This is a genomic window from Cupriavidus sp. 05N39, from assembly GCF_056397325.1.
Map to the genome: position 1 here is coordinate 1 of NZ_JBFTNE010000035.1, position 57,049 is coordinate 57,049.

Consider the following 57,049-nt stretch of genomic DNA (forward strand, 5'->3'; position numbering starts at 1 on the left):
CACCCCTTCCCATCCCGAACAGGACCGTGAAACGACTCCACGCCGATGATAGTGCGGGCGGATACCCGTGTGAAAGTAGGTAATCGCCAGGCTTTCCCTTGAAACCCCCCAGTACGAAAGTACTGGGGGGTTTTGCTTTTGCGGCGGCGATTATGATGAACCGCTGGCCTGGACGTTGCGACCAGTCCCCAATCCAACCTGCTTGACGCTTGCTATGAGAATCGCCTGCCTCGTCTTCGTCCTGGCCGCGGCAAAGATGAGTCCCGTCTTTGCCTCCGATTTCCTGGTGCCAGGTATCTATCGACTCGAAGCCGGTTCCAACCTGAGTGCGGCACAAAGGTTGCAAGGAAGGCCCGGCGAAGAGGATGTCGAGCACTTCGAACATGCCATTCCCGCAGCAGCGGATGCGACATATGCCGTGGTTTCGTATGAGTCCGATTCCCATCGAAACAAGCTGATCTTCCTTGTCGATCAGAATTACCGCACCGACATCAATGGTGCCAACAGGCTTTGCGTCGCCTATGCGTTTCCGGCTTGGAACGACTACTCAAAGTCCCAGCCATTTTGCCGAACCAATATCGGCACCGGCGAAGCCATGCTAAGGGGGAGCGATTCAGCATTTACGGTCGCCTGGCAGCCCAGGAGAGCATTCAAGCGCAGCGAGGCAGTTCCGCCCAATCGTCGACCCACCCCAGACGAAGTCGGTGCTTGCGCGCTCGGCGTCTGCGAACCGGCGGCTTACGGCCGGGCAATCCACCACTATGAAACGACATACTATGCCGATCGCTTCAAACTGGTGACGCCGCGCACCTATGGCGACATCCTCTACCTCGAAAAGGCGGTGCCAGTCTTCGCGCAGGCAGATCGTGCGTCGCCAGTTGCCAGCCTGGACGCCGGGAGCTTTGTCGCCGTTCTTGCCAGCAGACGGGATTGGTACGAAGTCGAGCATGTCCATCGGGACGGATCGGCTTTCCATGGCTGGATCGACCGGGATGATTTGTTCGAACTGAAGTGGGTTGAGCAGAAGGCCAGCACAAAGGACTTTCGCTTTCGCGTCGCCTTTCGTCCTGATAATGACGCGCCAGAGGCTGCAGTGCCGGTGGCCATCGAGGTGCTGGACCGAAGAACCGGTCGGCGCCTGCAGGTCCTTCGCGACTTCGATTCAGAGGGACAAACCGCCGACAAGGAATTCCTGCAAGTCGTCGACGCCAATTTCGATGGCCACCCGGACATAAGCATCTTCGGCATGTCGGGTGGCGCAGGTCCAAACAACACCACGCACTTCTTTCTGTTCGATCCGGTTGCGCGGCAATTCGTCCATAACGAGGAGTTGTCCAATTTGCCGCAGATATCCATTGACGCCAGTCGCCATACGGTGATGTCGGCACAGCGTGGTAGTTGCTGCAGTCACTCCGCTCAGACTTTTCGCTATATCGACGGGAAGCTGACACTGGTTGCCGAATGGGACGAGAGCTTGTCGGCAGACGGGAAATGGCTGGTGACGACGTCCGGAGACCTGGAGAACGGCAAGATGCGCTACCGGACCAAACGAAAGAAGGCGCAGTAGAGCTGATCTGCCCCCAAAGCGGCATCACCGACAGGATGCATGCCGTTGGCCTTGCATTCTCATCCACGCCCTTCGACGTACAAAAAGAACTCGACCCGCTCACCCGCATATTCCATCGACTGGCCAAACGTAATCCAGCCATGGCCCCTGAGCGTGACTTCGTCGCGGCGCAGAACGAACTCATCTTCGCCATCGATGGTGACGTGCGTGCCATTCGAGCTGCTGTCGATCAGCACATATCTGCCCGCGCGAGACTCGACCGTGGCCTGGAATCTCGACGCTTGCCGGTCCGAAACGACAATGCTCATGCCACTATCACGGCCGATGGTCACCGGCAGGGATGCGGCGTTCATTTCGAGCAGCGTCTCCCGGTACCTTAGCGTGAGCAGCGCGGAGCGCAGCGAGCGCGGACTTGCGTTGGCCATGACGGTCATGTCGGCGTTCTGCTCCCATATTGCTTCGAACAACTCGACTGGCGGTTCCTTGCCGCGCACCTGGATCGGATACAGGTAGCGCGTCATCTGGCGCAGCCTTGCAGACAGGTGTTCCACCGCATCCTTGCTGGTGATGATCTGGCCGCGTGACGCGAGCTTCGTCAGGCGAGCCGCGAGATTCACGGTGTCACCAAATACGTCGCCCGATTCGTCTGACAAGACCGGTCCATGGTGAAAGCCGATATGGACCGACATGGGAACACTGGCGATGGGAGGAAGTTGAGAAACAGCCACTTGCATGTCGAGTGCCGCCTGCATCGCCTGTTCGGCCGAGGGAAACAGCACCATGACCTCGTCTCCGATCGTCTTGACGACCCGGCCCTGGGATGCGCCGGAGCAGGACTTCATGACAGAGATACAGCGGCCGATGGCACCGAAGGCAACCGTATCGCCGGCCAATTCATATAGCCTTGTGCTGCCACTGACGTCCGCGAACATCACCGAGCCATCGGACGCCTCAGGTTTCGGTTCTCGGTCCATATGCATCTCAATCCGTTCGGTCGATCAGCTGGCCGTCAAAGCGTTTGTCCGCAAATCGCGAGCTTCCACCTTTGGCATTCTAGGCACCGTCACCGGGCTTGCCCAACCTGCATAGACGGGATTTCTCGCAATAGTGCGGCCGCGTACGCTGGTGCCGGCCCGCCACCGCCTAATCGGCCTTAACGGAGCGCATACTCGGGCTGGCCGGAGGGTTCCGGCACGTGACCCGGATGCGACCCGGATGCGACCCGGTTGGTGGCTCCTTGGTGTCAGGGAGGTGAAATGGACGAGATGCAAGCGCGTTTCCTGGCGCTGTGGTCGCGCAGTGGCGGCATCCACGCCGAAGCCGTCCATGCCGACCTGGTGCTGCATTACGCCGAACCGGCGCGCCACTATCACACCCTGCGGCACATCCGCCGCTGCCTGCGCGATCTCGATTGGGCGCGTGGCGCGGTCCCCGATCCCGACGCCGTGGAACTGGCGCTGTGGTGCCATGACGTGATCTTCATTCCCGGCGCCAGGGACAACGAGCAGCGCAGCGCCGAGTGGTTCCTGCGCTGGGCGGGGGATGGCATCCCGGCGGCGGGGCGCATTGCCGACATGATCCTGGCGACCACGCACACCGCAGTGCCGGCCGACCCGGATTGCGCCTTTGCCGTCGATATCGACCTCGCGGTTCTCGGGGGCGGACGCACGCGCTTTCGTCAGGACGGGGCGCGCCTGCGGGCCGAGCGTCCCGATCTCGACGATCTGGTCTATGACGCCCGCGAACGGGCTGTGCTGGATGCGCTGCTGGCCCGTCCCCGCATCTATTACACGGAATTATTCCAGGCCCGCTGCGAAGCCCGCGCCCGTCGCAACCTGACGTGGCGGCTTGGCCGGCCGGCGCCGCATTGAGCCGCAGACGCCATCGATCGAGGAGACCTCCATGTCCCAGCGTGCCAGAGCAACAGTGAGCGGAGCCCGGCGTTCGACCCCGCGAACGGCGCCAGGCCGCCGGGCAACGGAGGAGGGCAGCGGCAACCAGACGCCATCCTCCCCGGTTCGCCGCATCAATATTGCGCTGCAGGGCGGCGGCAGCCACGGGGCGTTCAGTTGGGGCGTGCTCGACCGCCTGCTGGAAGACGGCCGCATCGAGGTCGACGGCATCAGCGGTACCAGCGCCGGCGCGGTCAATGCCACCGTGCTTGCCTACGGCATTGTCAGCGGCGGGCGCGAGGGGGCGCGCCAAATGCTTGAAGCGTTGTGGCGCRGCGTCGCCGAATGCGCGCGAATGAGTCCTCTGCAACCCACCTGGTTCGACCGGATGCTGGGGCTCGACCGGTTGAACCTGTCGCCCGGGTGGCTGCTGTTTGACCATATCACCCGTTTTTTTTCTCCGTACCAGCTCAATCCGTCCAATCTGAACCCGCTGCGCGACATGCTGGTCAAGATGATCGATTTCGATATCTTGCGCAACTGCCGCAGCCCCAGGCTCTTCCTGTGCGCCACCAATGTATTGAGCGGCCGCATGCGGGTGTTCACCAATCACGAGATCGGCATCCAGGCGGTGCTGGCGTCGAGTTGCCTGCCCAGCTTGTTCCAGGCTGTGGAGATCGAAGGGGAGTATTACTGGGACGGCGGCTACATGGGCAACCCGCCCATCTACCCGCTGATCTACGAGACCGACAGCCGCGATGTACTGATCATCCGCATTAATCCGATCCGCATTCCCGATGTGCCGACTACGGCACGCGAAATCCTCGACCGCGTCAATACGCTGAGTTTCAACTCGTCGCTGATGCGGGAAATGCGCGCGATTGAGTTCGTCTCCCGGCTGATCGACGAAGGCGCGCTGGATCCGGCGCAATACCGGCGCATGTTCATCCATAACATCGATGCCGAGACCGAGATGGCCCGGCTTGGGGTATCGAGCAAATTCAACGCTGACTGGCACTTCTTGCGCGAGCTCTACACGCTGGGGCGCGAGCGCGCCGATAGCTGGCTGAAAGCCAACTTCAGCGCGCTGGGAGCGCGGTCGTCGACGGATATTCTTGAGACTTTCCTGTGAGGAAGATGGCGTGCCTGCAGGCGTCCGGAGACCCGTCTGGGAGGCGGTTCGCAGGGACGCCGGCGACCTCGCGTTACGCGGCGGCCAAATCGCTTGCGCGTGGCCGCCGCTCCGGTTTCTCACTGGGTCGCTCAGAACGGCTTCTTCACCGCCGGATCGCCGTGGCCCGCAAACAGCTTCAATGTCAGGCGCTGCGCCAGGTTCCCGTAGGGCGGATAAAACAGCGCGATGGGAAAGAAGCGATGCCGCTTGAATACCGTGCGCGCATGCGACAACTCGCGAAAGCCCTCTTCACCGTGATAATTGCCCATGCCTGACTGGCCCACGCCCCCGAAGGGGGCGTCGTGGTTGACCACATGCCACGCCCAGTCATTGATCGTGACACCGCCCGAATGCGTGCGCGCGAGCAGCTTGCCGCGCTCGGACGCGTCATGGCTGAAGCAATACAAAGCCAGCGGGCGCGCTTGCCGCTGCACCATTTCGATGGCCTGCTCGTGCGTGTCGTAGGGCACCACCGGAAGGACGGGCCCGAAGATCTCTTCGCGCATCAGCGTCATATCCGGTGTGCAGTTCGTCACCACATGCAGCGGCAAGCGGCGTCCGGGGCCGATCTCGCCGCAGGGGATCACCGTCGCGCCCTTGGCGCGCGCATCCTCCAGCATGTCCTTGATGCGCGCAGCGTGGCGGTCGCTGGCCAGCGCCGTGTAATCCGCGTTCCGCGCGGTACGCTTGCCGTAGAGTTCGCCGAAGCTGTGGACCACCGCCTTGACGAATTCGTCCACGCGCTCGCGTGGCACCAGCGCGTAGTCGGGAGCCACGCAGACCTGTCCGCAGTTGATGCCCTTGCCATGCGCGATGCGCCGGGCGGCCTCGCGCACCGGATAGTCGCGCAGGACGATCGCGGGCGACTTGCCGCCCAGCTCCAGCGTGACCGGTGTGAGATTGCGCGCTGCCTGGCCCATGACGATACGGCCCACCGCCGGCGAACCGGTGAAGACGATATGGTTGAATGGCAGGGCGGTGAAGGCGCCTGGGTCCGCGAGTTCGCCGCCGACCAGCGCCACGTGGTCTTCGGCGAAGACCTCGCCCAACATCTGCCTGAGCGTGGCGTTGGTTGCCGGCGTGGTCTCCGGCATCTTGATCATGACGCGGTTGCCCGCTGCCAGCGCCGCCACCAGCGGCCCCAGCGACAGGTAGACCGGGAAATTCCAGGTGGCAATCACGCCGACGACGCCCTTGGGCTGGTAAGTCACGCGCAGGCTGTTGCTGGCAAAAAGCAGTTCCGGCCGGCGGCGGCTTGCACGCATCCAGCGGCGCACATGCGAGATCGCGTGATTGATCTCCAGCGTGGTCGGCAGCACTTCCAGCATCTTTGTTTCCGCGAGGGAACGCTCGCCGAAATCCCGGTCGATCGCCTCGGCGAGCACGTCCTGGTATCGCAGGAGTTGCCTCTTGAGCGCGCGCAGGTGCTGGCGCCGCTGCCCGGCATCGGGGCAGGGGTTTTGCAGGAAGGCGTGGCGTTGTGCCTCGAACACCGACTCCATGCGGGCGCTAACGATGGCTTGCTCAGCCAGTTGCTCTGTCAGCGTGCGGTCGTTCATGCCGACCTCCGCTGTTCCGTGCCTTGCGGGGCCGCATCGGCGTCCGCTTCCGGTTCCACATAAGCGCGCCCCCCGAAGCGCAGCGCCGAATGCTCTCGACGCGACTGGACCAGTGGGTAGAACATCTGGATGTACCAGCGCTCCTGCCCGAACAGCCGGTCGTCCTGCAAGCCAATCCCCGCTGGGTATTTGCGCGTGATGTGCGCCGAGCCGAAGAGGATGTCCCAGAAAAACAGGAGATTGCCGAAGTTGCCCTTGTAATGCCCGATCCCATCGTCGTTGGTGATCGCGTGGTGCGCCCAGTGCGTGGCAGGCGTCGAGATGGTCCGCTCCAGGATCCACATCAGCGGGCGCAATGCGCGGATCCGGTACAAGGGCTCGTCCCAGCGCCATGCGCTGTGCGCCCCAAGGATCACCGTCAGCTTGATGACAAGGTACGCACCATAGACCTTGGCAAAGCCCAGGTAGAGCAGGACACCGGCAATCCACAGCCCCGGCATCATCAGGTAGTAGAAGAAGTTGTTGCGGTACGTCACGCGGATGCTCATGTACTGCGCGGTATGGTGCGCGCGGTGCAAGGGCCACAGCAGCGGCGAATGCGATATGCGGTGCCACCAGTACTGGGTCATGTCGTCGCAAACCAGCAGGATCGCGGCCATGGCCCACCACGGCAGGTTCGCCCACGCCCCTCGCTGCTCCGGCATGAGCCAGGCGCAAAGCTCGCCCGTGACGAGCAGGACCAGGGGCTGCGTGATGGCGATCAGGCTCAGGAACATGGCCAGTTCCAGCCTGGTGTCGTCCTGGGTGGCGTTGACGCTCGTCTGGTAGCGGCGCGTAACAAACTCCATGCCGGCAAAGCCGAGCATGACGACCGCGATCAGCATGTTCTGTAGTTGCATACTCATTGGGGGGTGTCTCCGATCTTGCTCTATGGTCTGAACGGTCCAGGCCTTCTGGCGCCATCAGGTCCGAACGACTTTAGGCTTGCCGGGGTAATGCGTCCAATGCATACTATGCAACGTTCCAATGCGTCAGGAGCAACGCAACATGATGGACCTTCGCCGTCTCAGCCATGTCCTGGCGCTCGCCGATGCACTGCATTTCGCGCGGGCGGCCGAGCGGGTCCACCTCAGCCAGCCGGCCTTCAGCCGCAGCATCCAGGCCATCGAAAGCGATCTCGGCATCCGCCTGTTCGACCGTGACGTGGGCGAGGTCAGGCCGACTCCGGCGGGCGAGTTCGTGATCGAACGGGCGCGCAGGCTGCTGTTCGATGCGCGCTGCCTGCAGCGCGATGTCGATCTTTATCGCGACAGCCGGCTGGGCGATACCGCCTTCGGGGCCGGACCATTCCCGGCCGCCACCCTCATGCCACGGGCGTTGTCCGAATTGCGCCGCCTCTATCCCAGGGTTGCCTTGCGCGTCGAGGAGAGCAACTGGAAGCAGTTGCTGGAACGCTTGCGCGCGGAGGATATCGAGTTCTTTGTCGCGGACGTGCGGGATTTGCCGGAAGATGCGGCTCTGGAGATCCGGCCGGTGGGCGCCCAGCGCGGCGGCTTCTACGTTCGTGCATCGCATCCGCTGGCCTCGCGTCAGTGCACATTGACCGAGGCCTGGCACTACGGTGTCGCGGCCACGAAAGTACCGCGCATCGTGAAGGCCGAACTGGCAAGGGTGCTTGGATTGCCGGCGGGCCAGGAAGCCCCGCTTGCGCTTGAGTGCGACGACTTCACCATCCTCCGGTCCGTGGCCTTGTCCACTGACACCGTCCTGGCCGCGACGCTGACGTCGGTGCAGGCCGATATCGATGCCGGCGCGCTGCTCCCGTTGCATATCCTGGGACTGCCGGCGCTGTACTCCGAGATGGGTGTCGTGAGCCTTCGCAACCGCACGCCGTCGCCCATGGCGCAACATGCCATCGCGTGCATCAGCCGGGTCGCCAGTGAGGTCAACATATAGCCAGCGAGGCGAGGGCGGTGGCACGCACCAGGGGCTCTGTCCGAGCGTGCCGAAAAGGGTGCCGCGACTACGCCGGGCCGCCTTGATCCTGGCCTCGCCATTGCCCGGGTTTGACCACTACCGGCTCCGCTGGCTGGGCCATGAAGTGCAGCGACATGATCTGCACCCCGTTGCGGTTGAATTCGTCCTGGATCTCGGCGTGCAGGGACGACAGCGCCTGCGGGCGTAAAGCGGGATCGTCGATGGCCACCATCAGCTCGTACTCCACGTAATAGTCGGACAGCGCCCGCTGGAGCACGAACGGCGTGGGCACCATGGCGACATGCCGCATGCGCGATGCCGCCGCCAGCAGCATGGCGTGGACCTGCCGCCATGGCGTGTCATAGCCGATGGTGACGGTGGTTGCAACCAGGGCGCCACGGTCCGTGGCATGGCGCGAATAGTTGACGATGGGAGAGGCCACCACGACGGCATTGGGAATGGTGATCTCTTCATTGCGCACGTTGACCAGCTTGACCGATAGCGTATCGAGCGACATCACCGTGCCGGTGTTTTCCCCCAGCGTGACGAAGTCGCCGCGCTTGAGCGCGCGCGAGTAGACCACCACCATGCCGCTCATCAGTTGATTGACGATGCCCGCCGATCCCAGCGTGATCATGAAGCCGAACAGCACGCTCAGGCCCTTGAAGACGTCGCTCTGCGAGCCAGGCAGGTAAGGGTACGCGAAGACGAAGCCCAGTGCCCACACCAGCAGCACCACGACACGGCGCGTGGCGCCCGCGGTTTCGCGATGCATGCCGGTTAGCTCCAGCCTGCCCCGCTGCGCAGCTTCGAAGATGTTGTTCACCATGGCATGCACGGCGCGCGTGATCAGCAGGATCACAATCGCGGTGATGATGCCCGGCAACGCCTGGATGCCGCTCAGCGCAATGCGGGTGAGCAAGCCAAAYAGCATCGCACCCAGTCGGGTTCCCATCGGCTGCGACGCAGGGAACTGCTCCAGCACGAAGATCAGCCACAGGTAGAGCAGCAGCATGAAAAGGAAGAGTGCGATCAGCTGAACCAGTTGCCGTGCCAGCTGATAAGCCGATCCCGTCCAGTCGAAGCCACGGGAGGTGCGGCTGAGCAGGTGTGCCTCTATGATCCGCTGCATGGAGGCATAGGCCTAGGCGCGCAGGCGCGCAATCGCCCAGCTCAGCAGCCCAAGAAGCGCGCTGGCCAGCAATGTCAGCGCTACGCCCCGTATCAGCACCGGCCAGCGCATCTGGTCGCGCCGCGCGGTCATGGCCTGTTGCAGGCGCTCGGCGATCTGGCGTACGTCGGCATCAAAGGCCGTGGTATCGCCGCGGCTCGCGGTCATGTTCGACGTACGAAAACACAAGCCGGTTGCCGATGCGAAAGGCCACGCCGTCTTCGCCGTCCAGTCTGTTGGATACCCATTGGACAGGCAGGGCGAGTTCGGCACGTGTCAGGCTGGCGAGGTTGGCCTCGGCACGCTCGCGCCGGGCCTCGGGCGGCACGCCGGCCAGGGTTGCGCGGAACGAGGCGATGGGGCGGTCCAGCAGGGTTACCGTAGGTACCGCCGGTCGTTCAATGGCGCCGGAATCCTGCGGGGCGCTTTGCGCATGGAGCGTCCCGCAGGCCGCGGCGAGGATCACCCAGATCAGGCTGTTCAACAACTTAAACCAATCGCGCATTGCCACGGCAGGCCCTCAATGGATCGCAGCAGGTCCAGATCTCATTCCAGCGCGCAGGCGCGGTCCTGATCCTGATCATTTCCAGTTAGCGTAAGTCCGCGGCCAGCCAAGCGGAATTCACATTTTTCGACGCGCGATATTAGGACTTCAACGCGGGAGAGTCCCGGTCGTCGCCTGACTGCCGCGGCGCTAGAAGCTGGCGGCCAGCCCCAGCGAGACGCCCGATACGTTGTTGCCGAATACGTAGCGCACCACGGCGCGTATGCGCGTCACGAACACTTCATGCGCGCTGGTATCGAGTTCCAGGCCCGTGCCCAGGGTCGTCAGGTTGGTGAATCCGAGGATTTCGGACTGGCTGCCAAGATAGCGCGAGTGCGAAAGTTCCAGTACATAGCGCACGGGCCGGTCCAGGGCGCGCAGCCCCGTGGGCGCGCGCCAGCGCGCGTACAGGTTGGCGGTCTGGGCAGAGGCCGATCCCTGCACGGCTTCCGAACTGCCGCCGAAGCTCTGGAGATGGATATTGGTGTATCGCAACTCGAGGTCGATCTCGTGGGTTTCCCGGTAGTGCTCCCAGTCCAGCATGACCGAGCCGCCTAGCCCGTAGGCGTTCAGGGTGCCGTGGTCCAGGAAGTTGATCTGCCGGTCGGTGATGCGCTCCGTGACAAACTTGGCCACCGAGAGATCGCTGGCTACATAACCCAGGGAGAAGTTGAAGATGGGCCGGAACACCAGTTCCTTGTTCTCCGTCAGGGGGAAATCCCAACCAATCCCGCCGGTGGCGGAGACCGTGTTCCACTTGGCCGGCACGGATCTCGATTCTGTTCCATTGGACGCAACGAACTGGGGATCGTACCGGCTATAGGCGATAGCGCCCTCGAGGTAGATTGGAAATGACTTGCTCATGGTCGCGCCGCCGCCTAGCTGCGACATCACGATGCCGGGGTTGCCGGAGCTGGCGTTGTTGATCGACAACGAACTGGAAGTCAGGTCCGGCACCACGGAATAAGACATTAGCGACAGCACGCCGTTGGCGCGCTTCTGCACGCTGGCGTTCAGGAAACTAAAGTCGGGGGCGCCCTGGGCGCCAGCCAGCGCAGGCGCAAGCATCAACGCGCCAATGGCGATCCGGCTGCGGAAAGCCGCGCCGAGGGGCCAGGATCGGCTACGCCGTTGCATGGCGAAACGCGATTCGAGCGGATAGTGCTTCATCTCAACACCTTCGTTCCAACTCTTGCGCAATGGCCCGGATCGAGACGGCACGGCCAACGCCGATGGCCATGGGGAGCCTGGGCTCGTTCCCCCCCAAGATATAACGTAGACGTCAATGATGACGGTATAACGGCTCAGGTACGTTCAATTTCCTTTTGCGCCTACATGAATTGTTTCGATGCCACTTGCATCCGCGGAATGCTCTGCATTTCTGTCCATCTGTTTTCCTATTTTGTTTAAGGTGGACCAAAGAGATTTTGAATTGCCACGCCTGTTAGCCGTCGCATATTGTGCAGACTGGCCGGGCATCCAGGAAAGCCGCTGGGCGCCAGCGTGTTGATTGAGCCGATGCCTGTCTTTTCGTGGAGAGGCAAAAATGCGTCGCTTGAGAGTGTTGGCCACCTGGTGGCTTGGGCTGCTTCTGCTGATCCCGGCCGGCGCTTCGCTGGCGCAGTCCAAGCTCGATCACGGACAACTGGACCAGCTCATGGCGCCGATTGCCCTTTACCCTGACGCCTTGCTTTCCCAGGTGCTGATGGCGGCGACCTACCCGGAAGACGTGGCGGCGGCAGCGGCATGGTCGAAATCAAACCCCAGCCTCTCCGGGGATGCGGCCACCAAAGCCGTGGCCGGGGAGCCCTGGGATCCCAGCGTGCAATCGCTGGCGGCATTCCCTTCGGTGCTGGACCTGATGGGCAGGCAGCCACAGTGGGTGCAGTCGATCGGCAACGCCTTTCTCGACCAGCCCAATGACGTGATGGATTCCGTGCAGCGCTTGCGTGTGCAAGCGCAAAAGGCGGGCAGCCTGAAGACGACCGAGCAGCAGAAGGTGGTGACGCAGACCACCGGCGGCACCACGGTGGTGCAGATTGAGCCGGCGAATCCGCAGGTGGTGTACGTACCTGCCTATAACCCCACCGTGGTTTATGGCGCATGGCCCTATCCGGCCTATCCACCCGCCTATTACCCCCCGCCTCCCGGCTCAACGTTTGCCTCGGCCATGGTCGCCGGGATCGGGTTTGGTCTTGGCGTTGCGGCGGTAAACTCGATGTGGGGCGGATTCAACTGGAACAACCATGACGTGAATATCAACGTCAATCGCTATAACAACGTCAATGTCAACAACCGGCTCAACGTCAATAGCGCCAATACCAACTGGCAACACAATCCGGCGCACCGCGGCAATGTCCCGTACAACAACCCGAACGTGAGCAGCCGCTACGACCAGCAGCGCCAGGCCGGGCTTTCCAGCCGGCAACAGGGCGCGCAAAGAGCCGCACCCGCGCCGGGCTCCCGGGATGCGGCCCGCGACCGCGCAGCCCAGTCGATGGAGAGCCGTACCGGGCAATCCATCCCCGGCCATGGTGGTGCGGGAGAAAACCGCGCGGCAGCGCGCGGCGCGGCCGGCGAGCAACGCAACCCAGCCGGCGCCGACCGGCAACGGGCCGACCACGCCGATGCACGCAACCGCTCGCGCGATGCCAATCGAGACAGCGCGTTGCGCGATGCGGGCAATGGCGACAAGGTGAGGCAGCAATCGCAGCGCGCGGCCAGGGATAGCGGCGGCGCGCGGCAACAGGCCGCACCCAGGGCCGCGGCCCGCGATCCGGGCCAGCCCAGGGCGGCGGCACCCCAGCGCGGTGGTGGAGGGGGAGGGGGCCACCCTGGCGGTGGTGGTGGATTTGGCGGCCATGGTCGGAGATAAGCATGATACGCAACTTCGTAGGTGCCCGAACCGCGCGTGGGCTGCGCGTCCTGGTGGCCGCGGCAGCGCTCGCGATCGCCGCCCCGGTCTTTGCCCAGCATGCATATCCCACGCCGGAGGCGGCGGCGAATGCCTTGGTCGATGCCATCTCGAGTAGTGACAATGATGCGCTCAAGCAGGTGTTGGGCCCGCAATATCCGTTCTTGATACCGGAGGGTGGCGTGCATCGCGATGACATCTATGCTTTCCTGGCCGCCTGGGCCAGGCAACATCAGATCGAGAAGACCGGCGACAACCGGGCCAGTCTCGTCGTGGGCGAGAGTGGCTGGTCGTTTCCGATTCCCATGGTCAAATCCGGCGATGGCTGGAAGTTTGACCTGCGTGCCGGCCAGCAGGAACTCCGCGCCCGGCGTCTCGGCCGCAACGAGCTGGAAACCATTGCCATGCTTCGCCAACTGGCCGAAGCCCAGCAGCAATACGCCACGGAGGTCGGTAACGGCGCCTATGCCAAGCGCCTGGTAAGCCGGGCCGGTAAGACCGACGGGCTGTATTGGCCAGCGGACTCCGAGGGCGACAAGAGTCCGCTCGGGCCTGATGCCCTGGTGATGGGGGCGGATACGCCCGCCGCGGAAGCGTTCCATGGCTACCATTACCGTATCGTCCCGCCGGGCAAGGGCAGCGACGCAAAGTATGTGTTCCTTGCCTGGCCGGTGGCGTATGGAAAGACTGGCGCGCACACATTCGCGCTCGACAGCAGCGGTACGGTCTATGCGCGGGACCTTGGCGCCGGCACGGCGTCGCGGGCCAAAGCGATGGGGACATTCGTACCGGATGCCGGCTGGGCGAAAGTGGAATAGGACTCGCGCGGGGACCTTGCCGGGATCACGGCACCCGTCATGGGATTCTCAAGAGCCGGGTGGCACATGTCGCATAATGCGGCTCTTTGTCGCTCATCGAGAGTTCCGCCGTCATGCCAACGATCCGCAAGCCCGCGACCCGGCCGCCAGGCCGGGCAAGCACGTCCGCTCGCAAGGGGGCGCCCGCGCGCCGTTCGGCGAAGGCACTCGCGGCAGGCACGGAGCAGCCACCCGCCATGCGCCCCCCGCGCCAGTCGCGCAGCGAGCAAAACCTCGACAAGATGGTCAAGGCCGGCCGTGCGCTTGCCGAGCAGCGCGGCAATCTGGATGAGATTTCGCTGAACGACGTGGTCGGCGCGGCAAACACATCGATTGGTGCCTTCTACGCGCGCTTCAAGGACAAGGAGGCTTTCCTCGCATTCATGCTCGAGGCCGCGCTGGCCGAAGCCGAAGCGATCACCCGGCAATCGATCGCGGAGGATCCGGTCTGGCAAACTGGCCCGGCATCCGCCATCGTCGAGCGCATCGTGCGCATCTACGTCGGCCGGTTCCGGCAGAACCGTGGCCTCTTCAAGGGATTCCTGCGGCATTACTCGGCCACAGGCAGCGGGGACAATCCCATGCGGCAAGCCAACCGGCGCGTGCAGGACTTGCTTGTGCCGTTGCTGGCCAGCCAGCTTGATTCGCCGCGGCCGGCCCATGCCACCTTCGAGGTACGGGTCGCCATTCAATTCCTGGTGGGCACGCTGGCCAATATATTGCTCAACGATCCGGGCCCGTTGCATCTCGAAGGACGCAAGCTGGAAACCCATCTCGTCAGGATGATGAGGCGCTACCTGCTGTTGCCGGAGGGTTAGCGCGCCTATGCGTCGCCGGCCGCAGGCGAGGATAGATAGCAATACAGCATCGCCGTGAGCCGTTGCTCCAGCCGCGGATCGTCCAGGGCCAGGCCGCTGGGCGCATGCAGCACGATGCTGGTCAGCGCGCTGATCACGAGTTGCACCGCGATCCGGGTCTCGCCGTCGGGTCCGGTAAAGCGCCCGGCGGCAACCTGGCTGGCCAGGCGCGGCACCATGGCGTCCAGGATCCGCCGGTTGGCCTCGCGGATAGGTTGCCACAGGGGATTCTGCGCAGGGCTATGCCGCATGTAGGCCGCAAACAGGCCGCGATGCCTGCGGAACAGGCCGACATAGAAACCAACGATACGGCCGCAGATCGCGGCAGCGGGCCCTGCGTTCCAGGTCGGGTCCGTGGCCAGCGAATAGTCCAGCTCGGCTCGCAATTCAGCCAGTGTGTCTTCCAGCACCAGCGCGCAGAAGGTCTCCTTGTCCGGAAACCGGGCATAGAAGGCCCCGATCGAGGTGGAAGCGGCGCGCACGAGATCGGCGAGGGAAAACCCGGTCAGGCTGCCGGCCTCGTTGATCAGCGTCCGGCCGGCCGCCAGCATGGCCTTGAGGGTGGCTTCGCTGCGTTCCTGACGGGGTTGTTTCAGCCCGGCGCGCAACGTGGTCGCCGCAGTGTCCGCCGGGATGGTGGTTTCTGCTGTCATACGTCATAGGTGATTGCGACCGGCCGCTCCTGGCGCGGACGCGCCTGGCAAGTCAGGATCCAGCCGGCAGCAAGCTCGTCGGCGCCGAAGACATCGTTGCGCTCATGAACCACCGCGCCATCGATGCACTTGGCCGCGCACGATCCGCAATAGCCCTCCTCGCAAGCATAGGGCGCATCCACGCCGCAGGCGAGCGCRGCTTGCAGCAGTGACTGGCCGCTGGCGACACGCACGACATGCAGTGCGCCGCCGAGGATTACCTTGGCATCGCAAGCCACCGCGCTGGTTGCCGCCGGCAATGCCGCACGGATCGCCGAGCCAGCCTCAGGCTCCGGCATGGGAGCGTCGAATCGCTCCAGATGCACGCGCCCGCGCGCCATCCCGGCCGCCTCGGCCGCTTCCAGTACGGTCTGCATGAATGGCCCCGGCCCGCACAGATAGAGCTGGCATTGCGCAACGGACGAGAGCAGGGCGGCAATCTTGCCGCGCTCGGGAAAGCCATCGGCATCGTCGCAGTGCATATGCACAGCGAGGCGATCCGGATTGCCCCGCGCCAGGGCGGCAATCTCCGCCGCGAAGATCGTGCTGCGCGTATCTCGGTTGGCGTAGAAGAGCGTCATCCTGCGGCGCGTGGATGCCAGCGCCGACCGGATCATCGAGAGGACCGGCGTAATGCCGCTGCCCGCCGCGCAGAAGACGAGCGGGGCGTCCATGTTCTCGCAGACGAAGCGGCCAGCCGGCGCGCTCACCTCCAGCCGGGTTCCGGCCCGGACATGGCCATGAAACCATCCCGACACGCGGCCATCGGGGATGCGCTTGACCGTGACAACCGGCAGGCCTCCCGCTTCAGGCGAGCTGGAAAGCGAGTAGCTCCGCAGCAGTATTTCCCCATCCACGTTTACCCGGAAGGTGAGGTGCTGCCCGGCACGGTAGGCGAAAGATTGCTGCAGCGCGTCGGGGATCGAAAGCGTGTAGGAGCAAGCATCTTCGGTCTCCCGAGTGACCTGCGCGACAGTCAGATTGTGGAACTGCATCAATGTCTCCCGGCTTCTCCGGACCCTGTGCCGGGTCCTTGAATTAACAAGAAAGAGAATTATGATTCTGTTTATAGCCGGAAGCCAACGCAAATTCAAGACAGGTCCCAACTCCGGCTAAGCAGGCATGGAGACCGGTCGAAACCCATGAGCGCCAAAGGAGATTGCATGTCATCCGTTCATCGTTACACGCTGCCGGTGGTACAGACGGGCTGGTCGATCGGCAGCCAGGTTGCCACCGAGTTCAACTGGGAATACGACAACGAGAATTCCAAACTGCTGCAGCTCTATGAAACCAGCAAGAAGCAGCAATGGAACGCCACCGACCGGATCGACTGGTCGCAGGAACTCGATCCCGAGAACCCGCAGGAACTCGATGACCGGATGATCCCGATCTACGGCACGCCGCTCTGGGAAAAGATGGGCAAGCACGACCGCATCGAAGTGCGCCGCCACCAGCAGGCGCATTCGCTGTCGCAGTTCCTGCATGGCGAGCAGGGCGCCCTGATGGTTTCGGCGCGGATCGTGCAGATGGTCCCGGACATGGATGCCAAGTTCTATGCCGCCACGCAGACCGTGGACGAAGCACGTCACGTGGAGGCCTATTCGCGCCTGCTGCACGAGAAGGTCGGCATCCTCTATCCCATCACGCCGGGACTCAAATCCTTGCTTGAGAGCATCCTGACCGATTCGCGCTGGGACTTCTGCTATCTGGGCATGCAGGTGCTGGTGGAGGGGCTTGCGCTGGCCGCGTTCCAGCGCATTCGCGACTTCTCCAAGAATCCGCTGGCCGCATCGATCAACGCCTACGTGATGCAGGACGAGGCGCGCCACGTTGCATTCGGCCGCACTGCGCTGCGCGGTTTCTATCCGCAGGTGACGGAGGCCGAGCGCAAGGAGCGCGAGGACTTTGTGATCGAGGCTTGCTACATGATGCGCGACCGCTTCGACCAGAAGGAAGTCTGGGGCCGCCTCGGGCTGCCGGAGGAGGAGTGCGCCAAAGCAGTGCGGGAGTCCGAAACCATGCGGCAATTCCGCCAGCGGCTGTTCAGCCGCATCGTCCCCACAGTCAAGGATATCGGCCTGTGGAGCCCGCGCGTGCAAAGTGCATTTGCCGACATGGGCGCTATCGAGTTTGCCAATGTCGACGTGGAAGCGCAGTTCGCGCAGGATCAGAAGATTGCCGAGGAGTTCGACGCGCGTCGCGTTGTCATGGCCTCCATCGGCGCGGTCCAGTCCGAAGCAGAGCATTGAAACGCTGCGGCTAGCCTGGGAGGCGGGCAATCCGCTTCCCGGCGTCCCCCGCGCGGCATGCGGAATCATCAGAGCCTGGCTGGTGTAGAGAGCCCGGGCCATCTGCAGGGGAGGCCGGCATGATCACACTTTTTTCCTATCCGGATCTGTTTGGCCTTGAAGACAACAATCCATACGGCCTGAAGGTATTCGCATTCCTGAAACTGTGCGGCCTGCCTTTYGAGCATCGCCACACCCTGGATGCGAAAGCGGCGCCGCGCGGCCAGCTCCCGTATGTCGACGATGGCGGGCAGTCGATAGGCGACAGCGATGCCATCGTGTCCCATTTAAAGCGCAAGTATCGCTTGCCCATCGACGATGCGCTGACCCCCTTTCAGCGCGACCTGGATCTTCTTGTCCGGCGCGCGCTGGATGATCTCTACTGGGTCATGTCTTACTCGCGGTGGCGCGATCCGCGCTTCTGGACAGCCTTTCGGGACGCGCTCCTCAGGACGCATCCGGAGATCGCGGCGGACGACCTCGAGGCCGCAAGGAAATACAACTTCGATCGATACCACTATCAGGGAATCGGCCGCTTCTCCCCCAAGGAGGTCTACGCCCGTGGCATCGCCGACCTGCAGGTGGTGGCCAACATGACCGGTGATCGGGGTTTTCTTTTCGGTCCTGATCCGAACAGTATCGACGCTGGCGTCTACGGCTTTGTGGCGAACATCGTCTTCTATGACATAGATACGCCTCTCAAGCTATTTGTCTTATCGCAACCGAATCTCGTGCGCCATTGCCATGCTGTACGGGCGGCCATGGACAACCGCGCCGTTTCACGCCAGCCGTTGTAGTTGGGAGAGCCTATCGCGGCGCCGCCGGATACACCTGCTTCCAGTCCCGCTTCATGCTCACGACCGTCCAGCCCTTGGCGACGGCCTCGTCCCAGGCCTTGTCCAGCTTGCCGACCTTCGACTGGCGGTCGTAGGCGAACTCCCGCTCGGCATCGTCGTGATGCACGAGCAACGCCAGGCGGGCGCCGCTGCCGGCCACCACGTACTGCAGCATCTGCAGGTCGCCGTCGGAGTTGCCGAATGCCAGGATCGGCCGGCGGCCGATCCCCCGGTAGATGCCCACCGGCTTGCCGGGGCCGTCGTCGATGAAATCGAGCTTTGGCTGGCGCACCAGGGCAGGTTTGCCATTTTGCAGCTGATACGTCACGACCTGGCTGGAACCGATCACTTGCTCGGGCGGGATTCCATACACCTTCTCGGACCAGGGGCGCATGAACTCGATCGTGCCGCCGGAGACGATGAATGTCTTGAAGCCATTGGCGCGCAGGTAGGCCAATAACTCAAGCTGCGGCTGATAGACAAGATCGGTGAAGAGACGCTGGAACCTGGGATGCTTTGCCGTGACCAGCCAGGCGCGGATGGTCTCGTCGTAGGCCTCCACGGTCATGCCGCTATTTGCGACCGCGATCAGCGCCAGCAGTTCTTTCTGGTGCTTGGCCAGCGCTGCCTGGTCGTTCGCCACCAGCGCCTTGAAGGCCGGGTTGTTCTTCCACTCAGGATGCTTCGGTGCCGCCAACTTGACTTGTTCGATCAGGAACAGGAACTGGAAATACAGCGGCTGCTCGCTCCATAGCGTGCCGTCGTTGTCAAACGTGGCGATCCGTTCGGCCGGCGGCACATAAGTGGGCGAGCCTTCGCGGGTGACGCTGGCCACGAACTTAAGGATGGTCTGCCTGGCCGCGCCGTCCTGCCAGGAGGGCAGCGGGTCCGCGGCGCTTGTCGCGCTTGCTGTGCCGGCCGGCGCAGGGCTTGCCGATCCGGCGGCGGGCGTTCCGGGGCCGGCACATGCGGCAACGGCCAGCACGACCAATACCGCGCCGAGACGGGTCAGGAAGCGTTGCGACGAAGACTGGCGGTCGATAGATTCCATTCAGGGCTCCTCAAGCCTGGGCAGGTGGCAACAGTGTGGTCTGCCCAGCTTGCCACGGAACACTGGCCGCTGATGTGAACATTTTCGGTGCATGATCTGAATGATCTTGCGGCTGGTCAACGGCTCGGGGCATTGCCGGCGCTGGCCGCAGGCGGAGAATTATGGAGACACCATGTCCGGAGTGCATGAATACCTATTCAAAACAATCATTGGACGGTGTATCGGCGTGCCCCTAATCTCTACGGCCAGGTTTCATTCCCGAATGCGGAACGCGCTATCGCGCCACAAGTTTTTCCGGCGTGAAGAGGGCGCAGCGCGTCCGTGCAGTATTACCAGAGTAGAGCGGAGACAAAGCCATGACGATAACGAATCGCGTGACCGAGATGCTGGGCGTCCAGCATCCGATAATCCAGGCCCCAATGGGGTGGATCGCCAGGGCGCAACTGGCGGCGGCGGTCTCCAACGCGGGTGGGATGGGAATCATCGAGACATCATCCGGAGAACTGGATACGATTCGCGGCGAGATTCGCAAGATGCGAGAACTGACCGACAAGCCATTCGGGGTCAACATCGCGCTGACTTATGTGCGAGATCCCGATATCGTACGTTTCGTCGTCGACCAGGGGATCCGGTTCGTGACAACATCGGCTGGCGACCCGACACGCTATTGCGCGGAGCTGAAGGAAGCCGGCCTCACGGTTTTTCATGTGGTGCCAACCCTGGCCGGCGCCCTCAAGGCGGTGGCGGCCGGCGTGGACGGCCTGATTGTGGAGGGCAGCGAGGGCGGTGGGTTCAAGAACCAGCGCGACGTGACCTCCATGGTGTTGCTGCCGCTTGTCTGCTCGAAGGTCGATGTCCCGGTGGTAGCCGCGGGTGGCTTCTGCGACGGCGCCACGATGGCGGCGGCATTCGCGATGGGCGCGGAAGGCATACAGATGGGCACGCGCATGCTGACATCGGCCGAGTCGCCCGTTCATGACAACTGGAAGAATGCCATCGTCGGCGCGCAGGAGACAGATACCGTCTTTCTCAATCGCGGCGGCAAGGGCCCGGCGCTCCGGGCGCTGCGCACGGCGCGCACCTCCCGGATCGAGCTGGAATTGCCGGAGAACATCAAGAGTGAATTCGCCGGCGTTCAGCAGCTCTACTTTGGCGGCGACATGGAGGCGGCAGTGCCGCTGACGGGGCAAGTATGCGGACGAATCGATTCGGTCGTGCCGGTTCAGCAGATCATTGACGAAACGATCCGCGATTTCCGTCACTCCGTAGACCGGCTGACCGCGCGCTACGGCTCGGTGCGGGCAGCAGGGCGCGCCTGAGGGTGCGGCGGTCTCTCACGGCGCCGCAGCTTCCAGCCGCGGCGGCGCCTTCCACAACTCGGCCAGCAGCACGCCCGCAACCGTCAGCGCCCCGCCGAGCGCGTGATACGCCGCCAGCGACTCCCCGATCACCACCGCCGCGATCAGCGCGGTGAGCAAGGGGATCAGGTTGAAGAACATGCTCGCGCGGCTTGGGCCAATGCTGGCGACCGTGTGCATCCACACCAGCGGTGCGACCATCGACGCCATCAATCCGGCGAATCCAACCAGCGGGAGGTTGGCCGCCGAGAGGCCCATCCTGGGCGTGAGCAGGTAGAGCGGCAATAGGGCGACAACGGCTACGACGATTTGCAGGTAGAGCAGTTGCAACGCTGGCACGTCCTTCATATTCCAGCGCTTAAGCAGGATGACGTAGACCGCGTAGGCCAGCATCGCCAGCAGCATCAGTCCGTCCCCCAGGTTGGCGCCGCTGGCCATCAGGCCGCGGAGGTCGCCGGATGAAACCACCACCAGCACGCCGGCGATCGACAGCAGGGATCCCGCCACGGCACCGGCCGTCAGGCGCTGTCCCAGCAGCAGGATCGACAACGCCAGCACCATCATCGGCGTGAGCGAGCCGATGATGCCCATGTGCGTGGCCGTGGTCATGTAGGCCGCGTAATAAGCCAGGCACTGATAGGCCACCATGCCGAGCAGGCCCAGTACCGCGATCCGCCCGCATCGCGGCCGGATCGCCGGCCAGTTGCGCAGCACCGGGCGCAACGCCAGCGGCGTGAAAAGCAGGGCGGCCAGCAGCCAGCGGTAGAAACTGATTTCGGCCGGTGCGATGGCGCCGGCCGCCATCTTGCTGACGACGGTATTACCGGACCAGATCACGACGGCCAGTAGCGGAAACGCGTATTGCCACATGAAGGTTTTCCTTAGTACGAGTGCAGGGCTATCATGCATGCGTCCGCGTTAAGGCATATAGCTGAATTATGACATCCAATCCGGGTTTCCGGACTCTTCTCGCCACAAACCACACGAACCCGACGAACCATGCCCGACAAACGGCGCTACTTGCCAATCCAGGACGTCGAAGGGATGGACGGTCCTTTCTATTTCCGCTACGACGAATTCGGAGCTGACACGCAGGCCGCGGCGCATAGCCATAGCTGGGGCCACCTGAACTACGCGGCGCACGGCACGATGCAGATGGAAACCGACGGGCTGCGGCTGCTTTCGCCGCCGCAGTATGCGGTGTGGATCCCGCCGGCGGTGGTGCATAGCTGCACCTTGCGGCACGCGATCGTCTACCGCTCGATCTACATAGAACCAGGCTTGTGCGCGCAACTGCCGGCCGAAGCCTGCACCGTGCGCATCAGCCCAATCATCAGGAGCGTACTGGCTGACTTCGCCGCGCGCGACATGCATGTACCGCGCACGCCGGCCGACCTGCGGCTCGCGCACGTGGTGGTCGATCAGCTCGCGCAGGCATCGGTGCAGCGTTGCTATCTGCCGGCGGCAGCCACGCCTGCCTTGATTGCCGTGCTTGAAGCGTTGCAGGCGGATCCCGGCGACCACCGCACGCTGGCCGACTGGGCCGCCAGCGTGCACATGACCGAACGGACGCTAGCCCGCCGGTGCCAGCACGAACTCGGCATGTCGTTCGGCGACTGGCGTCAGCGCCTGCGCTTTCTGCGCGCCATCGATGCCTTGGAAACGGGCCGCGGCGTGCAGGAAATCGCCTTCGATCTCGGCTACAGCACCGCCTCGGCCTTTATCGCGATGTTCCAGCGAGAGGCGGGCACCACGCCAGAACAGTACCGACGCGAGTTCTGTGGCATTGCGTGATGCGGGAGGGACTTTGGCATGCGTACCGGCCCGTTCCAAAGAACTGTTCGAAGGTTCGTTAAGCCACCGTTCGCAAGTTTCGTTAGCCGAACGCTGGTACATAATACAAAATCGACGTGAACGGATTGCGTTGGCCTGCAGTCGGGGTAGCCCAAAGTTTCCAATCATCAGCTAACAAGGAAAGAGTTATGAAGATGAAATGGATTGCCACCGTCGCTGCATTGGCCGCTGGTGGTGCGTATGCACAGTCGAGTGTGACGCTGTACGGGATCCTTGACATTGGTCTCGAATATCAAAATAACCAACCCGGGGGCGGCAGCAGCGTGACCCGCCTGACCTCGGGCAACCTGTCGGGCAGCCGTTGGGGCCTGCGTGGTGTGGAGGATCTCGGCGGTGGCCTGAAGGGCATCTTCGTACTGGAAAGCGGCTTTAACCTCGATACAGGCACCTCGGCCCAAAGCGGCCGCCTGTTCGGTCGTAACGCTTACGTCGGCCTGCAAAGCCAGTGGGGCACCCTGACCCTGGGCCGTCAACAGACCCCGCTCTATGACTTCGGCCTGCAATTCGACCCAATGGGGATCTCCACGAACTACTCGATCATCGGCCAGGACGCAGGGTTCACCAGCCGCGCTGACAACTCCGTCAAGTACGCCGGCACCTTCGGTGGCCTGACCGCCAGAGCCCTGTATAGCTTTGGCTCGAACACCGGTGGCGGCTCTTTTGGTGAAGTGCCGGGCAGCCCCAAGATTGGCCAGGAGTACAGCGCTGGCCTGACCTACGCTGTCGGTCCGTTCGCCGTCGGGGGTATATACGACGAAACCAACCTCGGCCTGGCCGCGACTGGTGCCCTGACGGGCGCCAAGATCCGCCGCGCCAGCGTGGCTGGATCGTATGCCTTCGGCCCGGCCAAAATGTACGCTGGTTATCGTTGGGCCATGGCGCTCGACGGTGCCACGCTGCCGGGCAACCTCGGCGCTAACAATGTCTCGAACCTGTACTGGCTGGGCGTGGGCTATCAGTTACTACCTGCACTATCGCTGACCGGCGCAGCCTACTACCAGGACTTCCGCGGCACCAAGGCCGATCCGTGGAGCTTCGTGGCATCGGTTGACTACAACCTGTCCAAGCGCACCGATGCCTACCTGAACCTTGGTTACACCAAGAACAAGGATGGTTCGAACCTGGGCCTGACCGCAGGCGGTTCCGGCGCGATCCAAGGCACCGGCTTCGGCACGGTAAGTGGCTCGGACAATCAGTTTGGCGCGGTCGTCGGTATTCGTCACAAATTCTAATGCGGCATCGGTCGGGGACGTGGCTGCGGATGAGGAGTGGGGATAGCGCCGGGGACCTGGATATACGGGGCAATAATGTACGGGTATGGCGTCGATCCATTGGGAGGCAGTTCCTGGGGTGTCGCAATCGGCTGCGCCCCGACAATGGGCTGATGCAAAAGCGGCCCGGTTTGCAACTCGGTGCCACCGCTCTGTCCGTCGCTGATGCCGCGTTGGGTACTAAGACTCTGCGACCGACTGCTCGTCTGCGGTGCTGCAACTGCCGCGGCCGATACCACCGCCAGTAACACGACGGTCGCCTTGGATCTCGGCAAGTGCATCAGAAGATCTGAAAGCATGAGCGCTCCTGCGGATTGTAGGAATACTGGTACCGGGCCGCGTTGGGGCCTGCGCGCCTGGTGCCCTTCATATAGTTGAAAAAGCGCGAGTACTACCAGGGCGCCTCCAATGCCGCCAACCCCATACGAAATCATCTTAAGTCCGGCAGACACCACACGGCAAGGAGCAGCCATACGGTGCCAACACCTGCACGGGCGGCACGGCGCTGCAACAGGGACGGCTGAATCTCGGTCACAACCAGACGCTGGATACCGGTTCGCTGGCAATGGACGACAACACCACCCTTGGCTTCAGCACTGACAGCCGGACCCGCCGGGTCGCCAGCACTGGCGCGCTGCAGCGCCTGGGTTTGGGGAGCGCCAGATCCGGCCGCTCTGCGTTCGGGCAAGCCAGGAAAATGCGGCCTGAATGGCTGTTGCTCGATCACGTCGCCTCTGGCAAGGATTGCCGTTCCCGAAGTCCGCGCGGTTTGACGCGGGAATCGGAGAGAGTCATACGGTATCATTCGCTTCCGCTGATATTCCTGCCTGCCGCTCAAGCGCGACGCGAGTGGTTCACGTCACTCGCAGGTATCGGGCCACAGTATCTCCGATCAGACTTCGTGAGGCTTTTGTGATTCCGATGCTGCTTTTGCGCAGTTCAATAAGTGGTCTACTCGACGACTCGTGTGATGGCCGATTCCGCCAGCAAGCCAGACACCCCTTGGCGGGCCACCTGAGTTCGATCGCTCTTATCGACTGACAGCGCGCTGGCAATGACACCGAAGCCAGCACCACGTGACGCGTGAAGCCTCCATACCATGCGTCGCTATGAAAATCATGGTTGGCGCCACTTCTTGCGCCCGCCGTTTCGCGTACTTGCGAACTACCAGAAGAAAGATTCCTGATGTTTGGATTTCTCCGCAGCTACTTCTCCAACGATCTCGCGATCGACCTCGGCACGGCCAACACCCTGATCTACATGCGCGACAGGGGCATCGTCCTTGATGAACCCTCCGTAGTCGCAATTCGCCAGCAGGGGGGTATCAATCCCAAGAAAACCATCCAGGCTGTCGGCAAGGATGCCAAGCAGATGCTGGGCAAGGTGCCGGGTAACATCGAGGCCATCCGCCCGATGAAAGACGGCGTGATCGCCGACTTCACCGTCACCGAGCAGATGCTCAAGCAGTTCATCAAGACGGTGCACGACACCAAACTGCTTCGGCCGTCGCCGCGTATCATCATCTCCGTGCCGTGCGGCTCGACCCAGGTCGAGCGGCGCGCAATTCAAGAATCCGCGCAGGCCGCTGGCGCCAGCCAGGTCTACCTGATTGAAGAGCCGATGGCCGCCGCACTCGGCGCCGGCCTTCCAGTGTCGGAGCCGTCCGGCTCGATGGTAGTGGATGTCGGTGGCGGTACGACCGAGGTGGGCGTCGTCTCGCTGGGCGGCATGGTCTACAAGGGCTCGATACGCGTGGGCGGCGACAGATTTGACGAAGCCATCGTCAACTACATCCGCCGCAACTACGGCATGCTGATCGGCGAGCAGACCGCCGAGGCCATCAAGAAGGAAATCGGCTCGGCCTTCCCAGACTCCGAGATCCGCGAGATGGAAGTCAAAGGCCGCAACCTGTCCGAAGGTATCCCGCGTCCATTCACGATATCGTCCAATGAAATCCTGGAAGCGCTAACTGATCCGCTGAATCAGATCGTGTCGGCAGTCAAGATCGCGCTCGAACAGACCCCACCGGAACTCGGCGCCGACATCGCCGAGCGCGGCATGATGCTGACCGGCGGCGGCGCGCTGTTGCGCAACCTCGATCGCCTGCTGGCCGAGGAAACGGGCCTGCCCGTGGTGGTGGCTGAAGACCCGCTGACCTGCGTGGCGCGGGGTGCCGGCCTGGCGCTCGAACGCATGGGCAAGCTGGGCAGCTTCTTCTCTTACGAGTAACGACTAAGCAACGAGGGGCTTGTGGCATTTCCAACCCCGCCCACCCTTGGTACTGTGCGCGGTTTGATGCCGCCCCGGCTCTGAGGGTGTTCTTGGGTTGATCCGGCGTGCGACAAGCCTTTGCCTTTAGGCCGGTGAAGGATGGGCGCGGGCGGCGTAGCCTCCCTTTGGCCGGTTAGTGCGGCATCTGTTGCTGTTCGACGTACAGGCGAATGATTTCGATGAGTACCCCCCGCAGTTCCCGGCGAAGTAGGACGGCGGCCACCGAGCGCGTCCCCCACAAACTCTCGCGGAGGCTGGGGTATTCCTTCGTTCGCAGCAGACAGCCGGAGACGTCTGTAGCGGATGGCCCGTGTGCAAGTAGGTAATCGTCAGGCTCTCCCTTGAAACCCCACTTACGAAAGTACTGGGGGTTTGCCGTTACAGCGGCGATTGCCTTGAAAGTGGTTCATAAATCACTAAAAAACACGCGGGCGAAAAAAACCCGCCAAAGGAGGCGGGTTGAATCCATGTCGAGGAGACAAGGAGGAGACGAGGGTGAGTATAAACCCTAGGTTTCCTGATGGCAATGGCACATCATTACAATTTCCGCAATGCAACATTGTCTTGAGTGCGCTGTGACGACGTTGTCACACTGCTGTGGTCGTCGCGTAGGATCGCGATGAGGCCCCGTCGCCGGTTTCCGGCAGGGATCATTGGTCAGGCAGCGCGCCAAGCGCCGGATCGCAACCATATTGGCCTTTTCGATAACATATAGACCCGCATTTCACCGGGTTGGGCGGGGCCATGGTGGACCATGGTCGGGATATCATCCGCGAATGTCTGTTCTATGCTGCGAGGCCGAACTTCGAATGTCTCCTAAATGCGGCTCCGGTGCAAATCGGAGGGGCCGGTGGGTTACGCTCGGGTTTTTGACCTGCGTTAGAAGCTCAGCCTTCGAGACCTCGTTGGAATAATGACCGAGCGCGGCCTGTCGCTTTCGCACACGACGATCACGCGCTGGGTCAAACGCTTCACGCCGGAGTTCGTGAAGCGCTGGGATCGGTTTGGGAGATCCGCGGGTCGTTCATGGCGAGTCGACGAGACGTATGTGAAAAGCCGTGGCAAATGGGCTTACTTGGGCCAGCCCTTCCATAGTATCTATCTTTACCGTGCAGTTGATCGAGCGGGAAAGACGGTCGACTTCCGGCTCAGCGCCAAGCGCGATGTCGCTGCAGCCAAGGCCTTCTTCGCGAAGGCGATCAAGAGTCAAGGGCTCGCTCCGAAGACAATCACGCTGGACGGCTACGCGGCATCTCACCGCGCGGTGCGCGAAATGAAGACGGACGAGTTGCTGCCCCGGGCACGCGATGTTGCGATCGTCGAAGTACTTGAACAACTTGATCGAGCAGGATCACCGCAACATCAAGTCCAGGATCGCTGGKAGCACTTTCAGCACGAAGCAGATATTTGTGTGCGCGACATGGAGGGCGGGGGTCTTCGAATCAACCGCTGAACAGGGCATTCAGCAGGTCGTTGACCTGCGGCCAATCATCAGTGTCGAATCCTTCGGTGAAGGACTCATGCAGCCCGGCCAGTGTCTGTCGTGCAAGTTCCATCTTCCCCTCGCGTTGCCATAGCCGCGCGAGGCTTAGCGCGGCACGTAGTTCAAGCGATTTCGCATTTTGCTGGCGAGCGATATCGATCGCGTGATGAAAACATGCCTCCGCTGCCTCACGATCCGTTAACACGTGGGGCTGCGCGTTCGAGCGTTGGAGAAGCAGTTCGCCCTTGAGCCGATGCAACTCCGATTCATAATAGCGCTCCCCAGTGTTGCTCGTCATGGCCAGCGCGGCGGCCAACGCGTCCAACCCCGTCTGGAATTTCCCCGCCTTCCCATAGGTTTGAGCCAACAAGGCAAGGATATAAGGCAGGCCGAACTCGGCACCCGTCGTTTGGTAATCGGCCAGCCCTTGGCGCATCTGAGCGATGCCCTCGTCACTGTTTCCTTGCTCGGCTAGCGCCCATCCCCGCAGGACTGCTCCCCATGCGAGCCAGAACGGAAAGCCCTGTTCGGCCGAAAGGGCGATAGCGGCTTCAGCACACTCTCGCGTCAGTTGCACCTCATGCCGGTACTGATGCAGCTCGGCTGCATAGACGAGGCCGAGCGCCAGGCTAAAAGGATGACAAAGCTTCCGGGCCAGCGCCAGCGCCTCCTGACTTCGTTCGCTGGCCTGAACTGGAAAGCCCAGATACCAAAGGGTCCATGCCAAAAAGCTCAGTCCACGAACGCCGGGATCCTGTCCATAAAGTCCGGCGTGGGTGGGATGCTGTTCAGTCTTATAGTGCGCCAGCCCCTGCTCCAAGTGAGCTCGGGCCATGGGAAACTTGCCAAGAAAGAGTGAGGCTCCTCCCAGTGCGATATGCGCTTGTCCGAGTAACACCGGCTCTTGCGTGTTCTCAGCCAGGCTGAGTAGTCCCTCACCCAGTTCATACGCCGTCTGATGCTGTGCGCGAAGCAAGAAGAACATGCGCAATCCCAACTTCACCTGAAAGAGCTGCGGGGCTTCTCCGCATTTTTCACACAAAGCTAGCGCCCGAGTATAGTTTGTCTCCACCTCAGCTGCTGCATAACCTCTGGCAGCAATCAAGGCTTGGCCAAAGGTGACGCGCAATGTCAGTTCCTGGCGCGCGCGTTCTGGGGTGTCGGGCAGGTTATGGAGCAGATCCAAAGCCGCACCAATGTGACGGATGGCATCTAGATTAGCGGAACGCTCGACAGCCTGTTGCCCGGCGCAGTGCAAGTACTCCACCGCCTTGGGAGCATTGCCGCCCAAGCTGTAATGGTGTGCCAGCTCGCTGAAATGGTCTTTCAATTGCTGATGGAAAAGGGCCTCGATGGCTCTACCTGTGCGTTCATGTAGCGCACTGCGCTCTTCGGAAAGCAGGGAGTTGCTTGCGACTTCCTGGGTGAGGGCGTGTTTGAACGCATACCCCACCTCTGGAAAGGCTGGGCGCCCGTAGATGAACTCTCCCGCTTGCAAGCTGGCCAGCAAAGGATACAGGCGCTCTTCCCTTTGTCCCGAAACTTGCCGGACCAGGCTCAAAGGAAACTCCTTGCCGAGGATTGCCAGCGTTTGCAGCAGTTCCTTTTCTGCGATCGGCAGCCGATCCATGCGCGCCGCGAGCACGCCTTGTACCGTGGTCGGAATATGCAGCGTGGCGGGTGTCTTTTCGATGCTGTAATGGCCGCGTTCGCCGAGCAGCGCTTTTTCCTCGGCCAGCGTCTGGACGACCTCCTCTATGAAGAAGGGATTGCCCTCGGTCTTTTCCAGAATTAGCTGTTTGAGTGACCCGAGTACGGGGTCATCGCCCAACAGGACGCTGAGCAAGCCTTGCGCGTCGGACAGGCCCAAGGGGGCGAGCCGCACCTCAGTGCAATTGTCCTTGTGCCCCCAAGCGAACCGATACTCGGGCCGGTAGTTCAAGAGAACGAGGATCCGGACGTCCGCCGTCCGTTCGATGAGGTAGGCGAGAAACGCTTCAGTCTCGCTATCCAGCCATTGTAAATCTTCGAACAGGACGTCGACCGGTTGATTGCGGCTTTCGTGCACCAACAAACGTGAAATTGCCTCGAATGTGCGCTCACGCCTTAGGCTAGGGCCCATGTCAGCCAGCACCGAGCCGGGTTCGCTGATACCAAGCAAGTGAAGCAGATAGGGCAGGAGTTCTTCCAGGCTGCGCTCCAGCGTGAGCACCTTGCCCGTTACCTTTTCGCGGCACCGCCGCTCGTCGGCTTGGTCGATGATCTGAAAATAGTTCCTCAAGAGTTCGATGAGCGGCAAATAGGCAAAGGCTTTGCCGTGCGATACCGAGAAAGTCTCCAGCACCAGGCGGCCATGCTGGGACCGTGCCTTGAACTCGTGGAAGAGCCGCGACTTGCCGATCCCTGCCTCACCCGCCACGGCGACGATCTGCCCATATCCAGCCGTGGACTGCTCCAGCGCCCGGCGTAGCGTCTCCAGTTCGGTCTCTCGGCCCACGAAGCGTGCCAATCCGCGGTGCGCCGCTACTTGCAAGCGCGTGCGTAGCGCACCGAGAGCCAGCACCTCGTAGACTTGCAGCGGCTCGGGGATGCCCTTGACCTGGGTGGCGCCGAGCGCCTTGAACTCGAAGTATCCCTCCGCGAGCTTGTAGGTAGATTCGCTGACGAAAATAGATGAGGGCGCGGCCATCGTCTCCATCCGGGAGGCGATGTGGATCGTGTGCCCCACCGGGTCATAGTCGGCGTGCAGGTCGTCCTTGCGAATCGAACGCACGACCACTTCGCCCGTGTGTATGCCTACGCGGATCTGCAGCGAGAGGCCTTGTTCCAGCCGAAGCCGGTCGCTGTGCTTCCTCATCGTGTCCTGCATGCGCAGCGCCGCGTACAACGCCCGCTGGGGATGGTCCTCATGGGCAATAGGCGCGCCGAATAGTGCCAGGATCCCATCGCCCAGCGACTTGGCCACATAGCCCTCGTAATAATGCACGGCCTCCATCATCATCTCGATGACGGGGGTGATAAGGAGGTGGGCCTCCTCCGGGTCACGGTCGTGGATCAAAGCGGTCGAGCCGGCCATATCGGCAAACAGAACGGTGATAGTCTTGCGCTCACCGGCAGTCGCTCCGCGCGCTTCCAGAGCGGCTTGTTCGGCTCGGATGCGCTCGGCCAGGTGGAGCGGTGTGTAATGAACGGGGGCGGAAGACGATGCTTGTGTTGCGTCGCTGACGGGCATTCCGCATGCGGTGCAGAAGCGTGCCGTCGGACTTAGTGTGTGCCCACAGTGCCGGCAGACGCTTGTCAGCCGGGCGCCGCACTGCTCGCAAAAATTGGCTCCAACGGCATTCTCGAACCCGCAAATTGTGCAGCGCGCCATGGGGCCTCCCAGACTTCCTTCGGGCATTAGACGCCCCATTGCCTTTCGTCGCAAGATTGGCAAAGCGGAGCGGCATCGAATTCGTCAATGTCGTGCGTCACCAAGATACGAGGTACATAAGCACGGCTCAGTTCGGCGAGCGCTCGCACATAGTCGGTTGTTGCGATGACAGCACCGAAGCCGCTAGGTAGGACGCGGCAGCGACGGACGAGTCAGGTTTCGGGCGCAGTACGCACCGCCAATCAGTGTGCCGTTGGCTTCACCACAATGGGCTGTATCCACGACGTGCTAAGCGTGTGGGGGCGGCGCATGAAATGATTCTTCGCTACTGAACTGCGCAACTGGGTAGGCAAGGAGATCGGCTCCATCGCCGAGTTCAGGGACATCCGTTTGGCGACAACCCGCTCAAGAAGCGCTCTGGCAAGCGCTTGCGCTGCCAGCAATGTTGGTGCGCGTGCATCGGCTTGAGGGGCTTTGTCACGTTGAGGGGAAGAGATGCAATGGGCGCACGGTCACCCGTTCGCTCAGAAAACGCCAGACGGATTTTGGAGAACGCCGGCGATGAGACGCCCGATACCGTTCCCGTGTCATGGTCCTCACGTCTTCGAACGTCACAGTGACCGGGCGGAGGTGTGATGGTCTTCACGGCGTCGACGCACGCCTGCGGCGCGGCTGTGGCGTCCGTGGACCCGCAGCCCGCGCCAGGCCAAGCCGTTCCTTCAATCTCGGCACCGCAAAATCGATGAATGCCCGAAGCTTGAGCGGTATCTGGCCCTGGCCCGCGTATATCAGATTGACCGGCGCCGGTAACGGCTCGAAGGCTTCCAGCAGCATCTCGAGGCTGCCGGATTTCACCAGTTCTTCAATCTGGTACGACGCTACCCGTGCAATGCCGGCGGCCTCCACCGCGGCAACGACGGCAGCCTCCACCGAGTTCACCACAAGCCGGGACGGCACCTCGATCTTCAGTGGCCGGCCTTTCGAGAGAAATTCCCAGTTGCTGCCAACCGCATACCCTTCGTATGTCACGCAGTCGTGAGACAGAAGATCTTCAGGCCTTCCGGGTGCCCCACGCTGCTTCAGGTAGGCGGGGCTAGCGCATACCACTTCCCGAAGCAGGCCGATACGCGTGCCGATCAAGCTGCTGCTCGGTTGCTCTCCAATTCGCAGCACCAGATCCACCCGCTCGTCCAGCAGATTGACGATCCGGTCCGTCAATTGCACCCGCATGCGGACTTGCGGAAACGCACGCAGAAAGTCAACGATTATCGGCATGACGTGAATGCGGCCCATCACCGGAGGCACGCTGATCACGAGTTCGCCCTGCGGCGCATGATATTCGCCCGACGCCGTACGTTCGATTTCCGCGATCTCCTCCAGAACGCGCCGGCATGACGTCACATAGGCGCGCCCGGCTTCCGTCGGTGTCAGCTTGCGGGTACCGCGCACGAGTAACCGCACATTCAGGTGTGCCTCCAACTCCGACACGCGTCGGCTCACGGTCGCCAAAGGAATGCGAAGTTTTCGACTTGCGGCGGAAAGGCTTCCGGTGTCTATCGCCGCCAACAAAATGACCATCGCCTCGAGTCGATCCATGGCCTTCCACCGATGAAAGGGTAATTCCCAATTCTACCGGCTACTCAATGGACCCGGAGAGGCCTAGATTCTCTGTCTATCCGGCCGCGCCTTTGCATCCTTTGCGTCAACGTATCGGGCGCGCGACCACATGTTCCATGGACTGTTACCGGTCTTGCCCATCAGGAGCCAACCATGACGTTCGATACGCTGAAGGTGAACCGCGACGGAGCGGTTCTGTTCGTGGAAATATCCGCGCCGCCCATGAATCTGCTCGGACCCGGGCTCGTACGCGACCTGGTCACCCTGATCCGGGACGCCGAAGCCGATGACGGCACCAAGGTGCTCGTATTCAGCAGTGCCGACCCCGGCTATTTCATCTCCCACGTCGATGTGACGAAGGTTAAGGAGTATCGCGAGGAAGCCGCAAAGCTGACCGGTGAGCCATCGATCGCGTTGCTGTTCCGCCACCTCAGCTCCAGTCGGCTTGTCTCCATCGCACAGATCGAAGGGCGTGTGCGCGGCGCGGGCAGCGAATTCGTGCTGGCGTGCGACATGCGCTTTGCTGCGCGGGAAACCGCGGTGTTCAGCCAGATGGAAGCCGCGTTCGGATTGATTCCTGGCGGCGGTGCGGCCCAATCCCTCACCCGCCTGATGGGCCGCGGCCGGGCGCTCGAAGTGATGCTGAGCGCGTTGGACTACGATGCGGACACTGCGGAACGGTATGGATGGATCAACCGGGCGCTGCCCGCCGAGTCGCTCGGCGACTTCGTCGCATCGCTGGCGCGGCGCATTGCACGTTTTCCGGCGGCCGGGCACGTGATGGTCAAGGAGCGCGTCAATGCCATCGCGCTGGCTTCCGTCGAAGATTTTCGCCGCGATTCTGATCTCTTCGGGGAGAACGTGCGGTCCCTGCCAGCGCAACGCCGAATGGAAGCCGCCATGGCGCGCGGCTTCCAGACCCGCGAGGCGGAACTGGACCTCGCCCGGATGCTGGGCGAACTTGGCGAATGACAAGCAGGAGCGCATTGATGTTTCAGAAGCAAGACGTACGTTTCCCCGTCGAGGGTGGTATCGACCTGTCGGCATGGCTGTTTGTGCCGGAGCACCACACCGCGCCGCTGCCGGCCATCACCATGGCGCACGGCTTCGCGGGTACGAAATACCATGGCATCGAGTCGTTTGCCGAGGCCTTCGCAAAGGCCGGCTTTGTCGTACTGCTACACGATCACCGCAACTTTGGAGACAGTGGCGGCGCGCCAAGGCAAGACATCAATCCCTGGCAACAGATCGCTGATTGGCGCCGCGCAATCTCCTATCTGCAAGCGCGGCCGGAAGTCGACGAGAACCGCATCGGCATCTGGGGCACGAGCTTTGCCGGCGGGCATGCCATCGTGCTGGGCGCGACGGACCGGCGTCTGAAGGTGGTGGTGGCGCAAGCGCCCACCATCGACGGCCATGCCGCGGGTCTGCGGCGGATTCCGCCGGAGGCCGTCGCCGATCTCGAGGCCAGGTTCGCGGCCGACGAGCGGGCACAACTCAATGGCGAACCGCCGGCGATGCAGCAGATCGTCAGCAACGATTCCACCAGGCCGGCCGCCTACAGGGCAGCGGATGCCGTGAGCTTCTACCTTCGCCCGGTGCCGGACGGTGTCTGGGAAAACAGGATCACGCTGCGCTCAACGTGCTGGGCACGCATGTATTCGCCAGGAGACTTCATCGATCGCGTATCCCCGACCCCGCTGCTGATGCTGGTCGCCGAACGCGACCACATCGCCGTCACCGACCTGGCGCTCAAGGCGTACGAACTGGCACCGGAACCGAAGCGGATGGTCATGCTCAAGGGCGGCCACTTCGATCCCTACCTTGCGGAGCTTCCGAGCGCCTCGCGCGAGGCCGTCAACTGGTTCAGGATGAACCTCTGACGGCACGCACAGTTCGGTCGACGACCAGCCCCGCCTGGCGTCGCCCAGGCGAATCGCGCACGCCCATCGCGCACGTGCGTGATTCGCCTCGGGGCTGCCGGCCGAACGATGGCGCAATACATCGATCATCCCCTTGAGCACTGGAGATATCCCATGCCTGTATTTCACGCACACATCCCGAAAGGCCGGTTTTCACGCGAGCAGAAGATCGCAATTGGCAATGCACTGAATCGYTCGCTGGTCGTCGCGCTGGGCATTCCCGCTGGAGATCGGTTCATTGTGGTCAGCGAGCACGGCGACGACGAATTGTTCATCGATCCAACCTTTATGGAGATGGAGCGCTCGGCCGACGCGATGATCATCGAGGTCCAACTCGGCGCGCACCGGCCGGCTAGCGACAAGGCTGCACTGATGGCGGAAATCTGCCGCCAACTCGGTGACGCCGCGGAGATCTCTCCGGACGACATCTTCATTGCACTGATTCCGGTGCCGAATGAAAACTTCTCCTTTGGCCGAGGGGTCGCCCAGTTGGCAGGCATCGCGCCGCGGTGGTGAAGCCAACGCAAACACAGGAGTGTTGGCTGCCCGTCCAGGACATGCTCTGCGCATTCCACGTCATGGCATGAATTACGACCATATACGTCATGTACGACATGGCAAGCGCGAGGCCAGAAGGGGTCAACGGCGCAATCAGTCCCTAGCTGAAAACCCGGCTCTGCCGCATAGGGGCGCCCGGGAGCGACGGAAATTTGACACGAGATGATGGATTCTGAATGAAAACGTTTGATAACCCCGTCCCGGAAGCGAAACGGCTGACCCGTCGCGATTTTCTTGGCGTCTCCGCCGCGGCAGCAGGCTATGGCATCGGCCTGGCCGTGCTTGCCAGCGAGGCATCGGCCGCACAGGCGTCCGCTGGGACGGTCGGTGCCACAGATGCCATCCGCCCATACCGCGTATCCGTTCCGCAAGAGGCGCTGGTGGGTCTGCGCCGACGAATCGCCGCAACACGCTGGCCCACGCGCGAAACCGTCACGGATGAATCGCAGGGCGTTAGATTGGCGACCATGCAGCAACTCGCCCGCTACTGGGCGACCCAGCACGACTGGCGCAAAGTTGAAGCCCGGCTGAATGCCTTGCCGCAATTCATGACCACCATCGATGGCGTAGACATCCACTTCATCCACGTACGGTCGAAACACGCCAACGCGCTGCCCGTCATCATCACCCACGGTTGGCCCGGATCGGTGATCGAGCAGTTGAAGGTAATCGGCCCGCTTACGGATCCGACCGCCCATGGCGGCCAGGCAGCCGATGCGTTCGACGTCGTGATTCCGTCGATCCCCGGCTACGGGTTCTCCGGAAAGCCGACGACGACCGGCTGGGACCCGGTGCGCATCGCACACGCATGGACAGTGCTGATGCGCCGCCTCGGCTACAAGGAATTCGTGGCGCAGGGCGGCGACTGGGGCGACGCCGTGTCGGAGCAGTTGGCGCTGATCGCCCCGCCGGAGCTGCTCGGCATTCACGTCAATATGCCCGCGACCGTGCCCCCCGATGTATCAAGGGCGCTCAAGTATGGTGAGCCCGCGCCCACCGGCCTGTCCGCGGACGAGCAGCATGCATACGGGCAGTTGGACACCTTCTTCAAGCATGGCCTCGGGTACGCGATCGAGATGGCGAACCGCCCGCAAACGCTCTATGGCATCGAAGACTCTCCAATCGGCCTGGCTGGCTGGATCCTTGACCACGATGCTGCCAGTCTGTCGCTCATTGCACGGGTGTTCGATGGTCAAGCTGAGGGTCTCACGCGTGACGACATCCTCGACAACATTACGCTGTACTGGCTGACGAAAACCGCCATCTCTTCAGCGCGACTCTATTGGGAAAACAAGCTGGCGTTCTTCGATGTCAAGCACGTCACCATCCCGGTCGCCGTAAGCGTCTTCCCAGACGAAATCTATGCGGCGCCACGAAGCTGGGCCGAGCGAGCCTATTCAAAGCTCATTCACTACAACCGCCTCGAAAAGGGCGGTCATTTCGCGGCATGGGAACAGCCAAAGGCTTTCTCCGAGGAGTTGCGCGCGGGTTTCCGGCCCTTGCGTGCGGGAATCTCGGTGTAAAGCGGCCGTTTTCACGCCAAGTATTCCTTTGGACGACCAGCACTAGCCAACAAAGAAACTTTCCATGCCGACGATTCACTTGCACTACAAGACCACTTCGACGCCCGAGCGGTTCGTCGCCGGGCTTACGGACTTCGGGCCTGGTCGCTCGAGGCTCTTTGGCAACAGCACCGACGAATACCTGAAGGTGCATCACCGAGGCCCCTCTGAGGCAGACGTCACGGAGGGCTCGGGCGGCATCTGGGAACGCCTGCATTACAACTGGTCCAATCCCGATCGCGTCGTCATGACGACAATCGACTCCAACGTATGGGGAGGCCGGTCAGGCCATACCTATACGTTCACGCGTCTGCCTGACGGGACGACCGCGCTGGACGCAGTCGTGGTGCGGGAAGGCAAGAACATCAAAGGACGGGTGCTGGGGCTCGTGCTCGGAAGCATCGGCAGACATGTTTTGGGAAAAGCCTTTGCAAACAGCATCAGAGCCATTGAAGCCCGGAACGGCGTGGCAAGAGAGGAAAGCGCGTCGTGTGCCAGCTAGTCCTCAAGCGCGGGCGGCGATCCAGAGCAACGCGGAACTCCTGCGCGAGCTCGGCCATCGTCAGCGACTGGGGGCCGGTCAATTCGTAGATCTTGCCGATATGCGGCTCTGGGTTGGCCAGCACAGCAGCGGCGGCAGCCCCCACGTCGGCGGCGGCGATCGGAGAGTCTTGCCGTCGGCGAACGGCAGGCGGATGCCCTTGGCCGCCTGCAGCAGGAACATGCCGTCGAAGCAGGCACGTTGCATGGCAGGTTGCGGGCCTTGCCCGCCAGAGGAACACGAAAGAACAGAAGGGAAAATTGCAACTTGCAAGTGCGTCTGGGCGGTATATACTTTCATGTTGAAAGTAACTTGACGGCGTCCGCAAGAACGAGTCGCGCGGGCGGCGAAAGTGACCAAACTCGGCCTGGCCGCCAGCGTTGGCCGCGCGAGAGGGACCCGCAGGATGCTAAGTTTTTGCCAGGGAGAATGCGATGAATGCAAGAGATGTCGTGCTGTGCCAGCCCGTGCGGATCGCTGTTGGCGCCTACAACGGCTCCCATGGGCGATTCAGTGCTGCATGACAGCATGCTGTACGACGGACTGCACGACGCATTCTCCGGCGATTACTCGGGCTGGCATACCGAGGATCTTGCCGCTCGCTATGCGCTCAGCCGCGAGGCGCAGGATCGCTGGGCCGAACGTTGCAGCGGAATCTCGCGCTGGCACAGGCCAAGGGACGACGCGCCTGCTGCATGCCATGCGCGCGGATGACATCCGGCGCGGCATCGTCACGCTGTGCATCGGCGGCGGACAAGGGATTGCGCTGGGGCTCGAGGCGCTGGCCCGATCCGCCTTTGGGCGCCTCGCAACGGGTGCGCGCTGGTCCGTGAAAGCAGAGTAAAGAAATCTGGAGGAGCAAATATGAACATCCAATACATCGAGGATCTGGCGCCGGGCCAGAAATACGGTTCAGGGCGGCTGCCCGTCGAGCTGGACAGGATCAAATCCTTCGCTGCCGAGTTCGACCCGCAGCCTTTCCATCTTGACGAAGCGGCCGCCCGCGACACGCTGTTCCGCGGCTTGGCCGCGAGTGGCTGGCACACGGCGGCGCTGACCATGCGGTTGCTGGTCGACGGCGAGCTCCGGCCCGCGGGCGGCATCATCGGGGCGGGCTTCGAGGAGCTGCGTTGGCCCAAACCGGTGCGGCCTGGAGATGCGTTGCATGTCGAGAGCGAGATCCTGGAGGTGCGGACGTCCAAGTCGCGTGCCGATCAAGGCATCGTGAAGGTGCGCATCACAACCTTCAACCAGCATGACGAACCAGTGCAGGCCGGCGTCGTCAATCTGGTCGTGCAGTGCCGTCCCGCCGGTAACGCGTAGACGGGGGCGCCATGAAGATATTGGTACTCGGTGCCGGCGCCATGGGAGGCTACTACGGCGCGCGACTGATCGAGGCGGGCGCGGACGTCACCATTCTGGTACGACCCGCCCGCTGGACAGTTCATCGACCTGGGAGGCCTCGATGATGCGGGATATTGCCCAGGGCGCCGCACGCATCAAAGCCGAGGCCATCGTCGGCGATCTGATCGCTCGTGCAGCCGATCGCGGGCGCGAACTCCCGTTGAGCCGCACGCCTATTGCCACCTGCAGGTCTATGAGAGTCAGTGCGCTGCGCAACAGACTGCCGGCTGATCGGGCCTCTCTCCACTGACAGACTTCACGACATGACCACATTTTCCTCTTTGCTGCAGCGCACGGAAGGCCGCGTGCTGGTGCTCACCATCAACAATCCCGGCAAGCGCAACGCCATCGCGGCCGATCTCTATGACAACATCCGCGCCGCGCTGGCCGCTGCTGCGGAAAATCCGGAGATTGGCGCGATCGTACTAACTGGCGCCGACAACTACTTCTGTGCAGGCGGCGACCTGGAACTGATCAGCAAGCGGCGGGAACTGACCTATGAGGAGCGCATCGAGCGCCTGGCGCACTTGCACGACGTGGTGTGCAAGCTGCGCGACTTTCCCAAGCCGATCGTGGCAGCGGTCGAAGGCGGCGCGGCGGGTGCGGGCTTCTCGCTGGCATTGGCCTGCGACCTGCTTGTGGCATCCGCCAGCGCAGCCTTCTCGATTGCCTATGTGAAGGTGGGGCTGACGCCGGATGGCGGCATTACGGGCCTGCTGGCGCAAAGCCTGTCGCGGCAGGTGCTGACGCAGCTGGCGTTGACCGGCGATCGCATCACGGCGGAGCAACTGCAGCACTTCGGGGTCGTCAACCAACTGGTTGAAGCGGGACAGGCCGGCGCGGCGGCGATCGCGCTGGCGGACAGGCTTGCGCAAGGGCCACAGCAGGCCATGGCATCGATCAAGACGCTGTGCCGGCATGCCCATGAGCGCACGCTCGACGATCAGCTGGAAGCCGAACGGATCGCGATGGCCGTGGCCCAGGGCGGCGCCGAAGCCGCCGAAGGCATTGCTGCATTTCTTGGGAAGCGGCCCGCCGATTTTGCCAGCCTGCGCCGCGGCGATGCGGCGTAGCCGTGCCACCGCTGGCTGACCGCATTGCTACCGGGGCCTCCACCAGGCCCCAACCAGGCCCCAACTAGGCCTTATTGCCCCGCAAGCTTCAGGCTTTTGGCAATGCGGGTCAGTTTGGCGTGTTCGCTGTTCAGGAAGGCTTGCGCCTGGGCCATGGTCATTGGCTCAATCGCGCGCTGAAGGTTGACAGTGCGGCGGGTACGGTTCTCGGGGCTCGCCACCCAAGCATTCATGGCCTCCACCACGCGTGCCGTCACAGCGTCTGTTGTCTCCGGCGCGGCCAGCACGCCTGCCCACTGGCTGTATTCGAAATCGGCCAGGGCCTTGTTTTCAGCCAGCGCGGGCACATCGGGCAATGACGGATGCCGGGCCTTGCTGGCGACCCCGATCGGCTTGAAGCGGCCGGCCTTGATCATGCCGTAAGTCGGACCCCCCATGGGAATGAAGGTCAGGTCTACCTGTGAACCGGCGATGTCGCTGCTGACCGGCGCCGCGCCTTTGTATGGCACCTCCAGGAAGCGCACGCCGGTGCGGGCCTGGAAGTCGGCGCCGACCAGGTGGGGCGCCGAGCCGGGGCCCCAGTGTGCCAGCGACAGGGGACGGTTCTTCGGGTTCTTCGCGTAGACAATGACCTCGTCGACGTTCTTGAACGACAACGAGGGATTCGAGACCAGGATGAAATCCGAGATCCCGCTTAAGCCCGCCAGCCTGAACTTCTCCGGCGAATACCTAGCCGACGCAATGGTGAGCGGCGCGACCAGGAAGTCAATGCCGGTCGTGCCCAGCAACGTGTAGCCATCGCTGGCGCTGCGCAGTACGTTCATCGCGCAGATCGAGCCGCTTGCGCCCGGAAGGTTGTCGGCAATGACGCTCTGGCCCAGGCTCCGCTTCATCACGACGGCTGCTGCGCGAATCGATTCGTCCGCCGGACCTCCAGCGGGAAATGCGACCTTGACGACAATCGGCTTGCTCGGAAAGGGCGCTTGCGCTCGCAGCCAGGATGGGGCAAGCAGCGCCGGCGCGGCGCCGCAGGCAGCCTGCAGCAGGCGCCGGCGCGAAAGCTGGATTGTCATAGTTGTCTCCTTGATGGATTCGGCGAGCCGGCATGCCGGGCACGAGGCGCTGCCGGCATGCCACTCGCACTGCCTCTGGCGAGGCCCTGTTTTATAGGAATGGGCTACTCGTACACCACCGCGTACTTGATCGTCAGCGTCGTGAACGCTTTGCCGATGGTGGCTACCGCGACCTCCCTTTCTTCGTGGCCCAGGGTGGCGGGCAGCACCAGCGTGGACAAGATGCCCTGGTCCCCGCGATCCTCGATGCGGATATCGACAAGCGGAACTGGTGTGTCCGCCTTGACCTCGGCAAGCATCTGCCGCTGCGCTCGCAGTACCGCGTCAGTGCGCAGTGTGTTCTTCTGGATCTTGCCGACAGCAGTCTTTGGGACGGCATCGACCACGTAGAACTGCTTGGGCACGGCGGCGCGCTCCGGGATCACCTCATAGGCGTAGTGCTTGATGCGGCCGATCGGGAAGGTGCTGCCCGGCTTGAGCGCGATATACGCGACCGGCAGTTCGCCGGCATGCGCGTCCGGCAGGCCGACGGCGGCGGCATCGAATACCTCGGGGTGCCGATACAACGCTTCTTCGATCATGCGCGGATCGATATTGTTGCCGCCGCGGATGATCAGGTCCTTGGCCCGGCCGGTCAGCCAGAAGTAGCCATCCTCGTCCACATAGCCCAGGTCACCGGTATTGAACCAGCCGCCCTCGAACCAGATGCTCTGGTTCTGCTCCGGGTTCAGGTAGCCGGCGAAGATGTTGGGTCCGCGCACCACCACAATGCCAGGCTCGCCCGGTTCGCACTCGCGCTGGATCCGTCCACCGGCAGCCTTGACGACCCTCATCTCCTGGTAGGCCATGGGAAGGCCGATGGAGCCGATGCGCCGCTCGCCATAGCGCGGGTTGGTTGCGCTCAGCGCTGTGCCTTCGGTCAGACCATAGCCTTCGAAGATCATCGCCCCGGTCTTCTGCTCGAACGCCTCGGCGACGGCCACCGACAGCGGCGCCGTACCGCAGCTCGCCGCCTTGAGAGAGCTGATGTCAGCGTCGCCGATCGGAATGTTCAGGGCCATGTTCACCACGCTCGGCACCATGCCCAGCGCGGTGACCCCGAAGTGATCGACGATCTGCCAGAGATTGCGGATGACGGAAGGATCGCGCCAACCGCTGGACGTCAGCAGCACGACCGATGCGCCACGGGCGAGCGGCATCAGGCAATTGGTGAGCACGCCCGTAACATGGAACATCGGCACGCCGCAGACGCGCACGTCGTCTGGCTGGACGTCGATCTGCATCGCGCTTACCCAGGCCATCGCCACCTCGTTGCCATGGGTGTGGAGCGCAAGCTTGGGCGTGCCGGTGGTGCCACCGGTATGGAACATCGAGGCGGTATCCTGCGGCGAGAAGACCCGCTTGCTGTCGAGCGCATCGCCCTGGAAGCGGGAGATCTCGGTGTCGAGATCGACAATCCCTTCCTCGCTCGCCGTGCCCCCGCCGGCCTTGATCCAGTGCCGTACGTCGGGCAGATCGCGCCGCACCAACATGGCCTTGTTCCAGGCCTCAATATCCGCGTCGGGACCATAGGCGATCACCGCCTTAGCGCCAGCATTGCGCAGCAGTGCCGCGATAATCTCCGGCTCCAGCATCCAGTTGACCGGGCAGGCAATGCCCGTCGCCTCGCTGCCCCAGAGCGCGTGCTGCGACTCCGGTGTCACCGGCATCAGCACCCCGATGACATCATCGGGGCCCAGGCCCAGCGAGTGCAGCAGGTTGGCGGTCTGCGTGATGCGCCCGAACAGCTGCGCATGGGTAATGGAGATTGCCTTGCCCAGCTCGTCTCCGGAGGCGAAGTAGTGCAGGGCGGGAGCTTCCGGCGCACGGTCGCGCGCCAGGCGCAGCAACTCGTAGGTGCTGTGAGGCAGCTGACGGTCGGCAAGGGGCGTCTGCTCGAAATGCCTGATATCGGCGAGCGACGTCACTTGCAGACGCGGCTGGTAGGGATCGACCTGACCAGGGCTGGCCTGCATTCGTGTGTTGAACTGGGTCATGGTCAGGTTCCCTGGTAGACTGGACGGCGCTTGTTCAGGAACGCCTCGCCGCCTTCGTGCATATCGTCAGTGCTGAACAGCGTGGCAAAGGCAAGCTGCTCCAGCATCAGCGCCGTTTCGAGATTCGCGTCCTGGCCGTTGTTGATCATCAGCTTGGCCATGGCAATGGAGTGCGGCGATTTCTCGGCGATGCGTTGCACATAGGTCTTCGCTTCCTCCAGCACCTGGCTGGCGGGCACCACCTTGTTGACGAGTCCGATGCGGTAAGCCTCGTCCGCCTTGATGATTTCGCCGGTAAAGATCATTTCCTTGGCGCGTGTTGCCCCGACCAGCCGGGTCAGCCGTTGGGTGCCGCCACGCCCCGGAATCAGGCCTACGTTCGTTTCGGTCTGGCCGAGCAGGGCATTGTCCGCGGCCACGCGCAGGTCGCACGCCATGGCCAGCTCCAGGCCGCCCCCAAAGCACGGTCCTGCAATGGCTGCGATCACGGGGATGGTGCTGTGGTGAATCAGCGCCCACAGGTCGGGCGCACCGCTGGTCGGGACGAAGGCCTCGATCGGGCGGCGTGCGAGCATCTCGGGAATGTCGCCCCCGGCGACGAACGCCTTGGTACCGCCCCAGAGGACGATGCCGCGAACGGTCCGGTCGGCCATCAGCGAGGACAGCGCCGCGTATAGGTCAGTGCGAAGTGTTGTGTTGAGGGCGTTGTACTTCTCCAGCCGATTCATGGTGACGACGGCACAGGGGCCGTCCCGGTCCACGAAGACGGTTTCGTACTCGGTGATATTGCTCATCTGGTGTCTCCTGTTTTTTGGGGTTCGTTCAGTGAATGAACTCGAAGAGCCCGGCTGCGCCCATGCCGCCGGCTGCGCACATGGTCACGACGCCATACTTGGCCTTGCGGCGACGCCCTTCGAGCAGGATATGGCCGACCTGGCGTGCGCCAGTCATGCCATACGGATGACCGATGGCGATGGCGCCGCCGTTGACGTTGACGCGCTCCAGCGGCAAGCCCAGTTGGTCGATGCAATACAGCGCCTGGCAACCGAACGCCTCGTTGAGTTCCCACAGGTCGATGTCGTCGATGGAGAGCTCGTTGCGCTCCAGCAGGCGCGGGACCGCACGGACCGGGCCGACACCCATTTCGTCCGGCTCGACGCCCGCGGTGGCCAGGCTCACGAAATACCCCAGGGGTTCGAGGCCGCGCCGTTCCGCTTCGCGCTCAGACATCACGACCAGCGCCGCGGCGCCGTCCGACAACTGGCTGGAATTTCCGGCCGTGACCTGGTAACCCTCGCCCTTCACGGCGGGCAGCACGCGCAGCTTTTCCAGCGTGGTGTCGGCGCGGGCACCTTCGTCAGCCTCGAGCAGGAAATCCACCATGGAGGTCTCGCCGGTCTCCTTGTTTGTCACTGACTTGATTGATGCGAGGGAAACAATCTCTTCAGCGAAACGGCCTGCCTTCTGTGCTTCGACGGTCAACTGCTGGCTACGCACCGAGAACTCGTCGGCGCGCTCTCGCGACATGCCATAGCGCTTGGCTAGGATCTCCGCGGTATCGATCATGTGTAGATAGACATCGGGGCGATTCTGTGCGAGCCAGGCCTCTTGCTGGGCGACCTTGAGCGTGACCGGCTGCGACAGGCTGATGGACTCGACGCCGCCCGCCACCATCACCGGCACCTTGTCGATCAAGACGCGCTGCGCGGCAAAGGCGACCGCCTGCAGGCCGGACGCACAKAAGCGAGTCAGCGTGGTGCCGCTCACGGACACGGGCAGTCCAGCGCGGATGCCGCCTGCGCGGGCAACGTTGCCACCGGTGGCGGCGATGGGTTGGCCGCAGCCAAAGATGATGTCTTCGACTTCCCCGCCGTCGATTCCCGCGCGCTCGACGGCATGGTGGATGACGTGGCCTGCCATGGTCGCCCCATGGGTCATGTTGAATGCGCCTCGGCTGGCTTTGCCGATCGGGGTGCGGGCATACGAAACGATTACTGCGCGAGACATGGATTCTCCTTTGGTGTGGATGGATGCAGACACCCTCAGTCTGCCAGGTCAAATATAGACGGTGGATACATTAAACGGTGCATCATTCATTGGAACGAACGAACAGACGGCAGCGATGAACGTTTCAGGTACCTTGCCGCGCCGCTTTGTCCAAAATTCTCTTTGCGCCCGCTCAGTGTATCCACTGTCTACATCGTAGGCGGGCGAACTTGGCAACGTCAAGAATTCGTGAGCATTGTTCGGGTTTACCTGCCTCCCCATCTCTTGACGGTCCCCAACACGCTCTCTAGGATATAGACACTGACTATATTGACGTTGGGCCGAAAGGGGCGATACAAAACGGAGGGGTAGAAATTGGAATTCACTGGTGAAACAGTCATCAAGGCGTCCAGGGAAGAGGTCTGGAAGCGGTTGAATGATCCGGCTACGTTCCAGCAATGCTTGCCGGGATGCGAGCAATACCTGCAGGGCGATGACGGCGGCTATGACGCGGTAATCGTCGCCGCTGTCGGGCCGATCAAGGCGCGTTTCAAGGGCACGGCCCGCTTCTCCGACCACAGGGAGGGCATTGGTTATCACATCGAGGGCAGCGGCAGTGGTGGCATCGCGGGCTTCGGCAAGCTGGGCGCCGACGTCCGGCTGGAAGTCGTCGAAGGCGGCACGGCCCTGCATTACGTTGCCGCAGCGCAGATGGGAGGGAAACTGGCACAGATCGGATCCCGCCTGGTCGGCGCCGTGGCGAACAAGTTCCTAGCGGAGTTCTTTTCCCGCTTTGAAAAGCTGGTGAGTCTTGAGGAAGGTGGGGGCAGCTCCCTTGCGTCGTCCCCTGACTAGGCTCGGCCGGCCAGGGAAGATCAGCTCTTTTTTTTCTTCCATAGTATGATAATCATAATACTATGACTGTGAAGCCCGGCGCTGATGCCGGCGGGGCAAACGGAGACACAGAGGCGACAGTGAAAATAGAGAACACTATCAATGGCGTGAGCGGCACAACAGAGATCGAGCCGAGGCGGCTCCTGGTGCATTTGCTGCGGGACCAGAAACGCCTGACCGGCGTCCACATCGGTTGTGACACCTCGCAGTGCGGCGCCTGCACGGTGCTGATCGACGGAACGACCGCGAAGTCGTGCACCGTACTTGCTGCCCAGACCGATGGCTGCGAGCTCCATACTATCGAAGGGATGGACAACGATCACACGACGACCGTCCTGAAGGAAGCCTTCAACGAGCTGCATGGTCTCCAGTGTGGATTCTGTACCCCGGGAATGCTGCTTGCGGCACGCGCGCTCCTTGCACATCAGGCAGCGCCTTCCGAACACGAAGTCAGGGAAGCGCTGCACGGCAACCTGTGCCGCTGCACCGGGTACCAAAACATTGTCGACGCAGTGCTGCTCGCCGCGACGAGGCTGCAGTCCGCTTCCCGTGAGGAGGATTGAGATGAGCGAAGCACAGAACGGTAGTGCGACCAAGTACATCGGCAAGTCCGTCAGGCGCCGTGAAGACAAGCGGTTGATGAGCGGTCGGGGCAAGTTCACCGATGACCATCAGTTCCCGGGAATGGTCTTCGCGGCCTTCGTCAGGTCGCCCTTTGCTCACGCCAACGTACGCGGCATCGATACGGCGGACGCGCGGGCACTGCCTGGCGTGATCGGCGTACTGACCTACGCCGACCTCCGGGGCAAGGTCGGCGACATCCGGCCGAACTGGGTCGTGGGCAACTCGAAGGTGCCGCCGCATCCTCCCCTTGCCGCCGACCGCGTGCGATACGCCGGAGAGGCCGTGGCGTTGGTGGTGGCACAGACGCGCGAGATCGCGGCGGATGCCGCCGAGCTTGTCACGGTCGACTACGAGGAGCTTCCGACAGTCGTCGACGCGGAAGCTGCGCTGACTGCGTCGGCGCCCCAGCTCCACGACAATGTCCCCGGCAATCGCATTGGCGTCTTCCGGCAAAAGGGTGGCAACTACGAGGAGGCGGTGAAGCAAGCTGACCGGGTCGTGTCGATCCGGCTGGTCAACCAGCGGCTGATACCCAGTCCCCTTGAGCCTCGGGCCCTTTGTGCGAACTTCGATCCCATTGAAGAGCGCCTGACGTTTATCGTCCCCACGCAGGTCCCGCATATGTCGCGGCGTTGGCTGGCGGAAACGCTCAGGTGGCCGGAACACCGGATCCGGCTGGTGGCGCCGGATATCGGCGGCGGCTTCGGCGCGAAAATGCACTTCTATGCGGAAGAGGTGCTGGTGGCGTTCGCATCCCGGCACTTCGGCCTTCCGGTCAGCTGGACCGAGACGCGCAGCGAGAACCATGTTGCGACCACGCACGGCCGTGCGCATACGGAATACGTGGAAGCACCTGTCACCAGGGACGGCAAGGTGCTGGGAATCAGGTTGCGATCGTTCGCCAATCTCGGCGCCTATCTCTCCAATATGGCGACCGGCATCCCTACCATCAACACGGCCAACTACATCACGGGAAACTACCAGATATCGTCGGTCGACACGGAGGTCCATCTGGTGACGACCAACACCACGCCGGTCGACGCTTATCGGGGCGCCGGACGGCCGGAAGCCGCCTATATCATCGAGCGGCTGATGGATGCGGTGGCCGGGGAACTCGACATCGATCCGGTCGAACTGCGACGCCGCAACCTGGTGCGGGCGGATCAGTTCCCTTACCAGCCACACGACGGCGCGCGCGGCAAATGGGACTCCGGCGACTACGAGGCCTGCCTGACCAAGGCGACCAAGCTGATCGGCTACCAGCGTTGGCGGGAAGAGCAAGCGACGCTGCGTAAGCAGGGTAAATACATCGGCATCGGGGTGATCTGCTATCTCGAGCTCGTAGGAATGGGCATTTCGCCGATGCTGGAGAAGGTCGGCTTCGACCGGGGCGGCTGGGAGAGCGCGCATGTCCGCGTGCATTCCGATGGCAAGGTCACGCTTTTCAGCGGATCGATGCCGCAAGGCCACGGCCACGCCACGAGCTTTGCGCAGATCGTCGCGGAGGTCCTGCAACTGCCGATGGACGATATCGATGTCGTTCAGGGCGACACCGACCGCGTGCTGGCGGGCCATGGCACCTTCAATTCGCGGTCAATGCCCGTAGGGGGAAGCGCTGCCTATATGGCGGCGAGCAAAATCCTGGCAAAAGCACGCCGGATTGCCGGTCTCATGCTGGAGGTTCCTGAAGAGGAGGTTCACTATGCGGATGGCCAGTTCACAAGCGCAGCCAACCCCACCGTTATTCCCTTTGCGCGGGTCGCAAGAATGGCATATCTTGCGCACAAGCTGCCGAGGGACGTTGAAGCCGGCCTGGATGAACGCGTTTTCTATGAGCCGGCCGCCCTGGGAGCGCCGAACGGTTGCCATGCAGTTGTCGTGGAGGTCGATGCGGAGACCGGCACGGTGACGATTCTCGACTATGTGGCGGTGGATGACGTTGGCGTCATGATCAATCCCATGCTCTGCCACGGCCAGATGCACGGCGGGATCGCGCAAGGCATCGGCCAGGCCTTGTTCGAAGAGGCCAAATATGACGAGGCCGGGCAACTGCTTTCGGGTTCGCTGCTCGACTATGGATTCCCGCGCATCGAGCAGATACCTCGCATGCGCACCGGTTTCCACGTTTCTCCGGCGCCGTCCAACCCGCTGGGCGCGAAGGGGATCGGTGAGGCCGGTTGCGTAGGGGCGCCGCCCGCGATCGTCGCGGCGGTATGCGATGCATTGAAGCCATTCGGCATATCCCATCTCGATATGCCCCTAACGCCGCCAAAGATCTGGCGTGCGATTCACGAGACGAGCCGGAGTGCGACATGATTCCCTACGAAGTCGAGTACCTCAGGGTGGGCAGTGTGCAACAGGCGATCTCCGTGCTGGCGCAGAACCCCGACGCCAAGATCCTTGCCGGCGGCCATACGCTGCTGCCGATGATGAAACTGAGACTGGCCAGGCCGGCCTTACTGGTCGATATCGGCCGCCTGCCTGAACTCCGTGGCATCGCGGTACATCAGGATGGCATCTCGATCGGCAGCGCGACGACGCACGCCGAACTGGAAGCGAGCTCGGAACTTAAGCAGCTGGCACCGCTGTTTCCGCTCGCCGCGAGCGTGATTGCCGATCCGACGGTCAGGAACCGCGGGACGATCGGCGGAGCGCTCGTGCACGCCGACCCTTCGGCCGACTGGCCGGCTGTAGTGCTTGCGGCCGGAGCCGAGATGGAGATAGCGGGCGCACAAGGCACGAGGCGCATCCCCGCGCATGAGTTCTTTGTCGACTTCATGTCTTCGGTCGTGCAGCCAGACGAAGTCCTGACGCGTATCCATGTGTTATTGCCGGCCGCAACGCGGGTCGCATACCGCAAGTTCAGGCATCCTTCGTCAGGTTACGCGGTGGCCGCTGCAGCGGTCGCGATCGGCGTGGTCAACGATAGCTACGCCTGGGGGCGGATCGGTATCACCGGCGTCGCCGACACGGCATTCCGCGCAACGGCGGCGGAGACATTGCTGGAAGGCAACTTCACCGACATTAGGGATAAGGCCGACGCCATCGTCGAGGCGGCATTCGCCAACGTGACCCCGCTGGAAGACAACTTTGCGGATGGCCCATACCGGCTTCAGCTGGGCAGGGTCATGCTGAAGCGGGCGCTTCTCGAAGCCCTCGAACCACGGGGCTGAAGTGTTGCAACGCCGGGAGGGCTACGACTGCACGGCGCTGCGTGGCCTTGCCCTTGGCTTGCTTGCGGCCGTATCCGAAGCGACTGCCGCCGCCTTCTTCTTCCCTGCCGCCAGCAGACCGGTCAGCACGAACTGCTGGACGCTCTGCCGCCATTGCGCGAGCGCGACTTTCGGACGTGGGCTCGGTCCGGTCGGCTTGGCACTGAAGAACATGCTGACGCCGTGCATGGCCGACCATGCGGAGCGCACCATCATGTCATCGAACTGCTCAGCCAGGTGGTTCTCCCGGAAGTAGTCCTGGACCGCGCCGGACAAGAGCTGGTAAGACGCATTGCCTGCTTCGAGCAGCTCGGGATACTTTTCCTTATCTTCGATCTGCGGCCCGAACATCAGGTAGAAGAGGGCCGGATTCCTGACGGCGAACTCGATGTAGCCGTCCATGACGGTGAGCAGCCGCGCCTCGGCAGTCATCTCAGGCGACAGCCGGGCCCGGCGCACGGCAACCAGTTCACGGAATCCTTCGGCGGCGATGGCGGCCAGCAGGCCCTCCTTGTCGGCAAACTGGTTGCGCGGCGCGCCGTGGGAAACCCCCGCGAGCTTGGCCGCGGAGCGCAGCGTCAGTCCGTGGACGCCCTTGTCGGCCAGGATCTCCCTGCCGCAGCGGATCATTTCTTCCCGCAGATTGCCATGGTGATAGYTTTGGCGAGCCGGGCGAGCCGGGCGGGTTGGGCGGGTCGTGGAAGTGGTCATCAGTGCGGTTCGCGGTGTCGTCAGGCCTCCATATTAGCGCCAACCCATCCCAGTCCCCTGACTCGCCGCGGCGCGTGCAACGGACGCGACGCATTTCGCCTTGGCTTGGCCGCAGGCCGCTGCGCTACAGCGATGACTGGAGAGCGTCCACGATCTCCGCGGACAGCGCTTCCGAGCGGACGGCGCGGGCCAGCACGAGGCCGCCAACCATCGAAGCGAGCGTGACGATCGCATCCTTGCGCGAAGCCTCATCATCCCCCCCCGCGACCAGTTCGATCAGCGACGCGACCCGCGCCTCGAAGCGCAGCCGCGTCTTGGCGTCAAGGCGGGAAACATCCGTGCCGAGCGCCGCGATCGCGCAACCCGATCCAGGGTTGTCGCGGTGCTTCTTGTTTACATAGGCGCGAACGATGGCGCCCTTGCGCTCAGGGGGCGGCGCGGCTCGCGCTGCCTGATCGAGCAACCCCATGGTCTGGTCGAAGGCGGCATCGATTGCCTCGGCAATCAAGGCGTCCTTCGACTCGAAGTGAGCGTAGAAGCCGCCGTGCGTCATACCGGCGCTCTTCATCAACTGCGCCACGCCGATGCCATTGACACCGTGCTTGCGGAATTGCGTCGAAGCCGCCTTGACGATGTGCTTGTGGGTTTCGGCTTTTTGGTCGTGTGAATAACGCATGGTCAGGGTGGGAAGAGTTCAAGAGCCTATTTGCCTCTGCAATATATAGCATTATGATTATCATGGCATCCAATTCTTTCTGGATGTCAACGCGCAGTGACGCGTATCCCGCACTCCCAATCTTGCCCTTAGGGATAGCATCGAGGGGAGGGTGGCGTGATCTTCCTTGACCCTGCCGGTTACCCTGTCTAGCATGTAGACAGCGGATACATTAGTGGTCGAGATAGAGGGATCGTCATGGAACTGCGGCATGGACATGGCGGCATCTTCTTGCGATATCGCTGTTTCTTCGCTTCGCGATATGACGATCATCATTTTGCGGGACCCGGGTGCCACTTCCCGCCGGCGCGGGCCTGTCGAGGGCGCTGATTCGGATTGGCCAAGGTAGTGCACAGGAGGAGGAATGGACGGCACACGACAGAAAAGGCTCAGATAACGATATGGAGGTATTCGCATGAAAACGCAGCAAGGAGGGAAGAAAGCCAGCAGCTTTTCTCGCGGCAGACTGCACCTGCATCCCGCAACACTGCCTGCATCAACCCAACAACAACGAAGGAGATCCCGCATGGCTGTCCGTCACACCGCATCCCGTTCCACCACCCTCATTGCTCTCGCCAGCGTCGCACTCGCCGCCGGCCTGCTCTGCAACGCCGCGCTGGCGCAGACCGCGCCGGCCCCTGCCAGCGCCGACACCCTGCACGTACAGATCGAAACGCGCGCCAAGGCCGTCGAAACCCAGCTCATCGCCTGGCGCCGCGACATCCACCAGCATCCGGAACTCGGCAACTACGAGACCCGCACCGCGGAGCTTGTCGCCGACCACCTGCGCAAGCTGGGCATGGAAGTGGAGACGGGCGTAGCCAAGACCGGTGTGGTGGGCGTGCTCAAGGGCGGCAAGCCTGGCCCGGTGGTGGCGCTGCGCGCCGACATGGATGCACTGCCGATCAAGGAACGGGGCGATGTGTCGTTCGCGTCCAAGGCCAAGGGTCTGTACTTGGGCAAGGAAGTCGACGTGATGCACGCCTGCGGCCATGACACCCACGTGGCGATACTGATGGCGGCAGCCGAGGTGCTCGCCGGCATGAAGGATCAGCTCCCGGGCACGGTCAAATTCATCTTCCAGCCGGCCGAGGAAAGTCCGGCAGACTTCGAACCCAACGGCTCCAATATGTGGGGCGCCAAGCAAATGGTGTCCGAAGGCGTGCTGGATAACCCGAAGGTCGATGCCATCTTCGGCCTGCACGTTACCAGCGGCATGGAATCCGGCAAGCTCGGCTGGCGCAGCGGTGCGTCGATGGCGGCGGCCGACCAGTTCTGGATCGACGTCAAGGGCCGTCAGGCGCACGGTGGGCGTCCGTGGGGCGGAATCGACCCGATCGTGGTGGCGTCGCAGATCGTGATGGGCCTGCAGACCATCCAGAGCCGCCAGGTCGATGCCATGCTGGAGCCGTCGGTGATCACCGTGGGTACCATCCACGGCGGCAACCGCATGAATATCGTGCCGGAGAAGGTCGAGATGATGGGCACCATCCGCACCTATGACGAAGGCATGAAGAAAGACATCCATGCCCGCATGAAGCGCACCACCGAGGCCATGGCAACCAGCGCTGGCGCCGAGGCCAACTTCCGCGTGGTGGAGCTGTACAACGCCACCATCAACCAGCCGGCCCTCACCGAGAAGATGGCGGCCACTTTGCAGCGGGTGGCTGGCGAAGGCAATTGGATGATCGCGCCCAAGCGGAGCGAATCGGAGGACTTCTCGTTCTACCAGGAGAAGGTGCCGGGGCTGTTCTTCTACCTCGGCGTGACGCCCAAGGGCCAGGATGTGAGCAAGGCGGCCTCCAACCACTCACCCGAGTTCCATGTGGATGAGCCGGCCCTGATCAACGGCGTGCGCGCGCTGTCCAACCTGACGGTAGACTACATGYTGATGGCGCAACGCTGAGCGCCCGGGGCCGTGCGCTGCAAGGCGGTCGTGGCGGCTACAACGGCGGTTCTTCCGCGTTGCCGCCCTCTTGGAGCCACCCCTCTCAAGGTGATTAAACGACACGTCCAGTCTTGATGACACGGGCGGTAGAAACATGCCGCAGTGCTACGCATCCGGCCATATAGCCTTTCTTCTTCGGTGCTTTCGGTCCCCGCGTATGTTTGCGCATCGCGCGGGGATCAACGTGCGCCGCGATCTTGATCAACTCGCGACCGACCTGAGCTGGGGTGAGGAGGTCATACGCCTGCCACACCTCGGGCGGCACCGCGATCATCATGCCAGCAAAAGTTGCCCGGATTTCGCTGGCTAGGTAATACGGTGAGAGCTCGATGTCGCTGGTATCCAGTTCATGCCGGATTCTCACCGCACTCGCAATCACGCTCAGTACGTTATACGCGAGCGCCGCCACGCCGAAGGCCAGCAGCGCCGCGCGCGGTTGGCTCAACGAGTGAATCTCACTAGTAAGAAGCGCTAAACAGCATGAGGCATCGGATCCACTTGACAGCCGAGATCGGCGAGGCGTTTGAGCAGGCGACGGGTGGTCTTGTCGACATGATGGCGGTCGAAGTAACGGAACCAAGGCGGCGTACTCAACGCCATCGTGGAGCATATGGTAGGCCGCGGTGAGCATGGAGGCACTGAACGTTGTGGAGGATGACCATGTTGGCGACCAGTTGGTTGTACTTGATCACCTTGCGCTGTTCGTGCCGCAGATTTTCGGCGATGATCCCGTCGCCACCAAACATCAACCACTGCGCGAAGTCATTGAACTGCTCACTCTTGTTCGTCGTGGCATGAATGGTACGCCGGAGCTCCGGCTCGTTCAGGTACTTCAGCAAGAACAGCGTGCGGATGACGCGGCCCAGTTCCCGGAACGCAAAGCCGTCGGCGAGCGCGTGAGCGCGGGGCAAACCATGATCGTGATCGAGAGTATGAAAATGCAACTCACCGCTGGAAGCGGCCGGCGATGGCATGGTCGCGGAAATTCCCTGTGCAAAGGGTGACTTGTTCGACCGGACGCGTTGCTGGTGCGGCTCGAAGCAGGGAAGGAGTAAGCATGCGCCGCATCGAATCCCGTATCAACACGCGTTCAGAGAGTTTCCAGGCCAACCGTGCGCACAACCTGCGCGTGCGCGCGGAATTCCTGGGGATGATGCAGGACGTCCGCCATCACCGGCCGGAGCGCGACATCAAGCGCCTACGCGACCAGGGCAAGCTGCTGGTGCGCGAGCGCTTGGACTTGCTGCTGGATCCCGGCACCCCGTTCCTGGAGTTGTCACCGCTCGCTGCCAATCATGCCAAGTATGACGCGCACATCAAGGGCACCGGCGTGGTCTCCGGCATCGGCGTGGTCAACGGCCGCGAAGTCATGGTGCTGGCCAACGACAGCACCATCAAGGGTGGTGCTGTCTATCTGCTCGGCGCAAAAAAATCCATCCGCGCGCTCAAGATCGCACTGGATGGCCCGCCGCTGGTAAAGGCCGCCACCGGCGAATACATCAGCGCGGCCGAACTGGGCGGCGCGGATGTGCACACGCGCATCTCGGGTACGGCCGACTACGCCGTTGACTCAGAAACCGCATCGCGCTGGCACGCGAAATCAGAGGAGCTATAAGGGATCATTCCCGACGACATCAAGAAGCAGTTCGACATGCGTGAGGTGATCGCGCGCCTGGTCGACGGAAGTTTGTTCCATGAATACAAGCCCGACTACGGCACCACGCTGGTATGCGGCTACGCTTATCTGTGGGGCTACAAGATTGGCATCCTCGCCAACAATGGCGTGCTGTTCAGCTAGGCTGCGCAGAAGGCCACCAGCTTCATGCAACCGTGCGACCGCGACGCTACTCAAGCAAGCTAGGAGGGATCTTGACGGGCTCACTAGATCCTTCAGATCGAGCATGGCATGGGGACTCGCCGGCCATTCCGGTGCCGGCGACTTTTGCGGGGGTAAGCGGGTGACGCCCGATCGTACTCCAACGCTGGCGCACACCGACACTCGGGCAAACCTTGGTGCCCTGCCGCGTCTGCGTCCCGACAGCGTCGGGAATTGCATCCCGCGCCACCTCGAGCACCGCGCCTCACAGGGCGGCATTGTCCAAGTTTGCAGAACCCTGCGTACAACCCGTGACGGCTGCCCAATCGGTATCTGCCGTCATAAGCTGTTGCACAGGAGCGGCTATGCGCTGTTTCTACATGCCTATTTCAAACTGGAGAGGACAATGTTAATGCTCAAGGGATTTCATCATCTGACCCTCGGCGTGAGGCACGCACAGGAGGATGTGGACTTCTACGTCAAGCTGCTCGGGCAGAGCCTCGTGAAGAAGACCGTGCTTCTCGACGGCGAGGATCCCATCTACCACCTTTACTATGGCAACGCGAATGGCGATCCAGGGACCCTTGTGACGTCGTTCCCGTTCCGGCAGCGGGGCGTCATGGCGCGTCCGGGATCGGGCCAGGTGCGGGTCATCAACTACTCGGTTCCCAAGGGCTCGCTCGAATTCTGGCGCCGCCGCTTCGATGCCATGGATGTGCCATATGACAGCGAGATCGTCGAGCGCTTCGGAGAGCGCCGCCAGCGGTTCCAACATCCGTGCGGCATCGAGTTCGATCTCGTCGAAACGGATCTCGATTCGCGTCCGGCTTGCGTGGCCAGCGATATCCCCGAAGCCCATGCCATCCGCGGCGTCCACAGCATCACGCTGTCGCTGCGGGAAGTCGCCGAATCGATCCGCTTCATGAGCGAAGCGATCGGTTTCCGGTACGCAGGCCAGGCGGGATCCTACTACCGCTTCGAGACGTACAACGGCCGCCCGGGCATGATCGTCGAGTTCCTGCATGAGCCGGACCGGCACCAGGGTTCGTCGATCTACGGCGAAGGCACGGTCCACCATGTGGCCTTCGCGGTGGACAACGTGGAGCAGCAGGCGATCCTGAAGGAGAGAATGTTTGCCCTGGGTTACATCGATACGTCCGAATCGGTGCACCGCAACTACTTCCGCTCGATGTACTTCAAGATGCCCGGCGGCGTGATGTTCGAGGCGACCACCACCGACATCGGCTTCGCGATCGATGAAGAGCCAGGCCATTTTGGCGAGGAATTTCAGCTCCCGCCCTGGCTGGCGGATCGCAAGGACGAGCTGCTGGGCCGGCTCGAGCCCATCTCTGTATGACGTTGCCGGGGATCACCATGCAAAAACCGAAAGTACTGATTGTTTTCTACTCACGAAACAGTTCCACCGAGATGCTGGCCAAGGCTGTCGCCGAGGGGGCCCTCGAGGCTGGCGCAGAAGTCCGCATGCGGCGTGTGCGGGAGGTTGTCGGCCCCGACGTCATGCGACAGGCGCCGGGCTGGCTCGAGAACGCCACGGAGATGAACGCGAAATACGAGGCGCCGACCGAAGCCGATGCTGAGTGGGCTGACGCCATCGTGTTCGGCACGCCGACGCGGTTCGGGTCGATCTCGGCCGAACTCAAGGCGTATATCGACGGGCTCGGCGGCCTCTGGTTCGCGGGAAAACTGAATGGCAAGGTGGGCTCGGTCTTCGGCTCGACGTCCTCGCGCCACGGCGGCAATGAAGCCACGCTGCTGGCGACCTACGCGCCCATGGCGCACCTGGGCCTGATCATCGTGCCGCTGGGCTATGCCGACGCGGCGATGTTCAAGGCCGGCACCCCGTACGGCGCGACTCACGTCTCGCACCGTGACGCCGTGAAGCCCGACGACGATCACCTGGCGGTTGCTCGGTTCCAGGGCCGCAGGGTGACGACCGTCGCCCGCGCCTTGCACGTCCAGCCGCAGCCCGTGGCAGCCTGAAAGTAAAAGCCTAATCGTAAAAAGGGGCGGAGACTCGCAGTCTCCGCCCGATTCCTGCATCGCCACAGGCCGATGACACGATGGCAACCGCTCAGGCTGGCGCAGTCTCCACGCAGCTTGCCATGGCATCGATCCGGCGCGATGGCGGTAGCAGGTCGTCCCATATCGACATGAACCCCAGATACGCCAGCCGCACCAGGTTAACAACCCAAAGCACATCGCCAAGGGCGAACGCGCATCCCGCGAGATACAGGGCTGGCGCGGAACGCGGCGTGCGGTCCAGTGCCTTCAACACGCCTTCAACGTGATGGCGTGCGGTCCGCTGGCATGCGGCATCGCGGCGGACCGCAATGCCGCCTCGTTCCTT

At 62.7% G+C, this 57,049-nt stretch carries 49 protein-coding genes, 1 rRNA gene and 6 pseudogenes (1 of these 56 cut by a window edge); 33 read left to right on the forward strand and 23 right to left on the reverse strand.

Translation table 11 applies throughout. The features are described from left to right. Positions 1–92: ribosomal RNA gene (gene rrf, locus AC1DN0_RS17960) — 5S ribosomal RNA — on the forward strand; the annotation flags it as partial. A gap of 122 nt (positions 93–214) precedes the next feature. Then, positions 215–1,567 (forward strand): XAC2610-related protein, encoded by a 1,353-nt coding sequence (locus AC1DN0_RS17965; RefSeq protein WP_477111832.1) that lies wholly within the window; start codon positions 215–217, stop codon positions 1,565–1,567. Positions 1,568–1,626: 59 nt separating this feature from the next. Here the strand turns inward: AC1DN0_RS17965 and AC1DN0_RS17970 are convergent, their stop codons facing one another. After that, positions 1,627–2,541, reverse strand: coding sequence for an adenylate/guanylate cyclase domain-containing protein (locus AC1DN0_RS17970; protein WP_477103846.1), 915 nt, complete (start codon positions 2,539–2,541; stop codon positions 1,627–1,629). Positions 2,542–2,823: 282 nt separating this feature from the next. Between AC1DN0_RS17970 and AC1DN0_RS17975 the strand changes: the two genes are divergently transcribed. Next, the gene (locus AC1DN0_RS17975; RefSeq protein ID WP_441629629.1) at positions 2,824–3,438 is read left to right on the forward strand and encodes an HD domain-containing protein; all 615 of its coding nucleotides are present in this window, start codon (positions 2,824–2,826) and stop codon (positions 3,436–3,438) included. 31 nt (positions 3,439–3,469) lie between these two features. Continuing rightward, on the forward strand, positions 3,470–4,591 hold the full coding sequence (locus AC1DN0_RS17980; protein WP_477145883.1) for a patatin-like phospholipase family protein: 1,122 nt from the start codon (positions 3,470–3,472) through the stop codon (positions 4,589–4,591). Between the two features lie 131 nt (positions 4,592–4,722). Here the strand turns inward: AC1DN0_RS17980 and AC1DN0_RS17985 are convergent, their stop codons facing one another. Then, entirely contained in the window at positions 4,723–6,192 is a 1,470-nt protein-coding gene (locus AC1DN0_RS17985; RefSeq protein WP_441629631.1) for a coniferyl aldehyde dehydrogenase, read from the reverse strand. Continuing rightward, positions 6,189–7,097 (reverse strand): sterol desaturase family protein, encoded by a 909-nt coding sequence (locus tag AC1DN0_RS17990; RefSeq protein WP_441629632.1) that lies wholly within the window; start codon positions 7,095–7,097, stop codon positions 6,189–6,191. Before AC1DN0_RS17990 ends, AC1DN0_RS17985 begins: the two co-directional genes overlap by 4 nt. A gap of 142 nt (positions 7,098–7,239) precedes the next feature. Between AC1DN0_RS17990 and AC1DN0_RS17995 the strand changes: the two genes are divergently transcribed. Beyond that, entirely contained in the window at positions 7,240–8,148 is a 909-nt protein-coding gene (locus AC1DN0_RS17995; protein ID WP_477111833.1) for a LysR family transcriptional regulator, read from the forward strand. Between the two features lie 67 nt (positions 8,149–8,215). Here the strand turns inward: AC1DN0_RS17995 and AC1DN0_RS18000 are convergent, their stop codons facing one another. The 4 genes from AC1DN0_RS18000 to AC1DN0_RS18015 all read right to left on the reverse strand — a co-directional run bounded on the left by AC1DN0_RS18000 (position 8,216) and on the right by AC1DN0_RS18015 (position 11,021). Then, positions 8,216–9,301 carry a mechanosensitive ion channel family protein gene (locus tag AC1DN0_RS18000; protein ID WP_477111834.1) on the reverse strand — a complete coding sequence of 362 codons (1,086 nt, stop codon included), beginning with the start codon at positions 9,299–9,301 and terminating at the stop codon, positions 8,216–8,218. A 12-nt stretch (positions 9,302–9,313) separates the two neighbouring features. Then, positions 9,314–9,508, reverse strand: a complete 195-nt coding sequence (locus AC1DN0_RS18005) for a hypothetical protein (protein WP_441629635.1) — start codon at positions 9,506–9,508, stop codon at positions 9,314–9,316. Beyond that, the gene (locus AC1DN0_RS18010) at positions 9,474–9,824 is read right to left on the reverse strand and encodes a hypothetical protein (protein WP_441629636.1); all 351 of its coding nucleotides are present in this window, start codon (positions 9,822–9,824) and stop codon (positions 9,474–9,476) included. The genes AC1DN0_RS18005 and AC1DN0_RS18010 overlap by 35 nt, the downstream gene beginning before the upstream one ends. Positions 9,825–10,034: 210 nt before the next feature. Continuing rightward, a complete protein-coding gene (locus AC1DN0_RS18015) occupies positions 10,035–11,021 on the reverse strand; it encodes a hypothetical protein (protein ID WP_441629679.1) in 987 nt (328 codons plus the stop codon). Positions 11,022–11,430: 409 nt separating this feature from the next. Between AC1DN0_RS18015 and AC1DN0_RS18020 the strand changes: the two genes are divergently transcribed. From AC1DN0_RS18020 to AC1DN0_RS18030, 3 genes are all read left to right on the forward strand, one after another. Continuing rightward, a complete protein-coding gene (locus AC1DN0_RS18020) occupies positions 11,431–12,759 on the forward strand; it encodes a DUF3300 domain-containing protein (protein WP_477111835.1) in 1,329 nt (442 codons plus the stop codon). Between the two features lie 2 nt (positions 12,760–12,761). Beyond that, positions 12,762–13,616, forward strand: coding sequence for a DUF2950 family protein (locus AC1DN0_RS18025; RefSeq protein WP_477103847.1), 855 nt, complete (start codon positions 12,762–12,764; stop codon positions 13,614–13,616). 236 nt (positions 13,617–13,852) lie between these two features. Then, a complete protein-coding gene (locus tag AC1DN0_RS18030) occupies positions 13,853–14,473 on the forward strand; it encodes a TetR/AcrR family transcriptional regulator (protein WP_477111836.1) in 621 nt (206 codons plus the stop codon). A gap of 5 nt (positions 14,474–14,478) precedes the next feature. Here AC1DN0_RS18030 and AC1DN0_RS18035 read toward each other — a convergent pair whose 3' ends face one another. Continuing rightward, the gene (locus AC1DN0_RS18035) at positions 14,479–15,165 is read right to left on the reverse strand and encodes a TetR/AcrR family transcriptional regulator (protein WP_441629640.1); all 687 of its coding nucleotides are present in this window, start codon (positions 15,163–15,165) and stop codon (positions 14,479–14,481) included. Then, positions 15,162–16,199, reverse strand: coding sequence for a 2Fe-2S iron-sulfur cluster-binding protein (locus tag AC1DN0_RS18040; protein WP_441629641.1), 1,038 nt, complete (start codon positions 16,197–16,199; stop codon positions 15,162–15,164). Before AC1DN0_RS18040 ends, AC1DN0_RS18035 begins: the two co-directional genes overlap by 4 nt. Positions 16,200–16,367: 168 nt before the next feature. Here AC1DN0_RS18040 and AC1DN0_RS18045 point away from each other — a divergent pair, with 168 nt between their 5' ends. Both AC1DN0_RS18045 and AC1DN0_RS18050 read left to right on the forward strand, forming a co-directional pair. Then, complete coding sequence (locus tag AC1DN0_RS18045) at positions 16,368–17,453, forward strand: ferritin-like domain-containing protein (protein WP_441629642.1); 1,086 nt, start codon at positions 16,368–16,370, stop codon at positions 17,451–17,453. A gap of 119 nt (positions 17,454–17,572) precedes the next feature. Then, on the forward strand, positions 17,573–18,289 hold the full coding sequence (locus tag AC1DN0_RS18050) for a glutathione S-transferase C-terminal domain-containing protein (protein WP_441629643.1): 717 nt from the start codon (positions 17,573–17,575) through the stop codon (positions 18,287–18,289). Between the two features lie 10 nt (positions 18,290–18,299). Here AC1DN0_RS18050 and AC1DN0_RS18055 read toward each other — a convergent pair whose 3' ends face one another. Then, the gene (locus AC1DN0_RS18055) at positions 18,300–19,379 is read right to left on the reverse strand and encodes an HAD family hydrolase (RefSeq protein WP_477103849.1); all 1,080 of its coding nucleotides are present in this window, start codon (positions 19,377–19,379) and stop codon (positions 18,300–18,302) included. 383 nt (positions 19,380–19,762) lie between these two features. On the opposite strand from AC1DN0_RS18055, the gene AC1DN0_RS18060 reads away from it, so the two are divergent. Next, entirely contained in the window at positions 19,763–20,698 is a 936-nt protein-coding gene (locus tag AC1DN0_RS18060) for an NAD(P)H-dependent flavin oxidoreductase (protein ID WP_441629680.1), read from the forward strand. Positions 20,699–20,713: 15 nt separating this feature from the next. Here the strand turns inward: AC1DN0_RS18060 and AC1DN0_RS18065 are convergent, their stop codons facing one another. Then, on the reverse strand, positions 20,714–21,607 hold the full coding sequence (locus AC1DN0_RS18065) for a DMT family transporter (protein ID WP_477145884.1): 894 nt from the start codon (positions 21,605–21,607) through the stop codon (positions 20,714–20,716). Between the two features lie 129 nt (positions 21,608–21,736). On the opposite strand from AC1DN0_RS18065, the gene AC1DN0_RS18070 reads away from it, so the two are divergent. The 4 genes and pseudogenes from AC1DN0_RS18070 to AC1DN0_RS18085 form a co-directional block, all read left to right on the forward strand. Beyond that, positions 21,737–22,531: an AraC family transcriptional regulator gene (locus tag AC1DN0_RS18070; RefSeq protein ID WP_441629646.1), complete on the forward strand. Its 795-nt coding sequence runs from the start codon at positions 21,737–21,739 to the stop codon at positions 22,529–22,531. A gap of 188 nt (positions 22,532–22,719) precedes the next feature. Beyond that, positions 22,720–23,823, forward strand: a complete 1,104-nt coding sequence (locus AC1DN0_RS18075) for a porin (protein ID WP_441629647.1) — start codon at positions 22,720–22,722, stop codon at positions 23,821–23,823. A gap of 1,224 nt (positions 23,824–25,047) precedes the next feature. After that, the gene (locus AC1DN0_RS18080; RefSeq protein ID WP_441629648.1) at positions 25,048–26,091 is read left to right on the forward strand and encodes a rod shape-determining protein; all 1,044 of its coding nucleotides are present in this window, start codon (positions 25,048–25,050) and stop codon (positions 26,089–26,091) included. 925 nt (positions 26,092–27,016) lie between these two features. Continuing rightward, a pseudogene (locus AC1DN0_RS18085) lies at positions 27,017–27,509 on the forward strand (IS6 family transposase); the annotation flags it as partial. A 66-nt stretch (positions 27,510–27,575) separates the two neighbouring features. Here the strand turns inward: AC1DN0_RS18085 and AC1DN0_RS18090 are convergent. Together AC1DN0_RS18090 and AC1DN0_RS18095 are read right to left on the reverse strand one after the other, a co-directional pair. Then, positions 27,576–30,989, reverse strand: a complete 3,414-nt coding sequence (locus tag AC1DN0_RS18090) for an adenylate/guanylate cyclase domain-containing protein (RefSeq protein ID WP_441629649.1) — start codon at positions 30,987–30,989, stop codon at positions 27,576–27,578. Positions 30,990–31,631: 642 nt separating this feature from the next. After that, entirely contained in the window at positions 31,632–32,585 is a 954-nt protein-coding gene (locus tag AC1DN0_RS18095) for a LysR family transcriptional regulator (protein ID WP_441629650.1), read from the reverse strand. A 174-nt stretch (positions 32,586–32,759) separates the two neighbouring features. Here AC1DN0_RS18095 and AC1DN0_RS18100 point away from each other — a divergent pair, with 174 nt between their 5' ends. From AC1DN0_RS18100 to AC1DN0_RS18120, 5 genes are all read left to right on the forward strand, one after another. Then, the gene (locus AC1DN0_RS18100) at positions 32,760–33,578 is read left to right on the forward strand and encodes an enoyl-CoA hydratase/isomerase family protein (protein WP_441629651.1); all 819 of its coding nucleotides are present in this window, start codon (positions 32,760–32,762) and stop codon (positions 33,576–33,578) included. A 17-nt stretch (positions 33,579–33,595) separates the two neighbouring features. Continuing rightward, positions 33,596–34,489 (forward strand): alpha/beta hydrolase, encoded by an 894-nt coding sequence (locus AC1DN0_RS18105; RefSeq protein WP_441629652.1) that lies wholly within the window; start codon positions 33,596–33,598, stop codon positions 34,487–34,489. Between the two features lie 153 nt (positions 34,490–34,642). Next, positions 34,643–35,044, forward strand: a complete 402-nt coding sequence (locus AC1DN0_RS18110) for a tautomerase family protein (protein WP_441629653.1) — start codon at positions 34,643–34,645, stop codon at positions 35,042–35,044. 218 nt (positions 35,045–35,262) lie between these two features. Beyond that, entirely contained in the window at positions 35,263–36,609 is a 1,347-nt protein-coding gene (locus AC1DN0_RS18115; RefSeq protein ID WP_441629654.1) for an epoxide hydrolase family protein, read from the forward strand. A gap of 64 nt (positions 36,610–36,673) precedes the next feature. Further along, positions 36,674–37,150 (forward strand): hypothetical protein, encoded by a 477-nt coding sequence (locus tag AC1DN0_RS18120; RefSeq protein WP_441629655.1) that lies wholly within the window; start codon positions 36,674–36,676, stop codon positions 37,148–37,150. A gap of 78 nt (positions 37,151–37,228) precedes the next feature. Here AC1DN0_RS18120 and AC1DN0_RS18125 read toward each other — a convergent pair whose 3' ends face one another. Continuing rightward, on the reverse strand, positions 37,229–37,396 hold the full coding sequence (locus AC1DN0_RS18125; RefSeq protein ID WP_477145885.1) for a hypothetical protein: 168 nt from the start codon (positions 37,394–37,396) through the stop codon (positions 37,229–37,231). A 294-nt stretch (positions 37,397–37,690) separates the two neighbouring features. On the opposite strand from AC1DN0_RS18125, the pseudogene AC1DN0_RS18130 reads away from it, so the two are divergent. The 4 genes and pseudogenes from AC1DN0_RS18130 to AC1DN0_RS18145 all read left to right on the forward strand — a co-directional run. Beyond that, positions 37,691–37,872, forward strand: a pseudogene (locus AC1DN0_RS18130) (thiolase family protein); the annotation flags it as partial. 181 nt (positions 37,873–38,053) lie between these two features. Continuing rightward, on the forward strand, positions 38,054–38,512 hold the full coding sequence (locus AC1DN0_RS18135; protein WP_441629657.1) for a MaoC family dehydratase: 459 nt from the start codon (positions 38,054–38,056) through the stop codon (positions 38,510–38,512). Positions 38,513–38,523: 11 nt separating this feature from the next. Next, positions 38,524–38,625 (forward strand): annotated as a pseudogene (locus AC1DN0_RS18140) (2-dehydropantoate 2-reductase N-terminal domain-containing protein); the annotation flags it as partial. A 231-nt stretch (positions 38,626–38,856) separates the two neighbouring features. Beyond that, the gene (locus tag AC1DN0_RS18145; protein ID WP_477145886.1) at positions 38,857–39,666 is read left to right on the forward strand and encodes an oxepin-CoA hydrolase, alternative type; all 810 of its coding nucleotides are present in this window, start codon (positions 38,857–38,859) and stop codon (positions 39,664–39,666) included. A gap of 71 nt (positions 39,667–39,737) precedes the next feature. On the opposite strand, the gene AC1DN0_RS18150 is transcribed toward AC1DN0_RS18145, so the two are convergent. The 4 genes from AC1DN0_RS18150 to AC1DN0_RS18165 all read right to left on the reverse strand — a co-directional run bounded on the left by AC1DN0_RS18150 (position 39,738) and on the right by AC1DN0_RS18165 (position 44,782). After that, entirely contained in the window at positions 39,738–40,739 is a 1,002-nt protein-coding gene (locus tag AC1DN0_RS18150) for a Bug family tripartite tricarboxylate transporter substrate binding protein (RefSeq protein ID WP_477111837.1), read from the reverse strand. Between the two features lie 104 nt (positions 40,740–40,843). Next, positions 40,844–42,775: an acyl-CoA synthetase gene (locus AC1DN0_RS18155; RefSeq protein WP_441629660.1), complete on the reverse strand. Its 1,932-nt coding sequence runs from the start codon at positions 42,773–42,775 to the stop codon at positions 40,844–40,846. 2 nt (positions 42,776–42,777) lie between these two features. Continuing rightward, positions 42,778–43,569, reverse strand: coding sequence for an enoyl-CoA hydratase/isomerase family protein (locus tag AC1DN0_RS18160; RefSeq protein ID WP_441629661.1), 792 nt, complete (start codon positions 43,567–43,569; stop codon positions 42,778–42,780). Between the two features lie 28 nt (positions 43,570–43,597). Further along, positions 43,598–44,782, reverse strand: coding sequence for an acetyl-CoA C-acyltransferase (locus AC1DN0_RS18165; protein WP_477145887.1), 1,185 nt, complete (start codon positions 44,780–44,782; stop codon positions 43,598–43,600). Between the two features lie 354 nt (positions 44,783–45,136). On the opposite strand from AC1DN0_RS18165, the gene AC1DN0_RS18170 reads away from it, so the two are divergent. From AC1DN0_RS18170 to AC1DN0_RS18185, 4 genes are all read left to right on the forward strand, one after another. Further along, positions 45,137–45,616: an SRPBCC family protein gene (locus tag AC1DN0_RS18170; RefSeq protein ID WP_441629663.1), complete on the forward strand. Its 480-nt coding sequence runs from the start codon at positions 45,137–45,139 to the stop codon at positions 45,614–45,616. 62 nt (positions 45,617–45,678) lie between these two features. Beyond that, the gene (locus tag AC1DN0_RS18175) at positions 45,679–46,218 is read left to right on the forward strand and encodes a 2Fe-2S iron-sulfur cluster-binding protein (RefSeq protein WP_477143402.1); all 540 of its coding nucleotides are present in this window, start codon (positions 45,679–45,681) and stop codon (positions 46,216–46,218) included. A gap of 1 nt (position 46,219) precedes the next feature. Then, positions 46,220–48,595: a xanthine dehydrogenase family protein molybdopterin-binding subunit gene (locus AC1DN0_RS18180; protein WP_441629665.1), complete on the forward strand. Its 2,376-nt coding sequence runs from the start codon at positions 46,220–46,222 to the stop codon at positions 48,593–48,595. Then, the gene (locus AC1DN0_RS18185) at positions 48,592–49,452 is read left to right on the forward strand and encodes an FAD binding domain-containing protein (protein ID WP_441629666.1); all 861 of its coding nucleotides are present in this window, start codon (positions 48,592–48,594) and stop codon (positions 49,450–49,452) included. The genes AC1DN0_RS18180 and AC1DN0_RS18185 overlap by 4 nt, the downstream gene beginning before the upstream one ends. A gap of 21 nt (positions 49,453–49,473) precedes the next feature. Here AC1DN0_RS18185 and AC1DN0_RS18190 read toward each other — a convergent pair whose 3' ends face one another. Both AC1DN0_RS18190 and AC1DN0_RS18195 read right to left on the reverse strand, forming a co-directional pair. Then, positions 49,474–50,202, reverse strand: coding sequence for a TetR/AcrR family transcriptional regulator (locus AC1DN0_RS18190; protein ID WP_477145888.1), 729 nt, complete (start codon positions 50,200–50,202; stop codon positions 49,474–49,476). Positions 50,203–50,326: 124 nt separating this feature from the next. Next, entirely contained in the window at positions 50,327–50,878 is a 552-nt protein-coding gene (locus AC1DN0_RS18195; RefSeq protein WP_441629668.1) for a TetR/AcrR family transcriptional regulator, read from the reverse strand. Positions 50,879–51,443: 565 nt separating this feature from the next. On the opposite strand from AC1DN0_RS18195, the gene AC1DN0_RS18200 reads away from it, so the two are divergent. Further along, positions 51,444–52,823 carry an amidohydrolase gene (locus AC1DN0_RS18200; RefSeq protein ID WP_477103858.1) on the forward strand — a complete coding sequence of 460 codons (1,380 nt, stop codon included), beginning with the start codon at positions 51,444–51,446 and terminating at the stop codon, positions 52,821–52,823. Positions 52,824–52,917: 94 nt separating this feature from the next. On the opposite strand, the gene AC1DN0_RS18205 is transcribed toward AC1DN0_RS18200, so the two are convergent. Beyond that, entirely contained in the window at positions 52,918–53,310 is a 393-nt protein-coding gene (locus AC1DN0_RS18205) for a hypothetical protein (protein WP_441629670.1), read from the reverse strand. Positions 53,311–53,503: 193 nt separating this feature from the next. After that, positions 53,504–53,746: pseudogene (locus AC1DN0_RS18210) on the reverse strand (Tn3 family transposase); the annotation flags it as partial. 272 nt (positions 53,747–54,018) lie between these two features. On the opposite strand from AC1DN0_RS18210, the pseudogene AC1DN0_RS18215 reads away from it, so the two are divergent. The 4 genes and pseudogenes from AC1DN0_RS18215 to wrbA all read left to right on the forward strand — a co-directional run. Then, a pseudogene (locus tag AC1DN0_RS18215) lies at positions 54,019–54,300 on the forward strand (carboxyl transferase domain-containing protein); the annotation flags it as partial. A gap of 15 nt (positions 54,301–54,315) precedes the next feature. After that, positions 54,316–54,660: pseudogene (locus tag AC1DN0_RS18220) on the forward strand (carboxyl transferase domain-containing protein); the annotation flags it as partial. 427 nt (positions 54,661–55,087) lie between these two features. Then, positions 55,088–56,038, forward strand: a complete 951-nt coding sequence (locus AC1DN0_RS18225; RefSeq protein ID WP_477145892.1) for a ring-cleaving dioxygenase — start codon at positions 55,088–55,090, stop codon at positions 56,036–56,038. Positions 56,039–56,055: 17 nt separating this feature from the next. Next, entirely contained in the window at positions 56,056–56,682 is a 627-nt protein-coding gene (gene wrbA / locus AC1DN0_RS18230) for an NAD(P)H:quinone oxidoreductase (protein ID WP_441629671.1), read from the forward strand. 91 nt (positions 56,683–56,773) lie between these two features. On the opposite strand, the gene AC1DN0_RS18235 is transcribed toward wrbA, so the two are convergent. Next, positions 56,774–57,049, reverse strand: the 3' portion of a protein-coding gene (locus AC1DN0_RS18235) for a hypothetical protein (protein WP_441629672.1). The gene runs 117 nt beyond the window's last position; the window shows 276 of its 393 coding nt (coding positions 118–393); its start codon lies beyond the right edge, outside the window; its stop codon occupies positions 56,774–56,776.

Bases quoted from the DNA above. Each gene is read 5' to 3' on its own strand.
- AC1DN0_RS17965 (WP_477111832.1), top strand. From the start codon at position 215: ATGAGAATCGCCTGCCTCGTCTTCGTCCTGGCCGCGGCAAAGATGAGT.
- AC1DN0_RS17970 (WP_477103846.1), bottom strand. From the start codon at position 2,541: ATGGACCGAGAACCGAAACCTGAGGCGTCCGATGGCTCGGTGATGTTC.
- AC1DN0_RS17975 (WP_441629629.1), top strand. From the start codon at position 2,824: ATGGACGAGATGCAAGCGCGTTTCCTGGCGCTGTGGTCGCGCAGTGGC.
- AC1DN0_RS17985 (WP_441629631.1), bottom strand. From the start codon at position 6,192: ATGAACGACCGCACGCTGACAGAGCAACTGGCTGAGCAAGCCATCGTT.
- AC1DN0_RS17990 (WP_441629632.1), bottom strand. From the start codon at position 7,097: ATGAGTATGCAACTACAGAACATGCTGATCGCGGTCGTCATGCTCGGC.
- AC1DN0_RS17995 (WP_477111833.1), top strand. From the start codon at position 7,240: ATGATGGACCTTCGCCGTCTCAGCCATGTCCTGGCGCTCGCCGATGCA.
- AC1DN0_RS18005 (WP_441629635.1), bottom strand. From the start codon at position 9,508: ATGACCGCGAGCCGCGGCGATACCACGGCCTTTGATGCCGACGTACGC.
- AC1DN0_RS18015 (WP_441629679.1), bottom strand. From the start codon at position 11,021: ATGCAACGGCGTAGCCGATCCTGGCCCCTCGGCGCGGCTTTCCGCAGC.
- AC1DN0_RS18020 (WP_477111835.1), top strand. From the start codon at position 11,431: ATGCGTCGCTTGAGAGTGTTGGCCACCTGGTGGCTTGGGCTGCTTCTG.
- AC1DN0_RS18025 (WP_477103847.1), top strand. From the start codon at position 12,762: ATGATACGCAACTTCGTAGGTGCCCGAACCGCGCGTGGGCTGCGCGTC.
- AC1DN0_RS18030 (WP_477111836.1), top strand. From the start codon at position 13,853: ATGCGCCCCCCGCGCCAGTCGCGCAGCGAGCAAAACCTCGACAAGATG.
- AC1DN0_RS18035 (WP_441629640.1), bottom strand. From the start codon at position 15,165: ATGACAGCAGAAACCACCATCCCGGCGGACACTGCGGCGACCACGTTG.
- AC1DN0_RS18045 (WP_441629642.1), top strand. From the start codon at position 16,368: ATGTCATCCGTTCATCGTTACACGCTGCCGGTGGTACAGACGGGCTGG.
- AC1DN0_RS18055 (WP_477103849.1), bottom strand. From the start codon at position 19,379: ATGGAATCTATCGACCGCCAGTCTTCGTCGCAACGCTTCCTGACCCGT.
- AC1DN0_RS18060 (WP_441629680.1), top strand. From the start codon at position 19,763: ATGCTGGGCGTCCAGCATCCGATAATCCAGGCCCCAATGGGGTGGATC.
- AC1DN0_RS18065 (WP_477145884.1), bottom strand. From the start codon at position 21,607: ATGTGGCAATACGCGTTTCCGCTACTGGCCGTCGTGATCTGGTCCGGT.
- AC1DN0_RS18070 (WP_441629646.1), top strand. From the start codon at position 21,737: ATGCCCGACAAACGGCGCTACTTGCCAATCCAGGACGTCGAAGGGATG.
- AC1DN0_RS18075 (WP_441629647.1), top strand. From the start codon at position 22,720: ATGAAGATGAAATGGATTGCCACCGTCGCTGCATTGGCCGCTGGTGGT.
- AC1DN0_RS18080 (WP_441629648.1), top strand. From the start codon at position 25,048: ATGTTTGGATTTCTCCGCAGCTACTTCTCCAACGATCTCGCGATCGAC.
- AC1DN0_RS18090 (WP_441629649.1), bottom strand. From the start codon at position 30,989: ATGGCGCGCTGCACAATTTGCGGGTTCGAGAATGCCGTTGGAGCCAAT.
- AC1DN0_RS18095 (WP_441629650.1), bottom strand. From the start codon at position 32,585: ATGGATCGACTCGAGGCGATGGTCATTTTGTTGGCGGCGATAGACACC.
- AC1DN0_RS18100 (WP_441629651.1), top strand. From the start codon at position 32,760: ATGACGTTCGATACGCTGAAGGTGAACCGCGACGGAGCGGTTCTGTTC.
- AC1DN0_RS18105 (WP_441629652.1), top strand. From the start codon at position 33,596: ATGTTTCAGAAGCAAGACGTACGTTTCCCCGTCGAGGGTGGTATCGAC.
- AC1DN0_RS18115 (WP_441629654.1), top strand. From the start codon at position 35,263: ATGAAAACGTTTGATAACCCCGTCCCGGAAGCGAAACGGCTGACCCGT.
- AC1DN0_RS18120 (WP_441629655.1), top strand. From the start codon at position 36,674: ATGCCGACGATTCACTTGCACTACAAGACCACTTCGACGCCCGAGCGG.
- AC1DN0_RS18125 (WP_477145885.1), bottom strand. From the start codon at position 37,396: ATGCAACGTGCCTGCTTCGACGGCATGTTCCTGCTGCAGGCGGCCAAG.
- AC1DN0_RS18135 (WP_441629657.1), top strand. From the start codon at position 38,054: ATGAACATCCAATACATCGAGGATCTGGCGCCGGGCCAGAAATACGGT.
- AC1DN0_RS18145 (WP_477145886.1), top strand. From the start codon at position 38,857: ATGACCACATTTTCCTCTTTGCTGCAGCGCACGGAAGGCCGCGTGCTG.
- AC1DN0_RS18150 (WP_477111837.1), bottom strand. From the start codon at position 40,739: ATGACAATCCAGCTTTCGCGCCGGCGCCTGCTGCAGGCTGCCTGCGGC.
- AC1DN0_RS18155 (WP_441629660.1), bottom strand. From the start codon at position 42,775: ATGACCCAGTTCAACACACGAATGCAGGCCAGCCCTGGTCAGGTCGAT.
- AC1DN0_RS18160 (WP_441629661.1), bottom strand. From the start codon at position 43,569: ATGAGCAATATCACCGAGTACGAAACCGTCTTCGTGGACCGGGACGGC.
- AC1DN0_RS18175 (WP_477143402.1), top strand. From the start codon at position 45,679: ATGACTGTGAAGCCCGGCGCTGATGCCGGCGGGGCAAACGGAGACACA.
- AC1DN0_RS18180 (WP_441629665.1), top strand. From the start codon at position 46,220: ATGAGCGAAGCACAGAACGGTAGTGCGACCAAGTACATCGGCAAGTCC.
- AC1DN0_RS18185 (WP_441629666.1), top strand. From the start codon at position 48,592: ATGATTCCCTACGAAGTCGAGTACCTCAGGGTGGGCAGTGTGCAACAG.
- AC1DN0_RS18195 (WP_441629668.1), bottom strand. From the start codon at position 50,878: ATGCGTTATTCACACGACCAAAAAGCCGAAACCCACAAGCACATCGTC.
- AC1DN0_RS18225 (WP_477145892.1), top strand. From the start codon at position 55,088: ATGTTAATGCTCAAGGGATTTCATCATCTGACCCTCGGCGTGAGGCAC.
- wrbA (WP_441629671.1), top strand. From the start codon at position 56,056: ATGCAAAAACCGAAAGTACTGATTGTTTTCTACTCACGAAACAGTTCC.